Here is a 57,671-nt window from a genome sequence, read left to right as displayed (position 1 = left end):
GGGTACTCTTTCGGAGAACTCACAAAGTATCCAAAAGTGAATAGTATACCTTTTGCAAAAGTGATTTTTACAAAAGGTAGACAAAGGAAAAAGGGAATGTACAAAATCTTTCCCCTTCTCCTTTTCCCGACTTCTGCAAGAAGGAATATAAGGTATATTGTTTTTTTAACTTGTGCAATTTTCGGAGAATTTTCTAGATTACATTCTAGCCTGTGGTTTCTGCGTAATGTTAAGCATTAGATTCTCTACAACAATTTCAATCAAGCTCTTTAACTAGAGATAACATATTGTAGAGCAATCAGCATTCGTAAGAATTGCTTACCTGGTACATTACTAATTGACCAGTTAGTAATGTTTTAAATTACTATTTGGCGATGAAGTTTGTAATAGAAAATAAGTTAAATTCTTATGTGTAAATAATTTGATCATTGCTTTTCAATACATTAATGTTTGAAAGTGACGATTAAAGTTCAGCGTGCTGAAATATTTGATAGTTTACTCAAATTGGCAAGCGATTGATATCTTTGTTGTGACCAATTACTACCATCGCAGAACCGCGCTCTAAACGTTTGGTGGGTTCTGGATTAATGATAAATTTACCATCCTGACTGACTGCAATTAAATTTAAGCCGTAGCGGTTACGTAATTGTAACTCTGTGATGGTTTTGGCATGAAATTCGTCGGGTACAATCAATTCGACAATACTGTTATCTGGATCGAGGTCAAAACGTTCTAGAATTGATGGTTTAGTAAGTGTACGTGCAAGGGCGCAACCTGCTTCGTATTCTGGGAATACTACATGATCTGCTCCCACTCGTTTTAACAGCTTTTGGTGAACTTCGCTAGAGGCTTTGGCTACTACATGAGGTACGCCCCCTTCTTTGACATTTAAGGTAGTGATGATACTTTCTTGAATATAATTACCGATGGCTACGATGACAGTATCAAATTCAAAAATGCCGGCTTCTTTAAGTGCTGCTGGTTCTGTAGAATCTAGCTGTAATGCATGACCAACGATACGTTCTGTGAGTGCTTCAGATACTCGCTTTTCATCAATATCTGTTGCCAATACTTCATAACCTAATCTATGCAATGTAGAGGATACAGAGCGACCAAAGCGACCTAAACCAATGACTGCAAATTGGTGATTGTCTTTACGTAAACTGCGAAAAAAATTTAAGGCTGAAAGATTCACAATTACTATCCTTTATTAGTACACCCTTTGTTAATGGCGAAAAATCTATACGGGCTGAAGTAAGTCAGTATATTTTGAAGTTGTTTTATGAGGAAAAACAAGATGCCTACTTAATAATGTTTTTGTTCCTCAAAGATAAATTTAATTTGTCACAGATTTAAACATTGATTTTTAATTGGTAGTGTAAATTGTAGCAGGTTGTGCAGTAGCAACTGGAGTTGACTTTTTGCCTATCTATTAACTTCAACTATCCCACTAATAGATTTTCTTCAGGGTAGTGAATTCTGGTAGGACGTGGGTCTCCAAGGATAGCAGACATGAGGAGCAATACACCAACTCTTCCAATATACATTGTGGCAATTAAGACTAGTTTGGCGGCGGTGGAAACAGTTGCAGTAATCCCTGTGGAAAGCCCGACTGTTGCAAACGCAGATACTACTTCAAACAAAATTTGAATGAAATCTAACTTGGGATCTGTGAGGGAAATTAAAACGGTCGATAAAATTACAGTAGCTACAGATCCAACTAACACACCAACAGCTTTAAGAATTAAAGATATTGCTACCTTACGTTCATATAATAAAACTTCTTCTTTGCCTTGGAGAATTGATTGCGTGCAACTGGTGAGAACTCTTAAAGTTGTAGTTTTGATACCGCCACCTGTACCACCAGGGCTAGCACCAATAAACATCAGTGCAATTGTGATAAATAAACCAGCAGTGGTCATCTTGCCGATATCGATGGTGTTAAAGCCAGCAGTTCTTGGCGTTACTGATTGAAACCAAGCTGACAACAATTTGTCAGGTAAATTCATACCTCCAAAGGTTTGGGGATTTCTGGCTTCAATAGCTAAAAATGCAATAGTCCCAATAAACAAAAGTATGCAAGTTGTGCTGGTAGCAACTTTAAAATCTAGTGAGAAAATTTGTTTTTGTGTTTTTTGTTGTAGGCGATCGCGTAACCAAAAGTACATTTCCAAAATTACCTGGTAACCAATCCCACCAAAGATAATTAAGCCGGAAACGGTGAATACTACTAGAGCCGATGTCTGATAGCCAATTAAGTTATCTTTAAATAGGCTAAAACCTGCATTATTCCAAGAGTTAATGCTATGAAAAATTGCTAACCATAGCCCTTGATCCAAACCATAAGTGGGGACAAATGCTGGTATTAGTAAGAAGACACCAGTGAGTTCAAAAATTAAGGTAGTGGCAATAATAGAGCGAATGACTTGGTTACTACCACTCATCCCTGGTCGATCTAAAGCTTGTTGAATTGCAATTTTGTCTCTTAAGTCAAACTTGCGCCCAATCAGCAAAATTAGAAAGGTGGTGGTTGTCATGTAGCCCAAACCACCAATCTGAACCAATAGCAAAATAAAGAATTGGCCCCAAAAGGAAAAATAAGTCCCAGGATCAACTACCGATAAACCAGTTACACAAACTGCGGATGTGGAGGTGAACAGCGCCACAATTGGATCGTTCCAATTACCACTAGCAGTGGAAAAAGGCATCATCAGTAGGAGAGTACCTACAGTAATGACCGCCAAAAATCCTAAGCAAATTGTTCGGGCAACAGTCATAAATAATTTAAAATTCCAAATCAAAAAATTCTCAATTACTGAGAATGCTGGGGGCTGACTGTAATCAATTCCAATATTTTACAGCCGTTCACAGTCCAATTAATTATTTATACCCAGAGGTATAAATAGGCTTTTCCCTCTTCGGAACCAAAAATACCCTTCTTTAATTAAAAACACACATGGTAGCCTACGAGTAGGTTTATTTCAGTTCTGCTTTGTCATAACACTGCTTTCTTCATGAGCACAACACTGTACCAACAAATTCAGCAGTTTTACGATGCATCTTCTGGTCTTTGGGAAGAGATTTGGGGCGAACATATGCATCACGGCTATTACGGGCCAGACGGTACTGAGAAAAAAGACCGTCGTCAGGCGCAAATTGATTTAATTGAGGAATTACTCCATTGGGCAGAAGTAGAAACAGCAGAGAATATTTTGGATGTAGGCTGTGGTATTGGTGGGAGTTCGCTATACCTGGCAGAAAAGTTTCATGCTAAGGCGACAGGAATAACTCTCAGTCCAGTACAGGCGAATAGGGCTACAGAACGTGCCCAAAAGTTGAATTTGAGCGATAGAAGTCAATTTTTGGTCGCAGATGCTCAAGAAATGCCTTTTGCTGACAATAGCTTTGACTTGGTTTGGTCTTTGGAAAGTGGCGAACATATGCCCAATAAAATCAAGTTTCTACAAGAGTGCTACCGAGTGCTGAAACCTGGTGGAAAGTTGATTATGGTGACTTGGTGTCATCGCCCAATTGATAATGCACCACTGACCGATGATGAACGCAAGCACTTACATGATATTTACAGAGTGTATTGTTTACCCTACGTAATTTCACTGCCAGAGTATGCTGCGATCGCTAATCAAATTTCCTTAAAAAATGTTCGCACGGCTGATTGGTCAAAAGCTGTAGCCCCGTTTTGGGATTTTGTGATTGATTCAGCATTTACACCTAAAGCAATTTGGGGTTTATTAACTGCGGGTTGGACTACGATTGTCGGGGCGCTATCTCTAGGTTTGATGAGTCGAGGCTATCAGAGTGGTTTGATTCGGTTTGGGTTATTGTGCGGGGATAAGTGAGGGAATGGGGAATGGGGGATTGGGGAACTCGGGGCCCCCTCTGGGGATAAGGGGTAATGGGGACTGGGGATTGGGGAACTCGGGGCCCCCTTTGGGGATAAGGGGTAATGGGGATTGGGAGATGAGGTAGATGAGGGGGATGAGGGGGATTAGGGAGATTAGGGAGATTGATTTCCGCGTTGCGGTACTAGTTCTTTGTTCACCCAAGATTCTATATTGAAGATTTGGCATCGAAAAATTATTTATGAATCAGTATTCTGGGCAAAAGCCTTTTGGTGTTTGGGGTCGTTGGCTTGATGCTTTTTGGCAATTTTCTCGTCCACACACAATTATTGGTACGAGTTTGAGTGTGTTGGCTTTGTATTTAATTGCTGTGGCTGTGGGAAATAGCAATTATGCTTTTTCTGCTGTTTTAGCAACTTGGTTTGCTTGTTTGTGCGGCAATGTTTATATTGTGGGGCTGAATCAACTAGAAGATATTGAGATTGATAAGATTAATAAGCCGCATTTACCACTAGCATCAGGGGATTTTTCTAAAAAACAGGGACAGATAATTGTGGCGATTACTGGTGTTTTGGCGCTAGTCATTGCTGCATTATCTGGGCCATTTCTATTTGGTATGGTGGCTATTAGTTTGGCGATTGGTACTGCTTATTCTTTACCACCAATTCGCTTGAAGCGGTTTCCGTTTTGGGCAGCTTTCTGTATTTTTTCGGTGCGGGGAACGATTGTTAATTTAGGGCTATTTTTGCACTTTAGTTGGTTAGCACAAAAGAATACATCTATTCCCGCTACAGTCTGGGTGCTAACAGTATTTATTTTGGTGTTTACATTTGCGATCGCAATTTTTAAAGATGTGCCCGATATGGAAGGCGATCGCTTGTACAATATCAGAACTTTGACTATTCACTTAGGGCCGCAAGCTGTGTTTAATCTGGCGCTAGGGGTACTCACTATCTGTTATGTGGGGATGATTTTAGTGGGTGTGTTGCGTTTAGCCTCGGTTAACATCCTGTTTTTGGTAATTACCCACCTAGTAGTGCTGTGTGTTCTGTGGGTGCGGAGTTTGGGAGTAGACTTGCAAGAAAAAAGTGCGATCGCTCAATTCTACCAATTTATCTGGAAGCTGTTTTTCATCGAATATTTGATTTTTCCGATCGCCTGTCTTTTGGCTTAAAAAAAATGCTCAATAATTTTCATACCATTGATATTTTTGCCGTTGTTTTAGTAGCTTCTAGCATTGCTCTACTAATTTATTTTGCTGTCAAAACTTTGATTACCTCGAATTTATTTCAAAAAGGTGTCAATCTTTATCAGCAGCAAGACTATCAAGGCGCAGAAGCTGCTTTTCGCCAGGTAATTGCTCGTAATACCACTAATGATATGGTGCGCTTGCTGTTAGGAGATACTTTAAATCAGCAAGGTAAAATTGCAGAATCAAAAGAATGGTTTGAAGACGTGATTCTTCGCAGTCCGAAAAATCCCCAAGCTTACTTGCGTCTAGCAAATGTGTTAATGCAGCAAGAACAGCGAGAAGCAGCTAAGGCTAATTTGCAAATAGCACAAGATTTATTGCGGAAACAACGTCAACCAGAAAAGGCTGAGAAAGTTGCCCAGGTTTTAGAAAAAATGAATGCTAAATCTAAGTAGTAATTACTAATTTGTAATACCCTTCGGGAAGCGCAAAGCGCTACGTAATTCGTAATGCTTGCGTGGCGTGAGAAGTAAGCTAAGTAATTTTTCGGTTTAATTTACAGCGTATTTCAGGTAAATGAAGTACATCGTTAGGGGCACAAAATTTTGTGCCCCTATTATTATCTATTTATAGGGGGTATAACCCATCAGACTAATCTATTTTTCATACATACAATATATATACGTGCAGCAATTTTTCTTAGGGTAGGAAATCGTACCAGTTTAATAATATTTGGTATACATCAATTATCTTTATAGGCGCACATTTGTACGCTGATAATCATGTATTCATCAAATTATTTTTTCAATTGATTAAGATGCTAAAAACATCTAATTAAAAATATAAAAATCAATATTTAGTTAAAAATATACAAAATATACAAAATTAAATTTATATAAAGTTTTTACGGTAAAAATTGTTTGTGAGATACACAGGATAAGCTGAACTAGAATGTAGGTAAAGTAGTAAAAATGTTAAATATCAGAACTCTGCTGCCTGCGGTAATTATAGGCTTATGTTTGACTCAGACGACTGCTGTATTAGCAACGGATTTGGATAGGAGTTTAGCAAAATGGCAGAACTCATATCAAACAAAAGCAATTAAGAATAAAGCCGCGATCGCTAGCTTAGAAAAGGCAATTAGTCTCTATATTCAAGGAGATTTACAAGGCGCAGAAACCGCTTTTCGGAAAGTGATTGAATTAGAACCCAACTATGCTAAAGCTTATATTGGGTTAGGAAATGTTCTCGACGATCGCGGTAAAAGTAAAGAAGCGATCGCTAGTTATAAAACAGCTATTAGTATTGATGCTAACGATGCTGAAGCTTATTTAAATCTGGGTTTGACTTTGACAAAGCTTGAGCGTTTAGATGAAGCGATCGCAGAATATCAACAAGCGATTCGGCTTGCGCCTGATGATGCTGAGGCTCATTATCGGCTAGGCAATGCTCTATATAATCAAGGAAAATTGGCAGCAGCATCAGCCCATTATCAAGAAACTATTCGCTTGGAACCGAAAAACCCAGCAGGTTATGCAGCTTTAGGAAATGCTTTGTACGATCAAGGTAAAACGCAAGAAGCGATCGCCCAATATCAACAAGCGCTTAAAATCGATCCGCAATATGCAGCAGCGCACTATTATTTAGGGAGTGCTTTCCAAGATCAAGGTAAGCTGGAAGAGGCTGTGGTGGAATATACAGCAGCTATAAACCTCAAGCCGCAAAATTCTTTTGGGTATAGCCTTTTGGGAAATGCGCTGTCTGATCAAGGCAAAATTCCAGAAGCGATCGCTCAGTACAAAAAGGCGCTAAGTCTAGATCCGAACTCTGCATTCGCTTATTATAATTTGGGTGTGTCTCTCAGCAGACAAGACCAACGAGATGAAGCGGTTGCCAATCTGCAAAAAGCTAGAGAGTTATTTCAATCTGAGCATAATCAGGAGATGGTTGAGCGTATTGAGCAATTGCTGCAAAAGATTAACTCACAAATTAATTGATTTCAATTTTGCACATCAGATTTTTGGTACTAATTCGTTGATTTAGCTGCAAAATCTGTAAGAGTAATTTAAAGGAAATCATATCAGTAAAAAATCTCAGCCATGATTGATGCAATGGGTAAAGTTTACCTTGTCGGTGCTGGGCCAGGAGATGTGGCATACCTCACGGTAAAAGCTTACAATCTTTTGCAGCAAGCTCAGGTGTTGGTATACGATGCCCTGGTAGATGAGCAATTATTGCAGCTTGTACCGCCTGATTGTTTAAAGGTAGATGTCGGTAAACGTGGCGGTAAACCCAGCACCAACCAAGCTGAGATTAACAAGTTATTAGTTAGCTATTGTCAGCAAGGAAAACGAGTTATTAGACTAAAGTCAGGCGATCCGTTTATTTTTGGGCGCTGTACGGCGGAAATTGAAGCTTTGAAAGCTGCTGGCTGTGCATTTGCAGTAGTACCAGGAATTTCTTCGGCTTTAGCTGCACCTTTACTTACAGCTATTCCTCTGACAGATCCAGTTTTAAGCCGTTGCTTTGCCGTTTTGACAGCCCATGAACCAGAGGCTTTAGATTGGGAAGCACTGTCACGGCTGGAAACCTTAGTGATATTGATGGGTGGACAGCATCTTGCAGAGATTGTACATCGCCTGATTAAGCAAGGGCGATCGCGTCTGACACCAATTGCAATTATTCGTTGGGCTGGTACTCCCAACCAACAAATTTGGGTAGCCCAACTGGGTAATATTCTCGAACAGACGGCTGGCTTATCTCTTTCGCCTGTGGTGATAGTAATTGGTGAGGTGGTGGGGCTACGCAATTACTTACAACCTGAGACAATATCTTCAGAGAATTTAACTTTAGCCCAAACTTTTAGCCCTTCTACTATGTCAGGCAACTCTCAGCTCCCTCTTTGTGGTAAAACAATTTTAGTCACCCGTGCAGTTGGACAGTCAAGCCAATTTTGCGATCGCCTCACAGCTGTAGGTGCTACTGTAATTGAAATGCCTACTTTAGAAATTGGCCCCCCTTCGAGTTGGGAAGCTTTGGATAGTGCGATCGCTAATTTACCTCAATTCGACTGGTTAATTCTCACCTCTACCAATGGAGTAGACTACTTTTTTGATAGATTAACCGCACAGGGCAAAGATGCACGTACTTTAGCCAATACTAAAATTGCTGTCGTTGGCGAAAAGACTGCCCAAAGTCTCAAACAACGAGGTTTACAACCCGATTTTATTCCCCCTAATTTTGTTGCAGATTCTTTAGTAGAAAACTTCCCAGAGAATCTAGCGGGGAAAAAGGTGTTATTTCCTAGAGTGGAAAGCGGCGGTAGAGAAGTTTTAGTGAAGGAATTAACTGCTAAGAATGCAGAAGTCATAGAAGTTGCAGCATATCAGTCTTGCTGTCCTAGTACTATTCCCCAAGCTGCCGAATTAGCTCTGCAAAATCACTCAGTAGATATAATTACTTTTGCCAGTTCTAAAACTGTACAGTTTTTCTGCCAACTAATTAGTAGTAGATTTACCAATCACTTGGATATCTTAGCAGAAGTCTGTATTGCTTCCATTGGCCCCCAAACCTCCAAAACTTGTCATTCTTTAATTGGACGCGTAGATGTAGAAGCCGAAGAATATACTTTAGATGGCTTAACTCAAGCTTTAATTAATTGGGCGAAAAATAGGGATTAGGGATTGGGGACTAGGTAATCGGTAATTGGTAATTGGTAATGGGAAGATATAGAATACCAATCCTAAACACCAAACACCAAACCACACGATAAAGCGACAAGACAACACGAATAAATGACAAATGAACAAACGGATTATTGGACTAACTGGAGGTATTGCTACAGGTAAAAGTACTGTCGCTAATTACTTAGCTAGTGCTTACAATCTACCGATATTAGATGCAGATATTTATGCTAGAGATGCGGTGTCTGTAGGTTCACCGATTCTGAGTGCGATCGCTCAACGTTATGGCTCAGAGATTTTACTACCAGATGGTAACTTAAACCGCCAAAAGTTAGGCGAAATTATTTTTCATCTTTCAGAGGAACGCCATTGGGTAGAGAGTTTGATTCATCCGTATGTAGGCGATCGCTTCCTCCAAGAAATTGCGGAATCCTCGGCACCAACAATAGTATTAGTCATACCTCTGTTGTTTGAAGCGAACATGACTAATTTAGTGACAGAAATTTGGGTAGTGTATTGTTCCGAATCACAGCAGATGCAAAGATTAATACAAAGAAATCACTTAAACAAGGAACAGGCACAAGCTAGAATACTTAGCCAAATGCCCATTAAAGAAAAAATGGCTACAGCAGATTATGTATTAAATAACTCATTTTCCGTAGAATCATTACTTAAGCACGTAGACGAGGCACTGAAAGCAAATAGCTCCAAATAGAAGATTTTTGTTGCTTAAAATACATGCGATCGCTAGTGGCAAAATATTCGATACTGGTAGATTAATTAATAGACCAATATTCCACATAAAAAACTTCAATATCAATCAAATCTACACAATATCTTCGTAATTTTACAGTAGACGGCGAGATTACTCTTAATGTAGACTATTTATTAAGAGCGCATTCTATATTGAGGGTAGATAATTAGCTAGTTACAGATTGGATACTTCTGGTTTCTATGAACTATGGAGCTTTAGTATCACAAATAGTGTAAATTGTAACAAGTTAAAATATATGCCCTAATTTACTTTTGAGAAAAATAATTCTAAATAATAGTATAGAATTATTTTTACCTGGTTAAAAAAATGCTAATTGTTTTTTAGTTTACATTTTTATAGGGTGCAGATAAAACTTGGGTTAGATATTCCTTAGCTGAATTAAAGGTTAAGGTTTATCCAAAAAAATAAGCAAGACTAACTAAACTATATGGGGTAATTGCTGCCCTTATAGGATATTGTTTTGTTTGTAATTCAATAAATTTCAAGGTTATTCCCTAATTAGATTTCATACACAATCTTCTCTCGGCTTAGTGTTCTAAAACCTTGTTACGACCCTCGTTATCAAAGTAACCTTGCGGAGAACTCACTATGTCTCTTATTAAAACAGGTCTTAATTTCAGCTTCAGTTTAGTAAGTGGGTTCTTACCAATGCTTGTTATATTAAATGAATCAAAACAAAAGCATAAAATACATGATTATAGCCAATTAGTCCGTGGTAGAGACTATGTCTTTGATCAATTACACGGAGGCTTAGGTGGTTACATGACTGGTACAGGAAAAGGTATTAAACCCAGCGATTACATTCTGGTACAGTCTGGCTGTCAACCTTATCAATATCAAGTTGAAGAAATTGATTATTACTCAAATCCATCTGATATGTGGATAGCTTTAGTGAAGCAAGTCAAATTGGACTGAAATTTGAGTAAACTCAGAATTTTTTATAAAAGCAGTAGATAGCCGAATTATTTCATAATTCGGCTATCTTATTAGTTATGCATCATTTATTCAAGATTTACGAGAAAGTGTGCAATTAAGGTATTCCTTTCATAGGAAAGTAAATAAAGATGCAATAAATTGGGGTTATCTTTATCCAGATGCATAATTGAACCATCAACCCCTAATTGATGATGATTAATCCATCTATTTTGAGAATCTACCAAAAAGCTAAAGAAGGGACTTTCATCTGGATGATTATTTTGTAAATCTTCGTAGCTTTGGAAAAATGGAGGTAAGCTGATACCCAATGGCATAGATAAGCCTTTGGTATAATCCGATATTGCCAACTTTGGCAAATCTTTGAAGTTCACACCGCCAATCAACAATCTATTTTTTTCACCTGTCTTCGTATCGCTAAATAGTAACTCGATTTCTTGTAAAGTTGATTGGCTATTAATTGGCTTAATATTCCGCAATGTTGCTTTTTCAAATTTACCGATTCTCCAGTACTGGGTATTCCAAGGTTGTTCTGGCTGATAAAATCCTGGGGTACGAAAAGTTGCAAATTGAATTTCTTGCTGATTGCTATAAAAATCTCTCCAAGTGGTGAGGTTTTTTGTCAGCGTGGTGCGTACTTTTCTGCTCTGTTCTCCCGATGATATTATCTTTTCATCCAGAGGGAAATTAGTTAAAGCTAACTTTTCATTAATTACATTTCTGAGTAGATTATTCTTAATAATTGCACCGCTTGGTTCTTGCCAATGTTCTAATCTCCACCAATAATCCCAATAAGAAATTTTATTGGCATTTTCAAATATATTTTTATAATGCCCTATGGGAAAATCAAACCAACCTTGATAGTAAAGAGTTTTATTGCTATCTTCTTTAGTGAAAAGGGCAATTTCCCAAAAACCAGCATTTAAGCAATTGTTAGTTAAGGCAATTTCAGTGAGATTTTGTTGTTCAAAACCATCACCACCGATGATTTCGATATTTTCTGAATTAGCAGGAAAAGTTACCTGTTGTCGGTTCCATTCACGCTCAATCAAAGTAATTAATGCTAAATCTTTATCTTTTTTGAGCCATTCTGGGGTCTTGGGTACTAAGAGTTTTAGGTCAATATTTTTAATGACTATTTTTGCTGTGGTTTTGTTGTTTGGTTCTAGTACAAAATCGAAGTGAGTATCATCTCTCTTGATAATAGTTAACTTGCGGTTAGAATATCTTTGATAGTTTTTGCTCAATAATGCTGGATTTCCTGGATACTCAGCGTTAGATAATTCTTGGAGTTTGGCTACCATTTTATTGGCAACTTTATATCTGTTGTAAAACCAGAAACTACCCAAACTGATGCCAGCCAACAATAAAATTAAGCTAGTAAATACTCTTTTTTTTGTAACTCTTAAACTTAATCTGCTCAGTAGGGGAATACTGGCATTGCTTTGCGTCTTGGAAGCGTTATCCACAATTAAATACCTCTCACGCTAAATGCTGTTTAACAACAGAACAAAAGCGTTTTGATTGTAGAATTCCCCTCTGTTAGTTGATGCCAATCAAAACTCAACAGGATTTACGCAAAGCATGACCAATGTCAAAAAATTTCCATGAATACTATGTCATGAAAATTATGCAAACCGTTCTGAATAGTGAGAACAGCTAAAAATAAAATGTGTTTACCCTATGCTTAAAAGCATAGCTTAGAGCTTGCTAATTGGTGCAGGTAAATATGCCTTTAATTCGTAATTTTTAATTCGTAATTCGTAATTAAAATTCTATGTTTCAAACTGAATTATTAATTACAAATTATGAATTTTTTAAGCTTCGCCTCCAACTACTACATCTCGAATTCGTAGACTTGGGCCACCACAACCTACAGGTAAACCATTTTGTCCACCTTTACCACAACCTCCAGATTCATCCCAGTAAAAGTCATCACCAATGGCTTCAATATCAGCTAAAGTTTGGAAAACATTTCCTGAAAGTGTGACATCACGCACAGGTTCAGCAATTTTGCCATTTCTAATCATCCATGCTTCACCAGCACTAAAGGTAAACATTTCACCATTTGTCATGCCACCTAGCCAATTACGGGCATATACTCCTTCTTTAATATGGCTAAATAAGTCTACAACTGGTGTTGTACCCCGTTCAATCCATGTGTTTGTCATCCGCACAATGGGCATAAAATGATAGTTGAGACAACGTGCATTGCCTGTAGGTGGTTCCTCTAATTTGCCTGCGGTTTCACGAGAATGTAATCTTCCTACCAAAAATCCATCTTTAATGAGTTGGGTGGTGGTGGCTGGTGTACCTTCATCATCGTAAAAATAACTACCACGATGTCCTGGAGGCGCAGCACCATCAAAAATTTGTAGTTCTTCTGGGCCAAATCGCCGTCCGATTGTCATGACTTCCAATAAATCGGGGTTTTCGTAAGCCATGTCTGCTTCCGAAAGATGCCCGAAAGCTTCATGAACAAACAAACCAGTTAATATGGGGTCAATAACCACAGTATAAGTATTGCCCTTAACTGACTGTAGAGATAAAGCTGCGATCGCTCTTTCGGCTGCATTTTTAACTTGTGCGTCTAAATGAGTTAAGTCTTCATAGCCTTTGCGAGAACCAGTAGTTTCTCTTCCTGTTTGTACAGTTTCGCCGTTTCTTGCAGTGGCGGCGAAGCGCATTTCCATATCCACCCAAGATTGCTCAATAAATGTTCCCTCTGAGGTAGCCAGGATGATTTTTTGGGAACTATCACCGTAGCGTACCGAAGTAGTACTAATCCGGGGATCAACGCTTTTGAGTAACTCAGAATAGCGATCGCACAATTCTTTTTTCTGAATCAGAGAAATTTTGCGCGGGTCTGTCCCGGTTAAGGGTAGACTGCATATTGCTTGTATCGGTTCAATGGGGGCTAGTATGGTTTCTTCATCTCCCACCATGCGTGCAGCTGCGATCGCTTCTTCAATCCGTGCTGTAATTGTCGAAAGCTGATTAAAGCAGCTTAGACCCCACCCACCTTTATAACAAGCGCGAATATGTCCACCAATGGAGATACCCTCGCTTAGTGTTTCTACTTTATCACCACGCAATAAGATGTCTGTACCTTCTGCTTCTTCCAGGCGGATCATCAAATAATCTACTTGAGATGAGTAGCGGGCGATTAGGTCAGAAAGCAAATTTTGTGCATCAGCAAGTTTAGTCGGCATTTCCAGGTAGTAAGCATGACGAACTGCATTTATTTTCTAATTATTCGCGCAATTTCTGCTAGTGAGTTCCAAAATTAGTAGTGGTACAAAATTACAGTCTTGGATGCACAAGATAAGTACTAACGCAGGAGTAAATGACACACTCATCTATGAAGCTACCTCTATCAACTCTTGGCGATGACTGGTTAATTCAAAGGTGATAGAACCTACATAGTTTTGATGAACAATTTTGTTGAGAATGATCAGTTCTGGAATTATCTCTCGTAACTTTTGCGTCAGAACTTCAATCGTAGAAGCTTCTGTCACTAATCCAGGCACATCATCACTAGTTGCAACCCAGACTTGTGCATCTGAGTCCCAAAATGCTTCTACCTTAAATGTGACTTGAGTCATCATTGAGTGTTTACAACTTAGTTTCAGTTTAGAACACATGTAGCTTAAAAGATAAAGTGACCGTTTTTAAAGCAATAAGTGGCCGCAGAACAGAACCTATGACAGAAGCGTATTTGAGAGAATTGAGTGTGATCGCTTGTAAAGTATGGCGAAATTAGGGTGACGCAAAAATAAGCATTGCAGGTTTTTAAGGCGGCCACTTTATCCTTTAATTTCGGCCACTTTATCCCTTAAGTGACAACACAGCTAGCTGTCTGAGCTAACTAGTCTCAAACATATTTCTGGGCGACTTTCCAGTAGCGTGAGAAGCGCTTCAGGTCAATATAGCCGTCGTAATCAAAAAATGGTTCTACCTCTAGCACTTCTATCGCTAAAGACGATTTCACCAACTTGCAGATATCAGTAAAGCGGGGACTGGGACTGGTGACTGTCACAACTAAATTGGCATTATGCTCTTGGGCGAAGGTTAAAATTTCTTGAGCAACATTGCCACGGCGAATTTCTACAGGTAACTCTAGCAAGCATTCGTAGATAAAGGTGAGGCGTTTTAGGCTGAGTTGCCATTCTTCTATTAAATCGTCGTCCCAAACCCAAATAGCTGGCACATCAGGGTATTTTTGCAATGCAGGATTGTAGGGACTCAGACAGTCTCCATGCACCCAAACAATTGGTTTGTTTTGATTATTTGGCATTTGGTATTTGTCAAGATATCAAACGTTGACTGTTGACTGTTGACTGTTGACTGTTGACTGTTGACTGTTGACTGTTGACTGTTGACTGTTGACTGTTGACTGTTGACTGTTGACTGTTGACTGTTGACTGTTGACTGTTGACTGTTGACTGTTGACTGTTGACTGTTGACCACTAACCGCCGCTAACTGGGGGAATTAATACCACTTCATCACCATTTTGAAGAGGGGTATCTGGTTCCACAAATATAAGATTAATCCCATACCGGGTGATGTCTCGAAATTGTTTTAGTTCTGGACGATCGCTAATCAAGCGATCGCATACTGCTTTCACTGGTGTACCGTTGGGAAATTCTAATACTAGTTCTGATGTCCCATACGCTTCTTGATAAGCAGCAAATAACTTGACGGTTATACTGATTGAAGAATTTGACATAAATAAAACTTATTATTCCCTGACTATCATATTCAGGGATTATTTACCCAAAGTAACTTTTACCTATTAGGGTGATTGTGTTGGAGTTTACTGTAATTTAAAAACAAAAAATTTGCCTAAAAATATAATACTACAGACTTATGTAAAAATTTCAAATAATGAATGAATAACTGCCAATAAAAGCTGATAAACGCCGATAGTATGCAGATAATCCAGATGAGTATCTAAATAAAACTACCTTAATATAGAGAATTATAGATTGACTCAGATAAGTGTGTTAATACAATTTATATAAAATCTGAAAAAATCAGATTTTATAGTTATAAATATCACTCTAATAATTGCAAAAAGTATGATGCGTTAAGCATTTTGCCTAACGCATCACTAATAATATAGGACTCATATTTGATTTTTGAAAAAACCTAAGTACACTTTTATTTCTTCTTCCCTGTTCCCTGTTCCCTCCCTACGCAAATAATTTCAGGAATCAAAGCGGATTCCTATATAAAGATAGTAGATAATTGATTTTTTTTGCTATTGCCTACCCTAATATCTTAAAAAATCTGATCTAAGCGCTGGAAATCGCGTTGCACCTCATTCCACAAAGCTTTATTGTTGGGGTCAGTTTTTAAAGCTTTTTTCAGATAAATTCTGGCCTTTAACACTTGGTGTTGATCAATTAGCACTCTTCCCCAAAGTTGATAAGCTATCGCTTGCCACTGGCGAACTTCTGCATCATCTGGTAAACGATCTGCTAAAGCCTCTGCGAGTGCGATCGCTTGAGGAAATCTTTTTTCTTTTAAAAAGCGCTGCAACTGCTCATAAGTCTTCCATTTTAGCCGTTGTTCTATGGCAGTCACGCTGGGCGGCTTTGGTGTAGTCGGTGGCTTTGGCGTTTTTACCGAAGTAGCAGTGGCTTTCTCTTGCGGCTGAGAAGCTGTCTTTGTTGCCTCAGCCTTAGATACTGGCTGTTGACTCGACTTTTCGCCAAAAGTGTCTTCTGGTATTACTACCGTCAACAGGAATTTGTAAGCCTCGGTTAAGGCAATAAACTTTTCTTTAGCTTGGTTGTCATCTGGGTTGATATCAGGATGATATTGCTGCGCCAATCGTCTATAAGACGTTTTGATGTCGGCAAAAGAGGCTCCTGTTCTTAAACCCAATAAACGGTAGCAATCTCCAAGATCCATCTTGAGCTATGAGCTAGCGAATATTCAGCTTAAAGCAAAAAGCTTTAAGTTGAGTTTTTAATAATAAAAAGTAATTTTCTAAGTGTAAGTTCAGTTTTAACAATTTGTCTTGGGTATGGGGCATGGGGCATGGGGCATGGGGCATGGGGCATAGGGGATTGGGGATTGGGTAATTAGTAATAGTAATTTCTCCTTATCCCCCTCATCTCCCTCATCCCCCTGCCCCCTGCCCCTACCTCTTACGGACGTTCTTCAATCACGCGGTCAATTAAACCGTATTCTTTCGCTTCGGCGGCAGACATAAAAAAGTCACGATCCATGTCTTTTTCAATTTTGGCTAGAGTCTGACCTGTGTTGTTGGCATAAATCTGATTGAGCTGGTTACGAATCCGCAGAATCTCTCTAGCTTCAATTTCGATATCAGTTGCTTGTCCACGGGTACCACCAGAAGGTTGGTGAATCATAATCCGTGAATGAGGCAATGCCATGCGTTTGCCCTTGGTTCCCGCTGCCAATAGGAAAGAACCCATAGAAGCGGCTAAACCGACGCAAATTGTTACCACATCAGATTTGATGTGTTGCATGGTATCATATATCGCCAAGCCTGAGGTGACCATACCACCAGGGGAATTGATGTACAAATAAATATCTTTACCTGGATCTTCGGAATCCAGGTATAGCATAACGGCAATAATTTGGTTGGCTATTTCGTCATCAATGTCACGCCCCAAGAAAATAATTCTTTCCCGGTACAGGCGATCGTAGATACTAATCCAATCAGTAAACTGACCGCCGGGCATCCGGTAAGGAACTTTAGGAACACCTATAGGCATTTTCGCTACTCCGTTTGTAATTTAAGTATTTAGTCATTAGTCATTCGTCATTCGTCATGAGTTTTTAGACAAAGGACAAAGGACAAATAACAAATGACAAATTAAAGAATGCTTGCAGGTAGAGGTGGATTTGCCAGTTCTTCTTTTTCAAAGACTCGGTCAATCAAACCATATTCCTTGGCTTGATAAGGAGTCATGTAGAAGAGGCGATCCATATCTTTGGTAATTTTTTCTGGGGGTTGTCCGGTGGTGCGATGTATGATGTCAACCATCGAAGCCTTGTTTGCCAAAACTTCCTTCGCCCGAATTTGAATATCCGTTGCTTGTCCTTGGGCGTAGCTCTTGGGCTGATGCAGGATAATGGTGGCGTTGGGTAAACTAGCGCGGCAACCTTTTGTACCAGCACCAAGTAACATCGCTGCCATACCCATTGCGGAACCGATGCAAATAGTATGGATGGGTGGCTTGATGTATTTCATGGTGTCATAAATGGCAAAGGCTTCGGTTTCAAAGCCAATGGGATCGCCACTATAACCGGATGTACCGGTGGAGTTGATATAAATTTTAATCGGCTTGTCTGGGTCGTCAGACTGTAAATAAAGGAGTTGAGCGACGATCAATTCCGTGACAGCTGGCACCAGTGGCATCCCCAGATAGACAATTCGCTCCTTTAATAAGAGTGAGGGTAAATCTGGCGGCGGTGTCCGGTAAGAGTTATCGCCGTAATAGGGGGCTTGAACAGCCTTGATGGGGGAAATGTCCATAGCAACTGAGCGCCTGAAATTATGCCGTTAACTGTAATACATACTAGCGTGATGCTAGTTATCTTCAAGGTGTGGATTTCTGGCTAATGGCTCATGGGGGTGAGCATCTGCCAATCCTTAGCTTCTAAGATATTCTGAATATAAGCTACTGCGATTTTAAGTTGCATATTTTTTCGTTAAGGTTGTCAAAAATCAAAGCTCAAAAAATTTGAGACCTGTCTCTGTGACTTTTGACATTTCAAAACGTTACAGCTTATAAATCTATTTATTTTCCGTAGCGCTAATGTTACGCTTTGAAGTTATTTATAAATATCTGTATCCTAACTAGGAACTTTGAGTTATGAAAGTTAACTTACAACCGACCCTAAATGATAGTAATTTAGATGCCAATCAAACGAATAGTCAGCGTCAGTTAGCAATTTCCATTTCCGCGATCGCAGAAGTTGTAGATCGCAATGTGCCGCTAAATTTATGCTTAATTCTCGACCATAGTGGTTCGATGAATGGGCGACCTTTAGAAACTGTCAAGCAAGCAGCAACTCGTTTGGTTGATAGACTTAAACCAGGCGATCGCTTGACGGTTGTAGTTTTTGATCACCGGGCTAAAGTCCTAATCCCTAATCAAGTTATTGAAGATCCAGAATATATTAAAAGACAAATTAACCGCCTAACTGCTGATGGTGGCACAGCAATTGATGAAGGTTTGCGTTTGGGCATTGAGGAGTTGGCAAAGGGCAAAAAAGATACCGTTTCCCAAGTCTTTTTGTTAACTGATGGTGAGAATGAACATGGCAATAACGATCGCTGTTTGAAATTTGCCCAATTAGCTGCTAATTATAGTTTGACTTTAAACACCTTGGGTTTTGGTGACAACTGGAATCAGGATGTTTTAGAAAAAATTGCCGATGCTGGTTTAGGTACACTTTCTTATATTCAAAAACCCGATCAGGTAGTAGATGAATTTAGCCGTCTGTTCAGCCGTATTCAAACAATTGGCTTGACAAATGCTTATTTACTATTCTCCCTGATGCCAAATGTGCGGCTAGCGGAACTCAAACCCATTGCCCAAGTTTCCCCCGATACAATTGAGTTACCCTTTCAACAAGAAGCCGATGGCAGATTTGCTGTGCGCCTGGGAGACTTGATGAAAGATGCAGAGCGAGTAATTTTAGCTAATATTTATCTGGGACAATTACCCGAAGGGAAACAAGCGATCGCCAATTTGCAAGTCCGCTATGACGATCCAGCTAGTAACCAAATGGGTTTGTTGACACCCAACATCCCAGTTTATGCCAATGTCACCAGAGTTTACCAACCAGCGGCTAATCCTGAAGTGCAACAGTCTATCTTGGCATTAGCGAAGTATCGCCAAACTCAGTTAGCAGAAGCCAAATTACAACAAGGCGATCGCGCTGGTGCAGCCACTATGCTGCAAACTGCTGCGAAAACTGCCTTACAAATGGGAGATACAGGAGCAGCCACAGTGTTGCAAACTTCCGCCACCAGATTGCAAGCTGGCCAAGAGTTATCTGAAAGCGATCGCAAGAAAACCAGAATTGTCTCCAAAACCGTGTTGCAAGATACACCCCGCCCATGAAAGTAAAATTACTGTCGGCGCTAAGTGATACTAATATCGATCTGGCTCAATCGAGTAGCCAGCGTCAACTAGGAATTGCGATTTCTGCGATTGCGGGGGAATATGATCGCTATCTTCCCCTGAATTTATGCTTGATTCTCGATAAAAGTGGTTCCATGCATGGAAAACCCATCAACACAGTGATTCAAGCAGTCGAGGGATTAGTCGATCAACTTAAAGTTGGCGATCGCATTTCGGTAGTCGCCTTTGCTGGTGCGGCTGAAGTGATTGTACCTAACCAAGAAGTCCAAGACCTAGACAGCATCAAAAAACAGATTAAAAGCAAACTTAACGCTAGCGGTGGGACGGTAATTGCTGAGGGTTTAGGCTTGGGAATTACAGAACTGATGAAAGGAACCAAAGGAACTGTTTCCCAGGCTTTTTTACTCACAGATGGACAGGGTGAAAGCAGCTTGAAAATTTGGAAGTGGGAGTTAGGCCCCGATGACAACAAACGCTGTCTGGAACTCGCGCACAAGGCGGCTAAGTTGAACCTGACTCTGAATACTTTGGGATTTGGGACTAACTGGAACCAGGATTTACTAGAAAAAATTGCCGATGCTGGTGGTGGGACTTTAGCTTATATTGAGCATCCAGAACAAGCAGTTGATGAATTTAGTCGTTTATTTAGACGTATTCAATCTGTAGGGTTAACTAACGCCTATTTGCTACTGTCCTTAATGCCAAATGTGCGGCTAGCAGAACTCAAACCCATCGCCCAAGTTTCCCCAGATACAATTGAGTTACCAGTGCAACAAGAAGCTGATGGCCGCTTTGCGGTGCGCTTGGGAGACTTAATGCAAGATGTAGAACGGTTAGTTTTAGCCAATATTTATCTTGGTCAGTTACCAGAAGGTAGACAAGAGATCGGGCAAATTCAAATCCGCTACGACGATCCAGCCTTAGATAAACAAGGCTTACTATCTGCGATCGCACCTGTGTATGCAGATGTGGTGCGAGTTTACCAACCAACAGTTAATCCCCAGGTACAGCAATCAATTTTGGCATTAGCCAAATATCGCCAAACTCAATTAGCCGAAGCAAAATTACAACAAGGCGATCGCGTTGGTGCAGCCACAATGTTGCAAACAGCTGCCAAAACCGCCCTGCAAATAGGAGATACAGGCGCAGCCACAGTATTACAAACTTCCGCTACTCGCCTACAAGCTGGGGAAGAACTTTCGGAAGCAGACCGGAAGAAAACTAGAATTGTCTCAAAGACAGTTTTACAAGAATAATTGCTTGGGTGAGTAGAATTTGTAATTCGTAATTTGTAATTCGTAATTCGTAATTCGTAATTCGTAATTTATGAAAATCAATGGCATTCATCACATCGCCATCATTTGTTCTGACTACGAACGCTCAAAAAAGTTTTATGTAGAGGTTTTAGGATTTACGATTATTGAAGAAACTTTTCGCGCACACCGCAATTCTTATAAGCTAGATTTACGAGTCGGCGAGAATAGCCAAATTGAATTATTTTCTTTTCCTAATCCTCCGCAAAGACCTAGCACGCCTGAAGCTTGTGGGTTAAGACATTTAGCATTTGCAGTTGATGATATTGAGCAAACTGTGATTGATTTACAATCGCAAGGTATAGAAGTTGAGAATATGAGAATTGATGAAATTACAGGCAAAAAATTTACTTTCTTTAAAGACCCGGATAACTTGCCATTAGAAATTTATGAGAGCTAATGTTTAATTCTTAAATTAAATAAAAGCTACACTACTTGGTAAAATTGCAATTTCTTGCCTGCATCAAAACCCACATCTTGATTCACCATCGCGGCAATTTTTACACTTTGGCTATCGATGCTTTTAAAGTCTGTTGAGTACATTTCCACCGTGGGAAGTTAGACTAAATCTCTGCTGCATATCTGGGAATACTAAATCTAGAAAGTATCAATAATTGGGTAGTAGGATATGACTCTAGTAAGTATTCCTGAAGATGAAATGAGTGCAGAGCTATATCAGTTATCAGGAGAAATAGAATTAGAGAAAATATTGACAACTTTTTTGCAGATAGCGATCGCATCAATGGGAGCGCAAATTGGTTGTTTAATTCTTTACCAAGATACACAATGGTTAGTAGTGGCACAAGGAGATACCAAACAGATCCAAAGTTTAGAAATACCCCTTGAGCGATACCAAGAAATACCTCAGATTTTAATTGATGCGGTAGTGCAGACACAACAGATGGCTGTGTTAGACAACTTCAGTCAAACAGTGGAATTTGCCGGCGATTGCTACTTTACCACCCACCAACCCCAATCGGTATTATGTACTCCCCTGACGCAGCAAGAAAAATTAATTGGCGTTCTGTACTTAGAAAATAAGTCCCTCCAAAACGCATTTACAAGCGATCGCTTACAATTAATTCCACTCCTGAATGCCCAAATAGCAATTTCCCTGAAAAATGCTCAGTTGTATTGCCAATTAACAGCATATTCACGCAATTTAGCACAGAAAGTTGCAGCCCGGACTGAGGAATCGGAAGAAAAAAGCGAGCAACTATTAGCATTATTCAATGCCATTGAAGATGTGATTATTGTCACAGATGTAGATGGCAGATACCTGCAAGTTGCTCCTAGTAGCGCACCATTACTATACAAACCTCCTACCGCAATTATCGGCAAAACTGCCCATGAAGTTTTTCCGCCTGATATGGCTGATTATTTCGTGAGGAACATTCAACAAGCGATCGCCACTAAAAAAGCGCAGAAAATTGAATATAGTTTACTAATCGGCGAGCGTGAGATTTGGTTTGATGGCAATATCGCTTGCATGGGTGAAGACAAAGTAGTGATCGTAGCTAGAGATATTAGCGATCGCAAACAGATGGAAAACCAACTGCGTGAACAGAAGGGAAATCTGGAAACAACTTTGCAAAAGCTACAACGCACTCAAACGCAATTAGTTCAATCCGAAAAAATGTCAGCGTTGGGACAATTGGTAGCAGGAGTTGCCCATGAAATTAATAACCCGATTAATTTTATTCATGGCAACTTAGATTATATTCATCAACATACACAAGATTTACTGCACATATTAAGTGCCTATCAATCCCACTACCCTCATCCACCCGCATCGCTACAATTAGAACTAGAAGAATTAGAATTTAGCTTCTTAAGTGAAGATTTACATAGCATTTTGAAATCAATGAAAATTGGTTCGGAACGGATTCGCCAAATCGTCCTATCATTACGTAACTTTTCGCGGTTGGATGAATCAGAATACAAAGCTGTGAATCTCCACGAAGGCATTGATAATACCTTAATGCTGTTGCAAGTTCGACTGAAAGCACAGGCTGAACGTCCAGAAATTGCAGTGATTAAGGAGTATGGTGAGCTACCATTGGTAGAATGCTACGCTAAAGAAATTAACCAAGTGTTTATCAATATGATTGTGAATGCGATCGATGCTGTGGAAGAGAGCAATCGGGGTCGCAGTTTCGCGGAGATCACTAGTAACCCTAATCGAATTTGGATTCGCACAGCCAAGACAGAAGAAAACCAGGTGCAGATTATTATCGGGGATAACGGCATTGGCATTCCAGAACAATTGCGATCGCGTTTATTTGACCCTTTCTTTACTACCAAACCTGTGGGTAAAGGAACAGGTTTAGGGCTATCAATTAGCTATCAAGTAATCAAGGAAAAACATGGAGGTTCAATTCACGTCCACTCGACTCCCGATCAATCTACAGAATTTATTATTACCTTACCCGTCTCAAGGACTTCCAAATAAAAAAATAATCAATCGCTTTGCCTGACTTTCTTGAGTAAGTGAGAAGAAGCATAGGGTTGCCAATGGTCGTGAACAACTTTGCCCTTAAAGTCAGACAATACTTTTATGCAAACTACCATAATTATTCTTGCAATAAAATAATTCTTACACCCCTACCTAGACAGTTACCAATAATCAATAAATTTTAAACTTTGCTGATTACATTATCCTCATGAATCCAATAAATAATCGGTGCAGTTAACCTGCACCGATCGCCAATTCAGATGGATTAAACATTCTATTGTCTTATGCCAATGCTGAAGCCTGTGGTTTAGCAAATATCATGCGTCCTGCTGTAGTTTGCAAAGCACTAGTGACTACTACTCGCAGTTCACCACCTACATAACCACTACCTTCCTCAACGACAACCATTGTGCCATCGTCTAGGTAGCCGATTCCTTGGCTGGGTTCTTTACCTTCTTTGAGAATTTTCAAATCAAGGTTATCGCCAGGTAAATAGGTGGGACGGACAGCGTTAACTAAGTCATTGACATTTAAAACTGGCACTTTCTGAACGCTAGCAACTTTTGATAAGTTGTAGTCGTTAGTTAGCAATGTGCCGTTGATATCTTGAGCGAATCTGACTAACTTCGCATCAACAGTGGGAATATCTTCGTAATCAGAGGGATTAATCAGGATGCGTTCTGGATAAGCTTCTTTAATGCGGTTGAGAATTTCTAATCCTCTTCTTCCCCGTACCCGTTTTTGGTCTTTACTCGCATCAGCTACTTGTTGCAATTCTTGCAAGACAAATTGCGGTACGATAATTTGCCCTTCTAGAAACCCAGTTTCTAACAGTGCTTCAATCCGACCATCAATAATACAGCTTGTATCTAAAACTTTAGTATTAGCAGGTTTAAGAGTACCTTCTGCTACCATCGTTTCTACGGTGTTGGGATTAATAAACCGCAATAAGCCGCGTCCGTGGGTATCTGCCAAATTCATACCAGTGACCGACAATATAATACTGCCAACCACTGCTACTAAAGGCTTGATAAAACTAAAATCTGGGGGAATGGGTAATAAAAATAACGGTGCAAGCATTAAGTTGGCTAACAATAACCCAATCACCAAACCAATAGCACGCGTTAAAATTACTTCTAGAGGCATTTCTCGGACTTGTGCTTCTAGGCGGCGATATGTAGTTTGGAAACTTAGCCCAATTGCACCACCAATGATTGCAGCAAAGACGGCAACCACTAAGCGCAAGGCTTCTAAATTTGTTACCCGGTCTAGCGAGCCATTGGGTAGTAGTTCAATGCTGTAGAACCCAATTCCCGATGCTGCTAGGATGAATGAGAGAATAATAATGGCATCAAGCATGATCTTGTGGTTTTCCTGCAACTGTATTAACCGAAAAAGTGTAAGTATTTTTTATTTCATAGGCAAATAGCTTTAGAAATGTTTACTTAACTCTAGGGGTTTAAGCAGGTAATATCTGCAAATATTATAACCAAATAGTTTTAGCTTCATATTTTTAATTGTTTTGTTGTAAAACGATAATACTTGTAAATAAACTACTAATTTTTATCGTTTGTCATTCTCAGTATGATGAATTTTATTGTTTCTTACAATGCCTCAAAAAGTTAATTTTTATAGCACTCCCACTTCTGCTTATGTGCATATTCCGTTTTGCAGACGGCGGTGCTTTTATTGTGATTTTCCCATATCTGTTGTGGGCGATCGCTTGCGCGGGGAAACATCTAATGCAATTTCTCAATATGTAGAAGTGCTAACTCAGGAAATTCCTACCGCACCAAGATTTGGTGAACCTTTAAAGACAATTTTTTTCGGTGGTGGAACACCCTCGCTGCTATCAATAGAGCAGTTACAGCAGATATTAACAGCTTTAGAGCAGCATTTTGGCATTTTACCTGGGTCAGAGATTTCTATGGAAATAGACCCAGGGACATTTGATTTAGCACATATAGCAGGGTACCGCAGTTTAGGGGTGAATCGTGTCAGTTTAGGTATACAAGCATTTCAAGAAGAGTTGTTAAAACTCGCTGGGCGATCGCACTCAATTGCAGATATTTTTGCAGCTGTGGAATTAGTCCGCAAAGTCGAGATTCCCGAATTGAGTTTAGACTTAATTTCTGGTTTACCGCATCAGTCTTTAGAGCAATGGCAAGATTCCCTAGCTAAAGCAGTGGCGATCGCACCAACTCACATCTCGATTTATGACCTTACCATAGAGCCAGGTACAGCCTTTGGCCGATACTATGAACCTGGCGCGAATCCTTTACCCACAGATGAAACCACAGTCAAAATGTACCAAATGGCACAGCAAACTTTGACTGATGCAGGTTATGAACATTATGAAATTTCCAATTATGCCCAGCCTGGACATCAATGTCAGCATAATCGGGTTTATTGGGAAAATCGTCCTTATTATGGTTTTGGTATGGGTGCAGCCAGCTATATTGAAGGTAAGCGTTTCACACGTCCACGTAAAACCAAAGAGTATTACGCATGGGTAAAAGCTGGTTGTGTCGTTGATTGTGAAATCACACCACCAAATGAAGTGTTATTAGAAACCTTAATGTTAGGCTTACGCTTGGCTAAAGGCGTGAGTTTAGCAGCTTTAGCGGCGGATTTTGGCGAAGATAAACTAGAAGAACTTCAGAAATTCCTACAGCCATATTTAATAAAAGGCTGGGTAGAGGTAATAAATGAAAGATTACGTCTAACCGATCCCCAAGGATTTTTATTTTCTAATGTAGTTTTAGCAGATTTATTTTCTAAATTTGGTGAATAAGCATTCAGACTAAATGTACTAACAACATATTAAATTATCCGTTAAAATCCAGTGATGGAATTAAGTTGGATAGAACAATCTAAAATAATCTTATTATCTTTAAGTAGAGGTATTTAACCTATGACTATTAATCTTAAACCAGAGCATGAGCAATTGATAAAAGCACAAATTGCTAGTGGTAGATTTACAAATGCAGATGAAGTAATTGGTACAGCATTGAAATTACTAGAAAAGTTGAATGCTGAGTACAGCCAATGGGTAGAAGAAACTCGCCAAAAAGTTGAAGTCGCTATTGCTGAAATGGAAAGAGGAGAAGGATTAGACGGTGAGACATTTACTATGCAAATACTTGAAAGATTCCAAAAAGCGCGAGAGGCGGCAGAATGAGCCGTTACATCATCTCTCCTTCTGCAAGCAGAGATTTAAATGAGATTGCAGATTATTTTTTAACAATCAATCTGGAAGCAGGAGAAAAGCTTTTTCAAGAATTCAATAGAAAATGTCAAAACTTAGCTAAATTTCCCAATATAGGGCGTAGTTATTCTCACATTAAGCCGGAGTTGCGTGGTCTTCCGCTTGATGGTTACGTCATTTTGTATAGAGTGGTGGATGATGGTGTGGAAATTTTACGTGTAGTGAATGCGCGTAGAGATTTAGAAACATTATTTTCAGATATAGACGATTCTTGAAAAATGATTAAAATTGAGAAATTGAAATATTAGAGTACTCCAAGTAAAAAAATGCTCAATTGTCATTGCGAATGGAGCGAAGCGGAATGAAGCAATCGCAAGGGCTGAGATTGCTTCGCTACACTCCGTTTCGCTCGCAATGACAGGTTTTGGATCGTTTATTTTTTGGAACACTCTTAATTTATTGAGTAATAAAGCCTAATCAAATTATTCCAAATCTTAAGTATAAATTATGTCTAATCAATTAGAACAGTTTGCGAGTGATAATAACTCTGGAATTTGCCCTGAAGCTTTAGAATATATGCTAAAAGCTAATGAGGGTAGCGCTCCGGCGTATGGAAATGATAAATGGACGCAAAAAGCAACAGATTATTTTCGTGAGTTATTTGAAATTGATTGCGAAGTATTTTTTGCTTTTAATGGGACAGCAGCCAATTCTTTATCTTTAGCTGCACTTTGTCAGTCATATCACAGCGTTATTTGTCATGAAACATCCCACATTGAAACAGATGAATGTGGCGCACCAGAGTTTGCTTCTAATGGTTCCAAATTACTATTAGCTAAAGGCGAAAATGGTAAGTTAACAGCACAGGCTATAGAATCACTAGTAACTAAGCGCACTGACATTCATTATCCTAAGCCAAAAGTTATTAGTATTACCCAAGCTACAGAAGTAGGAACTTTATATTCCTTGGATGAACTAGCAGCAATTAAAGAAACTGCGCGCAAGTATAACTTAAAAATTCACATGGATGGCGCTCGTTTTGCTAATGCAGTTGCTGCTATGAATAAAACCCCGGCGGAAATTTCTTGGAAAAGTGGTGTAGATGTATTATGTTTTTGTGGCACAAAAAATGGCATGGCTTTAGGAGAAGCAATTATTTTCTTCAATAAAGCTTTAGCAGAAGATTTTGACTATCGCTGTAAACAAGCAGGTCAACTAGCTTCAAAAATGCGATTTATTTCGGCTCCTTGGTTAGGTTTACTCGAAACTGGCGCATGGTTGAAGAATGCGCGACACGCCAATCAATGTGCTGAATATTTAGAAAATAAATTAATCAATATTGATGGCGTTGAGATGATGTTTCCCCGAGAAGCAAATGCTGTGTTTGCCAAACTACCAGAACATACTATTCAAATTTTAAAAGAAAAACGCTGGCAATTTTATACATTTATTGGTGTGGGTGGAGTCCGTTTTGTGTGTTCTTGGAATACTACACAATCTAGAATTGATGAACTGGTAAATGATATTAAGAATTCAATTTGAGGAAAATAAATTGCATACATTAGTATATGTGATTTTTTAAGAGTCAAGGGTCAAGGGTCAAAAGTCAAATTTGAATCCCTTATTGATTTTTACTTACTCTTCCCCTTTTAGTTGGTAGATGCTTAAAAAGATTTTTCATTGTCACATAAGATGCTTATAGTGAGTATCGAAAAATTTTATGGTAAAAATTTGCTATCTGAATAAAATCACAGACTCTTACAAAAGAACTGCTGAGATTTATTTTTGCTAGCTATAGCTATACGCTCCTATGCCAAAATGAAAATAACTAATACCATAAGGTGAGCGATCGCTCTGAAAGCTAGATAAAGGATTGACCTGAGCAATGGCAGACGAAACCAATCAAAATCAAGCGGGAGAGGTAGCTCCCACCACTGACCAACCAGTAGCGACAGACCTCCCTACTGCCAATAAGCCAGATTCCAAAGCAACTGCTGTACCTCCCAAGCGCGAAAAACCTCCAGCTAAAGCCGCCGCAGGAGAAAAACCCGCCGCTACAGCAGATGGAGAAGAAAAACCCGCTGCTAAAGCCGCCGCAGCCAAAAAAGAAAAGGCTCCTGCTGTTGAAGATAAGCCATTTGTAGAGTTTATCCAGCAACACTACTTACCTGCTGTACAAACGGCAATTACTCAGCAAGGTGTTGCTGATTTACAGTTGTCTTTTGCTAAACAGAAAGTTCCTATCTCTGGCTTTGAATCAGCCGAGGACTGCTACCAACTTGTGGGAAGTTGGCAAAACGGTTTGCGCCAGTTTAATCTTTATTTCCCCGATGAAGATATTCAAGGGAAAAAAGGATTCTCTTGTAATGAAGGTAAAAAACCTAGCACACTAGAATCCTTCTTAATAGATGAACGTAAAATCACTCTGGACTTACTAGTATTTGGTTTAGTGCAGCGCTTAAACGGGCAAAAGTGGCTAGGTAGAAATTAGTCATTTGTCATTTGTCATTTGTCATTTGTCATTAGTTATGAGACAAATGACAAAAATGCTAGTAAGTAAGTCGGTGGAAATAAAGCAAACTATGTTAAAAAACGTAAATAGGCTTGAAATCCTTACCAATGTCGCCACTTGCTTTAAGCCGGGGAACCCGTCCAACGCAGTGGCTCACCAATGACCTAGACGCTTTAGCGGCTTCCCGCAGGGTAGGATAAATGACAGCCTCAGCCAGTTATCTTTAATTTCGCCGACCTACTTAGTACCTTTAGAGTTCATGGAAATGGTAGGTAACGGCTCCAGTTCTGGGGTCGTTATCTATTTTGGCGTATCCTGATTTATACATTTCCTTGAGGGCGGCTTCTACTTCTGCAAAGTTAGCTCCTGTACCTTTCACACCTTGAGTCACAGTGAGATAGCCACCATTTTTTTCTGCCACTTCAATCAGTTTAACTATCAGTTGGTTACCAGTAGGGCGGTAAACTTGAGAAGCGATCGCAGGTTGATTCAGTGGTACACCCAAGGGAGATAAACCCGCTTTTGACCTCAGTTTGAGGCTATATTCGTCAACCATATTAGGGATGAGGAATAAATCGACGAACTGCCCACAGTAGAATAGCCCAAACGTACACAGCCACAACACACCCGTCCCGATTTTGCCGTTGTATATCCGGTGCAGTCCCCCCAAGCCGAAAAACCCCATAGCACACAAGATGTAGGAAACAAGAAGACGGTCTTGATTGGTGTTATTATCAACCTTCATGTTGTTTTGATTCCCTTGGATTCGCGCTTACAATCTGAGACGCTTTTGTGGCGCTGTTTTGTTTCATACTCAGTCTGTTGTTAGCTTTTCGCCCACAAGCTGGATGCAAAAAAGAGTACAAAGACCTTAGCTGACTCCCAATACCAAATTGCTGATTCCGCAGAATATATAACTATTGTTGCAACTCTTAACGTTTTATCTACAAATTTTGAGCCTGTACCTTGATAGACTGAACTTTATCAGCCTTAGTGATAAGTACTGTATCCCTTGCTCAAAAGCTAGAGGATTTAGCAATAATATAATTTGTAATTGATAATTCGTAATTCGTAATGAAAAGCTCATTTAAGAATTACGAATTATAGAGTGTACTGTAGGGCATACAGGAAATAGGGTTAGAGAGCAATCTCACCAGATCAACCCTAAATGCTTGGAGAGCTACCCATAAACAGGACTCTAGGTAAACACGTAATATCCTAGTTGGTTCGGGTAGGACAAGATATGTAAGACCTAGCCAATTTTAGTAGCATAACTACTAAATGTAACTAGGCAATGTCTGCTCAAGAATCTCCCAAATTTTTGCAGATGGGAGAGCGTCAATGTCGTCTAGTTACGCCTTGAGAGCGTCTGACGTTGGCTTTCTGGTGTACTGAAGATAATAAAGACAGAAGAGAAATCAAAACATGGTAGATTCCCTCAAAAAACCAGGCTTTGAAGAATTGCGTCCAGGGATTAAAGTCCCGGCAAAAGAAACACTATTAACACCCCGGTTTTACACCACCGACTTTGATGAAATGGCGCGGATGGATATCTCCGTCAATGAAGACGAGTTACAAGCCATTCTCGAAGAGTTTCGTGCTGATTACAACCGCCATCATTTTGTTCGGGATGCCGAGTTTGAACAATCCTGGGATCATATTGATGGGGAAACTCGCCGTTTATTCGTTGAATTTTTAGAGCGTTCCTGTACAGCCGAGTTTTCCGGGTTTTTGCTGTACAAAGAACTTGGCCGCCGCTTAAAAGATAAAAGCCCAGTTTTAGCCGAGTGCTTTAACTTGATGTCACGGGATGAAGCCCGTCATGCTGGCTTTTTGAATAAAGCGATGTCAGACTTTAATCTTTCTCTAGATTTAGGGTTTTTGACAAAGAGCCGCGATTATACCTTCTTTAAACCGAAATTTATCTTCTACGCCACATATCTTTCTGAAAAAATCGGTTATTGGCGTTATATCACCATTTATCGTCATTTAGAAGCACATCCCGAAGACCGGATTTATCCCATTTTCCGGTTCTTTGAAAACTGGTGTCAGGATGAAAACCGTCATGGTGATTTCTTTGATGCCGTGATGCAATCTCAACCGCAAATGTTGAATGACTGGAAGGCGAAGCTATGGAGTCGCTTCTTCCTGTTGTCAGTGTTTGTGACGATGTATCTCAATGACCTGCAACGCAAAGACTTTTACGCTTCTCTAGGATTGGATGCACGGGAATACGACATCCATGTGATCAAAAAGACCAATGAAACCGCAGGAAGAGTTTTCCCGTTGATGCTGGATGTTGATAATCCAGAGTTTTATCAACGCTTGGATATATGTGTTGAGAAGATGGCAAAATTAAATGCGATGTCTTCGACAACCCCTTCGGGGAACGCCAACTCCAACACTCCTAAATTCCTGCAATTCTTCCAGAAGTTGCCAATTCTCACCTCAATTGGTTGGCATATGGTTAAGCTGTACCTCATGAAGCCCATTGATGCGGTTTCTGCTCAAGGTATGGCCCGCTAGTTAATCAGGATTTGACAAAATTGAGAGTGGTTCTATTTCATATAGAACCACTTTTTTTATGTCACTTTTTGCTCATATTAATCTTGTAATTTAAATAGATAACCGCAAGATTATGCTCTTTAGCACCAGGAGAAGTAAATGAGTCAGTCAATTGGACGTAATTGCTGGGCGATCGCAGAAGGTTATATTCCTGCTTATAGTAATGGCCCTGAACCTCAGTTTATTAGTCATGAAACAGTCTGTATTTTAAATGCTGGGGATCAAGATGCTCATGTAGAAATCACAATTTACTATAGCGATAGAGAACCTGTAGGTGGTTACAAAATCACTGTTCCCGCACGACGGACAAAACATATTCGCTTTAATGATCTCAAAGATCCAGAACCAATTCCTCACGATACTGATTTTGCAAGCGTGATTCAGTCAGATGCACCGATTGTCGTACAGCATACCCGGTTAGATTCACGACAAGCAGAAAACGCTCTTCTCAGCACCATCGCTTACGCTCATAATTAAATTTATTATTCTTTGGCGACACTGCTTGATAGCAATAGCTAGTTTTCAATAATGTATTTATACCAGCGTAAATATATGAATAAGAGCGCACATCTGTACGCTCTTATTCATCATTGATGTGTTGCAAGGTCTTTAAAGTTGGGATTACAAGTATTTTTAAATAAATCTCCTGTATAGCGTAGCAATAGTCATAAATATTTCGCTACAAAAGATGCAAACAGATAAATACTGCAGTCAGAACAGTCTCAACAATCAATTATTCAATTCCTACAACCCAAGCTAAAGTAAGGGTACAAAAATTTCATACCCTGATCATAATCAGTAGCTTAACGCGCAATTTTACGTTCTTGCATAGAAAATAACTATTTTGCAGCTTTTTATTCCCTTTTCAAAGCAGATGTGACATTAAGCAAATTTTTTCAAAGTTTCAGCCTAATTACAAATTAAACCTGAGATAATGTGCCTTTAAGTTCTATAGCAATATTTAGTGAGCCTTGAGCATTTCTAAAAAGTAAGATTTTGGACTACTTGCATAAGTTCAGAATCTTGATTTTGCCTGTTTAAGTAATATCTAACAAAAGTATATGGGCAGTAATCCAATTGTCTTAATCCACGGCTACTCTGCTTCTGGTGAATCTTTCAAAGTGTGGGAAAAAAAGCTAGAAGCGCGTGGGTATGATGTCTCAACTATCCATGTTTGTAGCTATGTAACCTTGACTAACGAAGTCACAATTAAAGATATTGCCGAAGGTTTTGATCGGGCATTATCTATAGAGGGAGGGTTAGCCCCAGATCAGGAATTTGATGCGATTGTGCACTCAACTGGAATGCTGGTGATTCGCGCTTGGTTAACTGCATACTCGCAAAAGCGACGAAATCGACTTAAACACGTGATTGGATTAGCACCAGCCACCTTCGGTTCTCCCTTAGCCCATAAGGGACGGAGTTGGTTAGGTGCAATGTTTAAAGGAAACAAAGAGTTTGGCCCCGACTTTCTAGAAGCTGGGGATTTAGTCCTGGATGGCTTAGAACTGGGAAGCAAATTCACTTGGGATTTGGCACATAAAGATTTATTTGGTAGTGAAATATTCTATGGGAACAAAAATGATACCCCTTATGTATTTACCTTCTGTGGTACCAGTCCCTATAGCGGTTTAGCCAAATTAGTCAGCGATCCCGGAACTGATGGTACTGTGCGCTGGGCGGGTTGTGGTTTAAATAGCCGCAAGATTGCACTTGACTTAACCAAGCAGCAGGAGGAGGAACAGCGCATCGATTTTGATGGTTCTAAAAATGATGGTATTGCACCCACAGTATTAGTTGAGGGGTTGAATCACCAGACAATTATGAGCAATCCCCGTGATGAACTAGTGGATGCAGTTTGTGAAGCACTGCAATTCACCCCCGAACAAAAAATTCAGGATTGGCATCTAAAAACTACGGAGAAACTCTCACCAAAGACTATTGATTTGTGGCAGCAGTTTGTCGTTCGTGCCGTAGATGAACGTGACGATCCCATTCCTGACTACCACATTCAAGTATTCACCCAAGGTAATGATAACTTCCAAGCCATAGATAATTTTGCTGCCAACGTACATACATATAGTGGGGATAAAAGTCTTCGCTGTTTTTATGTCAACTTAAATCGGATTCTCAATCCCCAAAATTTGCAGCAACCAACGAATTTACCAAATTTGATGATGCGCGTTATTGCATCATCAGGTTCACAGCTAATTGACTATCTGGGAGTGAATAATAAAGGAGAGTGGGATGCACAGATGGATATCTCATACCTATTACGGGAATCCAAAGTGAGACTTTTCTGGCCGTTTACAACCACTCTGATTGAATTAAAGCTAAATCGCGAACCGCGTAAGGATGTTGCCAAGTTTTTACAGCGGCTACAACAACTAAATTCAAATTAGCGATCGCATAGTTTTTTCACTATACAGTCAAATTGTTATCAGCAGAGTCATACTGGTGATAACTCCAGAATAAAATCCAATACAGTTCAGTTAAGAAAATAAATTGACAACAAAACAAATAATTTTGGAGGGGGTTTGGGGGACGCAACCGTCACCCAATCGGGGGTTTGGGGGAGAATCCCCCAATTTTGCTAGCTGTTTCCACAACTGACAAATCAATCACTAATGATCTGAACTGTATTGGAATAAAATCAGTAATTTAACTTGATTTGGTATCATCTAACCTGCGTTGCCATTCCGCATCAATTTGTGCAGAACGCTCAAATTCCTGTTCCAGTAAATCAGTTTCGCTAGAGTACACCAAATCTTCTTTGCCAATCACCTTCTCTGCTGCAAACTGACGAGCATAGTCAATTTTTTGCTGTAAACTGGCATCCACATCTGTTAATAGTCTCGCACGGGAAAGGCGATCACGGTTACGTGCGCTAATTTGGCGATTGCGCCACTGAATCCAGAAATAACGCAGTAAAGGTAGAGCTAAAAAACCTGTTCCATAAGCTAACAGTAGCCAGTAAATGCTTTGTACAAAAGCTACTAACCCACCTAATTGCGCTGCAACTGTACCATCTCTTAACAAACTTCCCAGTACTAAGGCTCCCACAAAATTGAGTATGCCTAACCCAGCACTAAGCATAATTTGTCCAGAACTTGCGGCACTAAAACGCCACAATGATTCCTCTAAATACACAGGTATTGATTGACGATAATTTTTGCTAGCCCTAACTTGTAACTCTGGGAAGTAATAAACAATTTGCCCTTCTGAACTTACCTCTGGTTGCCCATTAAATCTTGTGAGTACAGGTAACATATAGTCTTCGTACTCTTGTTGATATTTCTCACCCAGATTATCCAAATAAGGAGCAATTTGTTCTGCTACTACTGCGCCACGATGATTGCGAATCACAGCCGCAATTTCTTGCCAACGGCGTTCTTCTAAGTTGGCGTTAGGATTACCATCACCAAACAAAAAGGAAAACACCGCCTCCAAAAAATTTAGATTACTACTCTGGTTTCTTTCCCGTCGTCGTTGCTGATATTCAGTATGATAATTGGGGCTTAAATACCAAAATAAATCAGGAAAAAAGAAGAAGCCTCCACCGCCGGAATAACTACTTCTATTGTTGCTATCACGATCTGAGTTAAGAGAACTTTGAATTAAGAAGATGCTAATAATAATTAGGACGATAGAAACAATTAAGAAAATCCCAAAAGAAATCCTCACTAAGTAAAATAGAGCGCCCCAAATCTTTTGCCACCATTCTTGAAGGCGTAACTGCAAATATTTGTTGCGTAAAACTGCGCGAAAATTTTTGGGAAATAGATAAACAATGTCACCTGATTCTGCTACTTGCAAATGTCCGCCAGCATCAGATGCTAAAGCTAATAACCCTTGTCCAGCCTGTGCAATATTTAATCCTGCCTGGGTAGCGACATCACCAACTGTGACGCGATAACCCAGTTGTTCCACAGCCTGCATAATGGTGGGATTGGGAGTCATTGCTCTCCCCTCCTGTTAAATATCTTTACTATCTTTCTTCAAGTATAAAGTTTTATTTGGGGTGTCTGGGGAGTGCGATCGCCAATTCAAGATTCACCTGCAAACCAATTCCCGATTTTTGCAAATTTGCGGTTTTAGTGGCCATTCTATTCATGTTAGAATTATCTTCCTCGGCTTGGTTAAACAGCAAATTTTCTGCTCGTCATATGGTTCAGTATACTCTCGCTCAAAGTCCAGAAATTATCCTCACTGTTTCTGGCAAAGACTCAGCCAAAGCCCGTGAGAAAGCAATGGATCAACTGATAGAACTGATGGATGCAGGTAAGCTACCCACAGAACTAGAAGAAGGATTTGGCCCGCAACAATTAATTGAAGTTAAAGAGACAGCATCTGATACCGCTAGTGGTGAAGATGCTATTACTCAAGCTGTCCAGATTCTCAGCAACTTAGCCACACTTAAGCTAAAAGTTCAAGAATCACGCAATGAAGCCATAGAAATCCGCAAGGCGGTTGATGTTCTGTTCTCAGATGACTCAGTTACTGAAGAAGAAATTACCCGCCTGAAAGAAGGATTCAAAGTTCTCAAGAATTTTGCCCAAGTTAATCTCCGGTTCCACGAAGCTAGAACTAAAGCCGAACAAGCAAGAGAAGTTCTAGATCAGGCTTTAAAATCACCCGACCAATAGTAGATAGTACTTAACAGTATTGTGGTAATTGTTAATCAGTAGCTAAGTTAATTAACCATGAATAACAATTACCCACATTTCTCTTTTAACTGCGGTTAGCTTTATTGATGTTAGAAGAGACATTGGCAGAGTTAGCACTGGTTGAGACTTTCTCCACACTAACTTTCTCACCACTCATGCTTTGTCTGTAATATTGTTGATAGTACTGATAAGAAACAGGCGCAGCATCTTTAGACTTATTAGCGATCATCCCTAATAGCGGAGTGCCAGAAATTTGAATCTGTTCTAATGCTTGCTGTAGTGCAGTACGTTTGAGCTTACCTAAACCTGCAACTAGTACAAGCCCATCAGTATTGGCTGCTAATAAGTAAGCATCTCCAAATCCTAAAAGTGGAGGTGTGTCATAAATTACTAAGTCAAAACTAACTTGCAATTCCTCCATCAAATTCTGCATTTTTTGAGACGCAAGCAACCTCATCGAGTCTGGCGGAATCGGCCCTGCTGGCATCACAAACATATTATCTTCTTGAGGAGATGGCTCAATCACATTGTGCCAGTCTAAATCTTGGGATATGACATCAGTCAAACCCTGAATATTCATGAGTCCAACTCGATTGTGTAGACTAGGCGCACGCAAATTAGCATCCACAAGTAATACTCGTTGTCCCATTGCTGCTGCTGCTTGTGCTAGCTGCGTCGCAATTGTAGACTTACCATCTCCTTGTCCAGCTGAACTAATGACGAGTGAGCGAATTGGTGTATCCGAACCCAACAGCAAAATATTCGTGTAAAGCGAGCGGAAAACTTCAAAGAAAGAAGATCCTTCTGTATTTTGCCCACCTCTGGAGAGACCGTCTTTCGTCCCTGCTTCTAGTTCTTTTCTTAAAGGAACTATTCCTAGTAATGGCAACCTGGTAGCATCTTTGAGTTCTTGAGAAGAGTAGAAAATATTACTGAGTTTATCTACAACTAAAGCTGTTCCTACACCCAAGATTAAACCCAACAAACCACCCAAAGCTAAATTTTTCTTTGCGCTGTCTGAGATTGCCAAAGGTTCATTGACTTTAGAGAGTTGCGGATCTAGCAGTACCCAAGGTTGTTGCTTTTGCGCTTTTTCAATTTGCAAAGCTTGTTGCTTACTTGTAAATTGAGTCAGAGCTTCGTTGGCAATTTGTAATTCTCTTTGGATATTGTCATAATTACGGCTGATAGTTGCCAACTTTCTAATTTCACTGTAAATATTATTGATTTTTTCATCAAGGGAGCGATCGCGCGCTGAAAGTTCCTGAATGCGGCTTTGAAAGTCCTTTTGTACCCGCGCCTCTTCTTGCGCTAGCAATGGCAGTAATGATTCTTTCTTTTGTTTTAAAGTAATCATTGCCGGGTTTTCATCTGTAAACACGGCTGACTGTTGTTTAATCGCAATATCTGCTGCTTGGATCTGATCGAGAATCTTTTGGTAACGAGCATTATCACTTAACAACGAATTACCAGCCCTTTCGCCAGGTTCTTGGGCTAATTCTCGTTGTAAGTCTTCATACTTAGCTATCATTTGTTCTAGCTGGACTCGATTCTCTATTCGCTGTTGTCGGAAAACTGTCAATTGCCCAGACAATTCTTGAGCTTTCTGGGCAGGTTCAATCAAATTATTGTCCAACCGCAAATTTCGCAATTGCTCTTGCCAGTATTTTAAACTCTTCTCTAATGGCTGTTTTTGTCTATCCACAAACTGAATAGCCACTTCCACATCTGATTGCCGTTCCTGCAAACTATATTGCAGATAAGCATCAGCAAGTAGCTTTAACACATCAGTCACTAGTTGTTGATCTGAGTTCTGATATTCGATGCTGATGATATTTGGCTTTTTAGATGAGATAGTCAAGTAATAGACCAGCAAGTCATATGTGATTCCTGGGTATTGCTCCTGCAGCTTTTCCACAATCGGATTCAACACCTTAGGACTCTGTAAAACTGCGATCGTTGTCTGAACTTCCTTTGTTGACTCAGGAGGTGCTACTTTGTCTTGACTACTTATAGATTGAGGAACATTAGCCGTTACCTTATCCTCACCAGTCACTGGTTTGGTAAGAATATCAAAAGTGCCTTGATAAATTGGGGGATCGGTTTCCGCCTTAAGTACTGCTGCTGTTGCTACTAAGGCTGTTGTACCACCGATTAACAATAGTCTACGACGCAAAACTGCGCCAACTTGACCCAGGTTTAATCCACCTTCTTCATCGTTTAACTGGGTAAAGTTTGATTGTGACAAGGGGTGAGAATATTTTTCCGACTTCAGCATAGCATTTGTCAACTAAACTACTTATATTCCTTTAACAGGTGAATTCTTCGATTCAATCTTGGATAGGTAGTTAGATTGCTCCGAAGTAAGCTTTTTTGTTTCTGCACCCACGTAAATCAATTGAATTGATTGACTACTTAGATAATACCATTAATAAATGTAGTAATATTTAATACGCAAGAACTACGTATGAGGAAAGATTTAGCTTTGACGACTTGATATAAAGCTCAAATAAACTTGAATACATATACTTTAACTACAGTAGCATTACGCAAGAAGAATTGGTGAAATTATTTAAAAGATTAAGTAGAATTTTCTTAACATAGGTCGGTTTTTCTAGTATAAATACGGTAAAATCACTCTTGAAATATACCTTATTACTTAGATTTTGCAAGTATATTTACTCGCAAAATCTTCCTTTTTCTACTTGAAATATATTAAAGTTATTTTCAATACTGTTTTCAAAGTCTCCTAAAAAGACTGTGGAGCAGGTAAGTTCAGTTCCAATCAAGAGGTAGAAGTACAAGTATCTAACAGGATTTACTGTTGACTTAGTTCTGCTCAGGCTCAATATGAAGGTTGCTTGCAAAGCAGCGATCGCTTGCCTTGCTTCATAAAAATAAATAAAAAAATTCAGTGTACAGTGGTATTTTGAGTACACTGTGGAAGCCCTACAAAACTTTTGGTTCTTATTTTTAGAATAACTGTTTAACTGGGGCGCTAGGATTCGAACCTAGGGATGGCGGGACCAAAACCCGCTGCCTTACCACTTGGCTACGCCCCAATGCAAGATTGCACTTTAGATAATATAGCAGCTACTGCTGGGTTAGTGTCAAGTACTTTGAGCAAAAAAATTTAAGATTATTTGCTTTGCTTTATGGAAACATAGTGAATATACTGCCAATATTCATGAAATTAGTATAAAATTAGCTACTGGTTTCATTAGCTTCTAGTTGTGCTAGAGGATCAAGCGATTGCCTGCTCATTTGTCGCTGATGCCATTGCAAACCAATCAAAATAGCTACAATCATTGTTTGGCCTGGTTCCTCCATCTGAGTAATGATCAGTCCGTAAATGAACAAAGTCAGCATTAGCAGTTTGCTTAAATCGTCACGACACATACGACTCCAAACGATATATCCCAAATACAGATAGGTAAGTAAACCCACAAAGCCTAAATCGCCCCAAATACCAGCCCAGCTGAAAAGAGGGATAAACAGAGAAGATTCCAGAATCAACCAGTTAGAGTTGACATAAGCCCAAATTTCTTCGGTTACAGGATGAGTGGTAACACCTAACGGAGCAAGCATCGTTGCATAATCCCGGAATACCCATCCTCCTAGTCTGCTCACAGTATGACCAGGGCCTAAACCGATCAACCAATTCAAAGGAGAGCGAAAATAACCAGATATCATGCGAATACCTGCAATCTTAGCCTGATAACCTTCTCCATCGGGAGGAATGTAAAGTGATGTTCTATTTGCCCAATGTTTAAATGCTCCTAAAGCTTCTATATCTAGATTTTCTATTGCCCAAAAGAAACCTCCAATAACAATAACTACTCCTACAAAATATAAGAGCAGTTTGCGAAAATCATTAAATTTAGTTAGCACCAATATTATCCAAGCCAGAAAAAATACTACTAATATTTGTTTAGAGTCAGAAGCTACTAAGTGATAAAATGAGGCAAATATACAAAAAACTCGCCACCACAAAGGGGCGCTTTTAGCATTTATAAGATAGTATAAAGCAACGCTTACTGAAACTGAAACAGATACATAATTCCCGGCTCCCGATAAGTAGAATACACCCTGTACGTTATCTAATAATGAATATCTAGAATATTTCATGATCCCTGTAATCAGCAGGAAATATTGCGCGATCGCTAAAACTATATTAATAACTGCAGAAACTAAAGTAAAAGACCTTAATTTTTTCCAACTGGCTATTGATAGAGGCAGACATGATATCGCTAGCAATAGCATAAAAGGCTCAGTCAGTAATATAAAATCTAATATTACATTAATAAAACCTGCACGATTTAATAGTGCACTGGCTACCATTACGCCTAATAATACCAATAATCCAGCAAGAATTTCCCTAGAAAACTTTATCTGTACCCGATTTCTTGTAGAAGTACTGGTTATGACAATTAGAAAAACAACAGGAACAATTAGAAAATGAACAAAATTTATAATTGATGGGGCACCAGCTGCATTAATAATCCGAGGATAAAAAGCGCTGGCGAAGGCAAATAATATTAAAAATATGTTTTTAACATACCCAGGTTTCTTTTTTTGATAAATTAGTGATTCATGAATCAAACTATCCATAGATTTTCCAGAAAATTCAGTTGATTAATTGATAATCTATCAATTAATTTTTCCACAACATGGCTTAATCAGCCTCGGTTATTAAAAATATTTAAAAAAATTATTTCAAATCATATCATAAAATTTGAGATATTGATTTGCAGTGTTTAGTTTGCTAAAACGCTGATCGGGAACAATTTCCTTATAATCCTGATTATATAAGGATTCAGTAATCGCATTAGCAAGATTTTGGGCTATATCTCCCTCTAGTTCAAAATAATTGCAATTCTCATTCCCAATTTCTCTAAATATAGGAATATTAGAGCAGACTACTTTACAAGCAAGAGATAATGCTTCAGCTAAAGGCAAACAAAAGCCTTCTGTTGAAGACGGTACAACCAAAAGCTGACAATTCTCATACAACCAACGTAGTTCCTCGTCTTTTATTGATGTCATCATTAGAATACGGTCTTGTAGAGAAAGTGCTTGGATTTGGTGATGTATATTTTCTGTTTCTGGCCCAGTACTACCTACAATAATTAACTGAGTTGCATCGTTTATCTGTTTATTATTTAATAATATATGATAAGATTTGATGAGAATATCTAAATTCTTATTTTTGCGATGCTGGGCAACAGCTAATAAAAAATGTGATTTAATATTAGTAGATTTGATAGCTTGAGGAGTAACATGACTAAAATCTACATAATTATAAATGACAGCAGTTTGTTTGCGCTTTTCTATTTTGGAAAAATATTCTTGTAATTTATCTAAAGTATATTGAGAAACACAAGATAATCCATCACTATTACTAATACATTGCTTTAGAAACAGTTGGTTAAATATTACATTAGGGTAACCGAAATTTTCAGGATACTCATAAGGATATAAATCATGAATAGTAGCTACCACAGGACATGGGAACAGTTGACGAATAAACGGTAGCGGAAATGAAAGATGAATTAAATCTGCATGATGTTGTTTGGCAAGTTGTGGTAAACTCCATAAATACCAAATATTTCTTTGAATGGCGGTATTTTTAATATCTACAATTACCAATTTAATTTTTTCTGATTCTAGAGAAAAAGACTTTTCAAAATATGCTTTTTGCCATGAACCGATAATCAAACTAACTTTGCTAACTTTGTCTGTGTCAGCCAAGCATTTTGCAAGATTTGCAGCATGTCTACAAACTCCAGTAGGTTTTGTTGGTCTGTGTAAAGCAGCAATTAAAAGATGCATGATTTGATTAAATAATTGACTAGTGATTTAGATAAAATGTTGTACTTGTTTTAATTACTGAAATAAATTTTTAGCAATTGTTCTATTTTTTATCAGCAAATGCACAGCTAGCCAACTAATAAAAAACTATGTAAAGAACATATAATTTGAGAGAGAACACAATACTACGGCATAAATCGATTCCTGCAAATCTTGCTTTCTTATCCATCTTACTGTCCTCGAATATTTTCTAGTTAAATACTATGTCATTTATTAGCTATCAATACTTGAACAGTCTTTTTATTTGGTTTTAAGCAAAAATTAGTTTTGCAAGGCGCACTAGTGTAATTATTTTTTATTTAACAATCTGCTAATTTAATTAAGTACTTTTGGTTTTTGAAAAGATATGACTTCTTCATAGACTTGAGCCAGGCGTTGACCCATAACCTGCCAACTATAAGTATCTCGAACTAACTGCCTTCCCGCTTGTCCCATACGGACGCGCAGTTCTGGATCTTTAGCTAAAGTAATCAAGGCTTTTGACATATCATCAACTGCTTGCTCTGGGTTAATTGCAGCAATTTTGAAGCCAGTCTCTGCTGTTACCTGCTGCGCTGGGCCTCCCAAATCTAAACAGACAACTGGGCGGCCTGTTGCCATAGCTTCAATACATACCCATCCACCAGAATCATGTAAACTAGGGTGAACTAATACATGACAATTTCCTAAATTTTCTAGAGTCTTCTCGCGAGGTAATCTACCCCAAAATTTCACTTTATGTGCAATACCTAACTGGGTTGCCATGCTTTGCAATCGTTCCCATTCTGGGCCATCCCCAACAATCCAATATTCTGCTTCAGTTAGGTTGGCTTTTGCAAAAGCTTGTAACCCTAAGTGAAAACCTTTCCAATGCAAAAGTCTGCCCATACTAATAAATCTGACAGGTTGCTGCGTAGGGATAGGGTATTGGTTAAGTACAGAGATTTCTTCTGTAAGTAAACCTGATTCCGAAATAAGATCTACAGATTTCACGCCCATTTTATACAACTTTTTAGCTGTATCTTCAGTTGTGGCTCTAACTACAGCACTCTTTCTTGCAGTTATATGTACAAATGGATCGAGTTCCCCTAAAGAACGAGAGATAATACGTGCTGCTTCGTAAGCTTTAGCGCGAAAGTCAAAATCCCGCCAAAATGCCTTGGGAGCAGTTTCCCCACCTCCAACAGGGCCCCAGATAAAGGGAATGGGCAATAATGACAAAAAGCTGGGATTGGAATATTTAACAAACGTTACATGATGTGCAACATCAAAACCAATTTGACGATGCAATCTCCGAGCTACAAAGTATGCTTGTATCTGCCAGAGATAATAATGGATTTGCATTGCCCCATTCGACCCTAAGCGCCACAGTCCACCCAATATAGGTAAGGTAAAATAGACGAAGTGCAAGTTAGGATTTGGATTAGAGGCCAGCTCTGCTTCAATAGCTTCTTTACTTTCATCAGGTCGCGTTAATACCCAAACTTCATTGTATTTGGCAGCTTCCCAAACCACATTCCAGCCGACACCACGCTCAGAGCCTTTTCCAGGTTCACACGAATAAGCAGAAATTAATATTTTCATAAGCAGATAAAGATACAGTCTGGTAAACAATGTTATTTAGATATTTGCATCAAACAGATGCTAAATGGAAAAATTTTGATGCATTAATTTTTATTAGCTAATAATTTTTCATAAACTTCAGCTAGTTTTTCTGCTGTTTTTTCCCACGTAAATAATTGAGCTCTTGACAGTCCTTTATCGACTAATTCTTGATAATATATTGTGTCATTATGCAATCGCACTACTGCTTCTGAGATTGCTTGTGGTTCTTGGGGATTAACTAGAATAGCTGCATCTCCTGCTACTTCCGGCATAGCTGAAGTGTTGGAAGTAATAACTGGAGTGCCACAAGCCATAGCTTCTAAAATTGTGATGCCGAATCCTTCATGCAGCGAAGGCGCTATCAGAATATCAGCAGCATTATATATTTCGATTAGCGTTTTCTTATCTGGTTTACCAAAGTAAGTAATATAATTTTCTAACTGATGTTCTTGAATATATTCTTTTTGCTCATCTGTAAAGTCAGCCCCCACTTTCCAAAATTTAAAAGATATTTCTTTTTGTTTTAAAATATTTAAAGATTCAAGTATAGTAAAAATATTTTTACGAGGGTGATTGGCTCCTACATTTAGGAGATAAGTTGTTTGATCATTACAACTATGATTTTGGTAAAAAGCATCAATCTCAGATGGAGATAACTGCCGAAATATAGGATCTACAGCATTGGGAGTTACAGTAATTTTGGCAGGTTCTATATTTAATAATTTAGTAGTATCTTTAGCAGTTACACAAGAAACAGAAAAGATGTGATCGGCATATTTCATGCCTTTGACAGCAAATAACCAGACATTTTTACTCACAAATGGCAATTGCACCGAACCTTGAAGATTGCCTGAGTAATAAAAGTTGATTAAATCATGGCAAGTAACAACAACAGTTTTAGTAGTTTTTTGTAACCAATAAACAATATGAGCTTCTGCAGGTTCAATAATATGGAAAACATCTGCTGATTGTTGTCTTACCAAGCTGGGAAAGCGCCAAAAGCGCTCATAGTATTTGATAACTCTTAGTAAAAGAGAAGAACTTGTTCTATCATAATTACGCGGTGCTAAATCCACAATTTCCCAGTCAGGTCTGACAGTTTTTAAACCTGAAATAATCCCATTGGCATAGATATCCATGCTGAACTCTTGCATAGTACGCACAATAATTACACGCATGATTAATTCCCCTTAGCATCACACTCCAACTTTCAACTAACCTCAACTTTTGTTCATAGCATAGGCATGAATGCTAGTTTGTCGGATGAGAGGTTGCCAAAGGTTGATTAAACGTTCAGCGATTCTTTCATGGCTATAATGCTGATTAACTCTAGCCATACCATGTTGCTTTAACTCTTGCCGCCAATTCGGATTGCAAATCATTCGCTCTAAAATTGCTGCTAATCCTGCTGATTCACCCTCTGGAAATATCAGATCAGAACGACCAATAACATTGGCGATTTCACCACTACTAGAGCCTACTACAGGAACACCCATTGCCATTGCTTCAATTAAAACGTGACCAAATTGCTCTTTCCATGTAGTAGCAGTTAAGGAAGGCAGGACTAAAACATCAAATTTACTAATTTCTTCGGGTGCTTGCTCATGACGGACTGAACCGCGCCAAACTACTAAATCAGCTATTTGCTGTTTTTGAGCTTCTTGTTTGAGCGCTTGTTCATGGGAACCGGAACCACAAATAATAATCCGGGTATTGAGTCCTTTTTCTTTCAGTAGTCGTGCAGCACCAAATATAGTATCAACACCCTTCTCAGGAACCAATCTGCCCAGAAATCCTATGTGGAATTCTTCATTTTTCTTTTCAGGCGATCGCGGACTAGATAATTGAGTATCCACTCCCATCTGTGGCATCACTTCCATCAGTCCGGTATAACCCCATTGCCGTAATAAATTAGCTCCATCTTGATTACCTGGAAGCATCAACTTGGCTGTATTCATGACAAATTGACGTACCCAGCGACGCGCAACAGGCAGTTTGCGATCCATATTTTCCCAGCCAAATACAACCATTGGCTTGCCTGTGATTCTGCTCCAAATTGCTAACTCAAAAGTACAAAGTGAGAATACTTCTTCTTCCACTTGCACTATGTCAGGTTGAAAATTCTGCAGAACTTGCCACAGATGCCAAGGTGTATAGACATGAGCACCTCCACGACCAGAAAACAGTACAGGTGCTGTATAAACTTTAATGTTGGGATAAGGCTTTTCAACTTCAAACTGGCGATTCCACTCCAGCGCTTTCCAGTTGCTAGGAGCTAGTAAGCCAACTTCAAATTTACCGGTTTCTGCGATCGCATTCAGCTTACCTTGGTTTATACCAACTACATAAGCGTGACTAACAAAAAGTACACGCAGCTTAGAGTTCGTCATTGTGGGCAATTATCACTATAATTTGAACATAATTTTGCAAGGCTGCTAGGAGCGATATGCTCGAGCCAAGAGGTTTTTTGTTGGTATTCTAGGACGACCTGCTCCTTCAGCAATAAAAATGAGTTGATGTAGTAAACACAAGTAAGTTTCTTTGAACCGTCCCAAGATTGTAGATGCAGACCACTGTGGTTTGATCTCAACTTTATTAGCATCAAATCCACCTAGTAATAAAAGATGCAGAAGAGAGTGTTCTGTCACTCCGAATTCGTGAGTCAGGTCATTATATCTGCACAGACAACTAAATATACTGCCCATATTAGGTGTTTGAATCACAAGGCAGCCATTAGGTTTCAATTTTTCTCTAATTTGCTTGATAAATTTACTTGCTGATTGCTTTGGTAAATGTTCCAAAATATCTAAAGCAAAAATGAGATCATACTTTTCTGCATCTCTGAATTGGTTGAGTTGTTCTGCATTAAATTTCTGCACAAATGTTAATCCTAATTCATGGCAAATAGCTACATTTTGCTCGGAAATATCGAACCCCGAAAGATTCTTATATCCTTTTTCTTTTAAGAAAGTTAATAAAGCTCCTTCGCCACAAGCCACGTCTAATATTTTGAGCGATCTATCTATTGGTAACCAATGCTTTAAAGAACGTTGGAAGGATTTACAAATTTTCTCTTTGGCTTTATGATCTTTAACTGTTGGTCTACAAGAGATTTCATTATACCGCTCATAAATCTCTCCTGTGGTATTACGTGTAGACGTTATTTTTAAAGACATAAAATTTGGACTCCAAACCATAAATTCTGTTGAGAATTGGCAAGTTATTAGGAAATTCTAATAGCGATCCCATTCAGCAAGCTGGACTAGCAATAGTCAAGTTAGGGATGAAATTAACATCAATTTCTGTTTGTTAATTGCTTGTGCAAATAAACCTATTAATAGCTCCTTCCCTACTCTCACAACCCCATCATTATTGCTGAAATGAGTACCTTGAACCACGCCTCTTTTTAACTTTTTAAGGTAATGGCAAATGAAGCTATGCACTTGGTTAAGTTAGAGCAAATTTTCTGTCAATTAGCTCTTTGACTAAGCGCTTCAGACGGCTCTGTCCATAGATCAGATCAAACCATTTTTGAAAAATATTATCTGGTAAATACTCACCCCAGCGAAATAGCCACTGTTGAGCTACAGACCAATTATTAAAATTGGGATGAGTCACAAGCTGCTGGTGTATTGTCCTGCGCTCTAACTTAGATAAATGCTTAAAACGAGCTAGTAAATAAAGATCATGACAGACTGCAACACTAAAATGCAAATCTGTTAGGCTATCTGCAATGGCTGTACCATAAATTTTTTGGAGAAACTGTTTTTGTTCTTGATGTACACGTGCTAAAGTCACTTGCTCTTTCTCTAGAAAATCTGCTGTCACAGTTGTTTGGCTAGTAGTATTTGAGCCATGTAAGCGAAATTTACTTAGTACATCTGGTGCTGAACCAATTACTGTGATAAATGGAGCAAAACGGAATATTAAACTATCTGCATTACGTACAAATGCTTCGTTCAGGGGAAAGATATAGTTGGCTACTTCGCGTCTGATACTTAAAGCAGATGCTGGAGGAATATTGTCAACGAATCCACCATTTTGTAAAGCAGAATGGCCCATCCAACCTGAAGCTAAACGCCTAAACATAGGAGTTGATTTTAATAAATTACCTTGGCCATCAATTTGAATTACATTATGAATGGCAAAGCCACATTTAGGGTTAAGTCTGAATACCTCTAAAATTTTCTGTAACTTATTATTCATCCAAATGTCATCGGCATCTAAAATGCAAATAATTTCACCCTTAGTGTGGCTATAAGCTGTATTTAATGCTGTGGCAACACCTCCATTTAGTTTGCGGATCAACTTGATTCGGGAATCTTTTTGAAGATAACTTTCGATAACTTCACAAGAGTTATCTTTGGAGCCATCATCACAAACTATGATTTCAAAATTGGTGTAAGTTTGTTGAAGAGCGCTGTCTAGAGTCTCGCCAATATATTTTGCATAGTTGTAGTTGGGAACTAAAACTGATATTAAAGGTCTATCTGGCAGTTGAGGTAGTTCTATTGGTTGTAAATTTTGAGTTTGCAATTGTTGCATTTGCTGAATCCTAAGATTTGAATTAACGCAATCTGTGTTTTAATTCCTAAATCGAATTTGCTATTTCTTTCTCAAATACACCCAGAGCCCGCACTACTGCTTGATCCATATCATAGTACTTATAGTCTCCCAGCCTACCTGCAAATATTACTGTACCGTTGAGTTTTTCTACCTCTTTCAAATACAAATTCAAGCGATCGCGGTTTTCTTCATTGAGAATAGGATAATAAGGATCGTTTTTGCCAGGTACATAAGCTTGAGGATATTCCATTACCAAGGTAGTTTTAGGAGATGTTTGTCCCGACAAATATTTTTGCTCGGTGATGCGTGTAATATCGTAGTCATTGGGGTAGTTGACTGTACCAACTTCTTGATACCATTCTTGATCTAGAGTCTCAAATTGAAAGCGCAAACTACGATAGGGCAGTTCGCCATACATATAATCGAAAAAGGTATCTATTGGCCCTGTACAAAGTATTCGGTTAAACTTTACATCATTGATAATCTCGCGGTAATCTGTATTTAGGAGTACCTTAATGTTAGGATGAGCTAGAATTTTACGGAACATTTCGGTATAACCCAGCTTAGGCATAGCTTGGTAAGGGTCTTGAAAATAACGGTTATCCCGACTTATGTAAACTGGAACACGTCCTGTTACTCCCCTATCTAGTTCTTCTGGTTTTACACCCCACTGCTTCATGGTGTAATGGAGAAAGATATTTTGATAAATGTAATCAGCTAAAAAGCTTAAATCTCCACTAGCGCTTTCACGCAGTTTTAGGATAGGTATTTTTACTCCAAAACCAAAGTGCTCTAGCAACAAATTTTCTAGCTTTTCTGCATATTTTGGAGGAAACAGGGCATAAAGAGAGTTCAAATTAAAGGGGATAGGAACCTTTTTACCCTCTACTACTCCCAGAACATGATGATAGTAATGTCTCCATTCTGTAAATTGTGAAAGATAATCCCAAACTTTTTTAGATTTGGTGTGAAAAATATGAGGGCCGTACTTATGAACTAAAATGCCATGCTCGTTGTAGTAATCGTAAGCATTACCGCCGATATGGTCTCTCTGTTCCACTATAAGTACCCTTTGTGCAAGTTGAGTAGCAATTCGTTCAGCTAGCACGCAGGCTGAGTACCCAGCACCTATAATCAGCCAATCAGTTTTCATAATAGAGTCTCCTTTATTAATAGCATGGCTGAGTTATGTTTTGGTCTATTCAATTTTTTGCGTATATTTAATTGATTCATAGTTTTAATGCTGAGTCTTTTGATTTGTAAAAATTTGAGTTAAAAGCGATAGGCGACGAGAAAGATGGTAATTTAAAATTATTGGTATCCTGACGCATAATGCCCAAAAGAAAATTGGATTTTGCATGGCTACAATCCATGCATTTAAAAAATCCTTTTTTTTGATGTATGGTTTTACTTTATAAAATGCTCTAAGTAGCTTCATTTCTGATAAACGCCGATATAAAGAAGCTGCTATTTTTGGATCTTTTTTTGTAAATTCTTGCTGTAAAAGATATAAATTTGTATTGTAAGCTTGCTCATAAAATTGTGTCTGTTCAGTCATAAGTGAGCCAGTACGACTACGGTAAAAATAATAAGGTTCCGGCACAATTGTGAAGCAGGCTCCATTAACTAAGCATAATAAGAAGAGAAAAAGGTCTTCTCCATACTTCAATTCTTCATTAAATTCAAGAGCATGACAAATCAAAAATTCACGTTTTATTAAAGGCTTTGTGATGCCGAGGCTGAAATCAATAAAATATGTAGTATCTATGTTTATCGGAGTTTTAAAGTTTATTTTTTTTCCAGAAAAATATGTATTATGAGAGGAATCTGTATCATCTGCGATTAAATGCATATCATCTGCAATCAAGTCTGCATTTTTTTGATAAGCTACTTGCAACAGCTTTTCTAATCTATTTGGTGCATACCAGTCATCTGAATCTAGTAGAGCAACCCATTCGCCTTTTGCCTCTTTTAGAGCACGGTTACGTGAGTAACTTGGCCCTTTATTACTTTCATTAACTAAGAGCTTAAGGCGCTGATCTGTAAAAGTTCTCACTACTTCTACTGTTTTGTCTGTGGAAGCATCATCAACTACGATGACTTCAATCCTTGACTCAGTCTGCCCTAATGCAGATTCTATCGCTTGTTTGATATAGTTATCGGTATTATAAGCAGGAATAATAATAGATACTCTAGGATTCACAAGCTTTCTCTCTTGACTTCTAAAATTGATTTAGCTATACAAAGAAGATGGGTTTCTAATTAATATTTGTAATAAGTGAGGAAATACCATCAAGAGATTGCTCCAAACTTAATACAAATAGTTATGTTTTTAAATAGCTTTTTATTCTACGTTCAATGCCTTTTTTCTTGGTCAAAAAATTACCTTTGAACGCTAATTTTAATTGCTGAGATAAAGGAAGCCTTTGGCGATAAGTATTTAGAATTCGCTCTATACGCTCTAGCGTCTGACCACTTTGATTACTATTGTAAGTTTTTGTGCCTTTGATTACTTGGAAATTTCCCCAAGTTTCATCTACATATTTAACTGTAGCAATTTGCACTACTTGTAAGAGGAAATGTAAATCCATAGCATCATGATCATCAACATCATATAAACCAATTATTTGATGTATTGAACTATGATAAAAATATGCAGATGGGTTTGCAGGAAAAGGGTTTATATGCCATCCCAACAATAAATCATTAAACTGCATTTTCCGGGGTTTGTTAATTTGAAAAAGCTCACCCCTATCGTTCCATAAGTTACAGTTGCCGACGAGGAAGCTAGGATCGGGTAAGGTCTTAAAAATTTCTATGACTCTATTGAAAACATCCGATTCATAATAGTCATCTACATTCAGAAATCCGATAATCTCTCCCTCCGCTAGGGTAATACCTTTATTCATGGCATCCGACTGTCCCTTATCTTTTTCAGATATCCATCTAATATGTGGATATTGTTCTGCATAATTTTTAATAATTTCTACAGTTCTATCTGTGGAGCCTCCATCGACAATAATATGTTCAACATCAGTACAGTTTTGATCAATAACATTTTTGATGCAGTCTTCAATGAAGCGATCGCCGTTATAAACTGGGGTGATAATACTAATCATGCTTTACCTCTAAGGATTAAAAACAATATTTGCCAAGAGCGAGATACTAAATATGTATTAATTGTTTTGAAATATTATGCTGTGTAACCACTGATAGTAAAATTTCATAAATTTTCTGAGAATAAGTTTCTATACTGTACTCTTCAACAACTCTCTTCCATGCGTTCATTCCTAGCTGCTTTGCCCAGTCAGGATTTTCAATAAGTTGCTTCATACATGCTGCAAGCGCCTCATGATCACCTCGATATAGCAGACCAGTATATTCATGTTGAATAATCTCTGATGTTCCGGCATTATCATAACCAATCACAGGACGACATACAGACATCGCTTCTACGGTAACTCGGCCCATTCCTTCATTTTTAGAACACATCAAAATAACATCTGAATCTAAATATGCTTTATAAGGATCTTCTAAATAACCCCAAAATTCGACTAGATTTAGAACTCCCAAATCTTCAGTTAATTTCTTGAGTTGATCAAGATAATCATTATCACCATCTCCAACTATTAATAAGCGTACCTGAGGATATTTTTTGGCTATTTTTGCAAAAGCTTTAATAGCCACATCTTGCCCTTTATTTGGATGAATTAAACCGACTAATGTAAATGTAAATGGCCTATTAACCTTTAATGAGGAAATTCCTATTTGATATAGAAGTTGTAATTCTTCGGTTGAAGCAATACCGTTATATACAATATGCAAATTTTCTGTTGAGCAATCCGGAAAAAAATGCGATGCAATTGCTTTAGAAATAGCAATTTTTGCAGATGATTTTTGAATAAAATAACTGCAGAATGATTTACCCCAATCTAAATATAGATTATAGTCTTTATCTAGAAATTCTCTAAGATGCCAAATATGTGGAACTTGTAGTTTCTCTGCTACTAGACTACCTGCTGGAGTTGCAGAAGAATTTGTATACACTACATCAATATTCCATAATTTTAATATTTCTTCTAAAGTAGGGATTAACTTAAAATTCAAATACAAACGTTTAAAAGCTTTCGGATAAAATGAAGCAATTTGGTAAGCCTTGTCTATAAAGCTACCTTTAAATTCATCTGCCCACCATTGAATAGGAACTACCGCATATTCTATATTGAGAATCTTTAATTGGGCTGTCAATTGTCCCTCAAAGGGAGCAATAATATGAGGTACTACACCATAAGGCTTTAAGCCATCTATTAAATTCAGAAGGGAGCGATTTGCCCCATATAAATTCGGAAAATGAGTGATGAAAGCTACTTTCATAAATGTGCCTTGTAATTATTTTTTATATGATTAAAATGTATGTATTTTAAATATTTTTTGCATAATTAACCTCAGGTAAAATTACATAATTTTGGCACCAACACATCCTTAGTATTGAGAATTTTTTATTGCTAGTCGCATCAATAATCGACTAATAGTCGAGTAATTTATATACGCTTGTACAAAATTTTTTATTTTCTATCCAAGCTATATATTTACTCAATTTTTAGTTAGCCCCATAACTTGGAGAAGACTATCTCTTTCTCTTTCCCATGTAAATAATTCTTGAGCTCTTTGCCAACCCGCAAAACCCATTTTTGAGCGTAAATCAGCATCTTGTGCCAAGATCATAATTTTCTGTGCCATACTCAAGCAATCTCCCTCGCTAACTAGAAAACCTGTCTTCTCATCTAATACAGCTTCAGGAATCCCCGCATGTATAGTGGAAACTACAGGAAGGGCACAAGCCATTGCTTCTAAAATTGATACAGGTAGACCCTCTTCATCTCCGCTGTCTGGGTCAACTATACTGTGCTGTAAAAAAATATCAGCTTTTTTCATATACTCCTGAACAAACTCATGGGGTTGACCGCCATGTAGGGTCACTTTGTTAGTAAGATCCAGTCCTTGAATAAATTGCCGGACTGCTGGTAACATCTCTCCTGTACCAATGTAATCTAGTCGCAAATTGGGGTATACTTTTACCGCTTTGCGAAAAGCTTCTAGTAGTAAAATTGGCCCTTTCTTCGGTACCATACGACCTACGGCAAGACAACGAATTATTTCTTTTTCTGACCTTTTTAAAGGTTCATCTGGTACGTCTACACCAGAGGGAATAATATGTATCTTCTGGGGATCTAAACCTAAATCTATGAGTCTGGTTCGACTGACCTGATTAATAGTAATTATGCCTGCTGCTTTCTTGTAGCGTAAGTATTCTTTTTGCCAATAAGGATCTCGTAATAGTTCCGAAACATCTTTACCATGAGCATGGGCAAAAAAAGGGATACCTAGCTCTTGGGCGATTTGGAAGAAATTGCACGAATAATGCAAAAATTCACCTAATATAACATCAACTTTATGTATTTTTAAAAAATTTTGAACAGCAAACTTTGCTGTAGATGCACGTACTACTCTCTTAATCCCTCCACTACGTTCAGATAGGTCATAAACTTTTAAGACAGGACAATTTACATTCCAATAACCAGCATCAAAACCAGAAACATAACTTGTAATTACTACCGTTTTACCTGGTAGTATATCTTCCATATGTCGTTTAATGAAAGTTTCAGAACGAGCACCAATTTGACGGGCTATAACAGCAATAGTTTTATTCATAAAGCTCAAATTAATCTGTGATAGAGTGTTTTTCAATGGTACTTATTATCAGATTCATTAGTATTATATGAGATATTATAGTAATAATTATAATTTTCCTTTTTGCGCTATCAAGGAATAACCTAATGGAAAGCTTTTAGAAGTTTTGGTAGAGATTTTTTTACCAATATAACTGTTGATAAACAATGTACTAACATTACAATGAATTTTGCATAACATAGGTGATACATCCATCAAATTTTTTGCAACTATATCTAAAATTATTTCTGGCGCACCTCCATAAGGTTCTAATAAAATCACATTGAGCTTATTGTTCTCACAAAATCTTTTAATACAAAATTCTGTATATCTAAAATAATCATGAGGTTGCTCATGAATCCAATAAAAAAAAGGTACAGTCAAAATAAGATGACCACCTGGCTTTAGAAGCCTTGTTATTTCATTTATTAAGAATTCGGGATTAGCGATATGTTCAAGTACGTCAGTTAGGAGAATAGTATCAAATTGTTCACTTTCAAGAAGCAATCTATCATTTAAATCAAATACATAGTCAAGATATTTATTTTTGTGTATACTATTAGACCAATCAACACAAACGTTATCGACAATCTTATCTCTATACATAGCATACAAAGGTACATTGCCACATCCTAAGTCTAGCAATAAACCTTTTGCATACTTGTTAATTAATGGTTCATAAGTTCGTCCTAGAATATTCACAATAAAGCGAGAGCCAACGCCAACATGAATAGGATTATTTGAGGCTCTATATCCCTTGGTTGTCTGTACAAATTTTGTTTCTTCCCAAAAATCTTTATTTTGCATACGATTATTTAAAGTGTATAGAATTATTTCTGTAATTACTCTAATCAAAAGATAAATTCATTTATTTTGTTTTTTTAAATTCTCTTAAGAAGCTCAAGTAAAAATCCTTTTGCCCAAAGATATAAAACATTAATAAAACATATACTGCAATCATTACAAGAGAATAAATAATTAAGCAGATCCACATGGGTATGCTTGAGCTTATAACAATTTTGATTGCACATGCTATAGAACTAGATATTATAGAAGAAATAAATACTTGCTTTACAGCTTTTAGCACATCAAAGATAGTAATAGATGTACCACTTGTTGCATAATAAATGCATGGAGCAGCTTGTAAAAGCATTGCAACAGTATAAGATAAAGCAACTCCATAAGCCTGATAAGGCAAGCCGATAAAGAATGATGCCACAACTAGGGATGAGGAGAATAAACCCCACTTAAACATCCTCTGAGTATTACCCGTGGAAATATAAAGCCAACCAGTAGTATTGCAAATAGGTTGAACTATTGCAGAGATACTTAACAATCTAAAAATAGCAACAGCATCTTGCCATTGAGAGCCAAGTAAGGTGCCAATAATTTCTTCTGCTGCCACAATCATAAAAGTAATTGTAGGCATGGTTAGAAAAGCAACTATTGATAGAGCCTTAAGATAGTAATGGCGAAATTTTTCTGGTTCCTGTTGCAATCTACTCAGACTAGGAATAGCAACACCAGTAATAGGTGCATTAATTTGATTAAGGGGCAGAAGTAATAATTGATAAGCTTTAGCGTATAAACCTAACTGTTGAGCGCCCCAAGAACGTCCGATTAGCACGTTGTCTAAGTTGCGGGCAAAATAGTTGATTGTACTGAAGGCTGTTAAGTGTCCACCAAAAGCCAACATTGAGCGCACACCCATGAGCCTTGCAGGGAAACCAGGACGCCAACTACAGGTAATCCAAAGACCTACAGTACCAATCACTCCACCTACTAGTGGCATAATAACCAATGCCCAATAACCCAATCCATAAAAAGCTGCAACAATTGCAGCTACTATGCTGAGAACTGTAGCAAACACATCGTTGAACATGAGTACTTTGTACTGCATTTGGCGATTCAGCAAAGCTGAGTGTTGCACACTTAATCCACTAATAATGAATCCACTTGTCAAAGCTAAGGTAATCCATATTAAACGAGGTTCATTATAGAACTCAGCAATTGCAGGTGCGATCGCAGCTGTTATTAAAGCTGTGACAACACTCAGACCTACATTCACCCAAAATAAAGTACTAACCTGCTCATGATTAATCTCTTCCTTTTGGACAGTCGCCATTGACAATCCCAAATCTTTAAACAAGGTAACGAACCCTGTAACAGCAGTCACCATTCCGACCAAACCATAATCTTGAGGTGTCAGCAATCTAGCTAAAACTACGTTAGATACCAAAGTCAAGCCAAACTTGGCAATTTGGGCAACCATTGTGATTGCACCACCACGCACAGAGCGACCTTTTAAATCTGCTTTGAGATGATCGGTATTAAAATACTTTTGTTGTTTTTCACTAGAAGAAAGATTTTTCATGAATCTCGGTTAGGTTGAAGATGATGGTCACTTCCCTGTGTCCAAAATTGATCTTTGTCTCTCAATATTCATACCCATTCAACATAGCTATTATTGGTGTTTACCAATTGTGGAATACACCCATAGCTAAATTTTCTAATTTAATTACATCTGAAATTTCTCAAATTTGAGGTTGCTCAATCCCCGCTTCCTTGAAGGAAGACTTCTGCCAAACGACTGGATGAGAGTAACTGTTTTGTAGCCAGCCAAATAAAAGGTGGAATTGTTGTCATATAACGGCTCCAGAGACGGCGCGGTTCTTGAATCCAGCGATAAAGCCACTCAAAGCCTAATTCTCTAATTATGCGTGGTGCGCGCTTATGGATTCCTGCGTAAACTGGGAAAACTCCACCGACTCCAATCATGACAGCTTGGATTTTACCTTTGTGTTGAGCCATCCAATTTTCTTGTTTTGGACATCCTAATGATACAAATACTAAACCAGCACCACTTTTATTGATTTTTTTGACCAAATCTGCGTCTTCAGTTTCTGTCAGAGGACGGAAGGGTAAAGGTTCCATCGCTGCTATTTTCAGGTTGGGAAATTCTTGATCCAGCCTTTTTCGCATTTTGGCAAGGATTTCGGTTTGGGAACCTAGAAAGAAAACACTAACATTTTGTATTTGAGCTAGCTTACATAATCCTTGTAGAATATCCATCCCTGCTACACGGTCTTGGGAACGCGCACCCATCCGCCGCATCATCCAAACTAAAGGCATTCCATCAGGAGTGACGACATCTGCAGTTTTTAGTACTCTAGCAAACTCGGGATTCCAATGAGCTTCCATGAGCATATGTACATTGGCAACGCAGACTGTTTTACTCTCCCGAGCGATCGCCCACTTCAGTATTGTTTGTATTTGGTTTTCAAAAGTTAATGCAGTAATGGGAAAATCCAGAACTTTTTGAGTAGGTACTAATTTTACCTCTCCCATAAATTCCTCCTGTGTCAAAAATCCTAAACATCAATTAGTTCATTGCCAACTGTGGAACAATCAGGTGATCCTATTGCTGACTTTCTTCTCAGTTTTTGGCATGGTCTGACTCATACACATGGAGATGCAATAGCTTTATCAGTAAGATTCTGGTTACCCTGGTATTTTTAAAACATGCGTTCCTCGTATCTTAGTTTACAAGCTTATCTGAAGCTTTTCCCAAAATCTACTATAAACTTTATGGTTACTTTATATTTGCTTTGCAATTCCTTTA

50 protein-coding genes and 1 tRNA gene are annotated in these 57,671 nt (G+C 38.5%); 20 read left to right on the top strand and 31 right to left on the bottom strand.

Annotation, left to right across the window (positions count from 1 at the left end):
* Positions 1 to 499: 499 nt before the first annotated feature.
* The gene (locus tag HG267_RS22545) at positions 500 to 1,195 is read right to left on the bottom strand and encodes a potassium channel family protein (protein WP_045868075.1); all 696 of its coding nucleotides are present in this window, start codon (positions 1,193 to 1,195) and stop codon (positions 500 to 502) included.
* Positions 1,196 to 1,442: 247 nt separating this feature from the next.
* A complete protein-coding gene (locus tag HG267_RS22540) occupies positions 1,443 to 2,777 on the bottom strand; it encodes a TrkH family potassium uptake protein (RefSeq protein WP_045868074.1) in 1,335 nt (444 codons plus the stop codon).
* 237 nt (positions 2,778 to 3,014) lie between these two features.
* On the opposite strand from HG267_RS22540, the gene HG267_RS22535 reads away from it, so the two are divergent.
* From HG267_RS22535 to HG267_RS22505, 7 genes are all read left to right on the top strand, one after another.
* Positions 3,015 to 3,857 carry a methyltransferase domain-containing protein gene (locus HG267_RS22535; protein WP_045868073.1) on the top strand — a complete coding sequence of 281 codons (843 nt, stop codon included), beginning with the start codon at positions 3,015 to 3,017 and terminating at the stop codon, positions 3,855 to 3,857.
* Positions 3,858 to 4,101: 244 nt separating this feature from the next.
* Positions 4,102 to 5,034: a homogentisate phytyltransferase gene (locus HG267_RS22530; RefSeq protein WP_045868072.1), complete on the top strand. Its 933-nt coding sequence runs from the start codon at positions 4,102 to 4,104 to the stop codon at positions 5,032 to 5,034.
* A gap of 5 nt (positions 5,035 to 5,039) precedes the next feature.
* Positions 5,040 to 5,507, top strand: coding sequence for a tetratricopeptide repeat protein (locus HG267_RS22525; protein ID WP_045868071.1), 468 nt, complete (start codon positions 5,040 to 5,042; stop codon positions 5,505 to 5,507).
* Positions 5,508 to 6,023: 516 nt separating this feature from the next.
* Positions 6,024 to 7,049, top strand: coding sequence for a tetratricopeptide repeat protein (locus HG267_RS22520; RefSeq protein ID WP_052335060.1), 1,026 nt, complete (start codon positions 6,024 to 6,026; stop codon positions 7,047 to 7,049).
* A gap of 102 nt (positions 7,050 to 7,151) precedes the next feature.
* Positions 7,152 to 8,732, top strand: a complete 1,581-nt coding sequence (gene cobA / locus HG267_RS22515) for a uroporphyrinogen-III C-methyltransferase (RefSeq protein WP_045868070.1) — start codon at positions 7,152 to 7,154, stop codon at positions 8,730 to 8,732.
* 121 nt (positions 8,733 to 8,853) lie between these two features.
* The gene (gene coaE / locus HG267_RS22510) at positions 8,854 to 9,450 is read left to right on the top strand and encodes a dephospho-CoA kinase (protein WP_045868069.1); all 597 of its coding nucleotides are present in this window, start codon (positions 8,854 to 8,856) and stop codon (positions 9,448 to 9,450) included.
* 708 nt (positions 9,451 to 10,158) lie between these two features.
* Complete coding sequence (locus HG267_RS22505) at positions 10,159 to 10,425, top strand: hypothetical protein (RefSeq protein WP_228045725.1); 267 nt, start codon at positions 10,159 to 10,161, stop codon at positions 10,423 to 10,425.
* Between the two features lie 86 nt (positions 10,426 to 10,511).
* On the opposite strand, the gene HG267_RS22500 is transcribed toward HG267_RS22505, so the two are convergent.
* The 9 genes from HG267_RS22500 to HG267_RS22460 form a co-directional block, all read right to left on the bottom strand.
* Complete coding sequence (locus HG267_RS22500) at positions 10,512 to 11,912, bottom strand: hypothetical protein (protein ID WP_235623004.1); 1,401 nt, start codon at positions 11,910 to 11,912, stop codon at positions 10,512 to 10,514.
* A gap of 348 nt (positions 11,913 to 12,260) precedes the next feature.
* Positions 12,261 to 13,655, bottom strand: coding sequence for a TldD/PmbA family protein (locus HG267_RS22495; protein ID WP_045868066.1), 1,395 nt, complete (start codon positions 13,653 to 13,655; stop codon positions 12,261 to 12,263).
* Between the two features lie 147 nt (positions 13,656 to 13,802).
* On the bottom strand, positions 13,803 to 14,048 hold the full coding sequence (locus HG267_RS22490) for a DUF1902 domain-containing protein (RefSeq protein ID WP_045868065.1): 246 nt from the start codon (positions 14,046 to 14,048) through the stop codon (positions 13,803 to 13,805).
* Between the two features lie 269 nt (positions 14,049 to 14,317).
* Complete coding sequence (locus HG267_RS22485) at positions 14,318 to 14,740, bottom strand: DNA polymerase (RefSeq protein ID WP_045868064.1); 423 nt, start codon at positions 14,738 to 14,740, stop codon at positions 14,318 to 14,320.
* The gene (locus HG267_RS22480; protein WP_081583887.1) at positions 14,689 to 14,913 is read right to left on the bottom strand and encodes a hypothetical protein; all 225 of its coding nucleotides are present in this window, start codon (positions 14,911 to 14,913) and stop codon (positions 14,689 to 14,691) included. The genes HG267_RS22485 and HG267_RS22480 overlap by 52 nt, the downstream gene beginning before the upstream one ends.
* The gene (locus HG267_RS22475; RefSeq protein WP_045868063.1) at positions 14,913 to 15,173 is read right to left on the bottom strand and encodes a MoaD/ThiS family protein; all 261 of its coding nucleotides are present in this window, start codon (positions 15,171 to 15,173) and stop codon (positions 14,913 to 14,915) included. Before HG267_RS22475 ends, HG267_RS22480 begins: the two co-directional genes overlap by 1 nt.
* Positions 15,174 to 15,727: 554 nt before the next feature.
* Positions 15,728 to 16,363, bottom strand: a complete 636-nt coding sequence (locus HG267_RS22470; protein WP_045868062.1) for a J domain-containing protein — start codon at positions 16,361 to 16,363, stop codon at positions 15,728 to 15,730.
* 239 nt (positions 16,364 to 16,602) lie between these two features.
* Positions 16,603 to 17,196 (bottom strand): ATP-dependent Clp protease proteolytic subunit, encoded by a 594-nt coding sequence (locus HG267_RS22465; RefSeq protein WP_045868061.1) that lies wholly within the window; start codon positions 17,194 to 17,196, stop codon positions 16,603 to 16,605.
* Between the two features lie 101 nt (positions 17,197 to 17,297).
* Positions 17,298 to 17,960, bottom strand: a complete 663-nt coding sequence (locus HG267_RS22460; RefSeq protein WP_045868060.1) for an ATP-dependent Clp protease proteolytic subunit — start codon at positions 17,958 to 17,960, stop codon at positions 17,298 to 17,300.
* Positions 17,961 to 18,300: 340 nt separating this feature from the next.
* On the opposite strand from HG267_RS22460, the gene HG267_RS22455 reads away from it, so the two are divergent.
* The 4 genes from HG267_RS22455 (at position 18,301) to HG267_RS22440 (ending at position 23,343) form a co-directional block, all read left to right on the top strand.
* Positions 18,301 to 19,557, top strand: a complete 1,257-nt coding sequence (locus tag HG267_RS22455; protein ID WP_045868059.1) for a vWA domain-containing protein — start codon at positions 18,301 to 18,303, stop codon at positions 19,555 to 19,557.
* Positions 19,554 to 20,834 (top strand): vWA domain-containing protein, encoded by a 1,281-nt coding sequence (locus HG267_RS22450; protein ID WP_045868058.1) that lies wholly within the window; start codon positions 19,554 to 19,556, stop codon positions 20,832 to 20,834. Before HG267_RS22455 ends, HG267_RS22450 begins: the two co-directional genes overlap by 4 nt.
* Before the next feature lie 70 nt (positions 20,835 to 20,904).
* Entirely contained in the window at positions 20,905 to 21,291 is a 387-nt protein-coding gene (locus HG267_RS22445; protein WP_045868057.1) for a VOC family protein, read from the top strand.
* A 228-nt stretch (positions 21,292 to 21,519) separates the two neighbouring features.
* A complete protein-coding gene (locus HG267_RS22440; RefSeq protein ID WP_063749808.1) occupies positions 21,520 to 23,343 on the top strand; it encodes an ATP-binding protein in 1,824 nt (607 codons plus the stop codon).
* A 285-nt stretch (positions 23,344 to 23,628) separates the two neighbouring features.
* On the opposite strand, the gene HG267_RS22435 is transcribed toward HG267_RS22440, so the two are convergent.
* Positions 23,629 to 24,705, bottom strand: coding sequence for a PIN/TRAM domain-containing protein (locus HG267_RS22435; RefSeq protein ID WP_045868056.1), 1,077 nt, complete (start codon positions 24,703 to 24,705; stop codon positions 23,629 to 23,631).
* A 250-nt stretch (positions 24,706 to 24,955) separates the two neighbouring features.
* Here HG267_RS22435 and hemW point away from each other — a divergent pair, with 250 nt between their 5' ends.
* From hemW to HG267_RS22410, 5 genes are all read left to right on the top strand, one after another.
* Positions 24,956 to 26,140: a radical SAM family heme chaperone HemW gene (gene hemW / locus HG267_RS22430; protein ID WP_045868055.1), complete on the top strand. Its 1,185-nt coding sequence runs from the start codon at positions 24,956 to 24,958 to the stop codon at positions 26,138 to 26,140.
* Positions 26,141 to 26,260: 120 nt separating this feature from the next.
* Positions 26,261 to 26,527 (top strand): type II toxin-antitoxin system ParD family antitoxin, encoded by a 267-nt coding sequence (locus HG267_RS22425; RefSeq protein WP_045868054.1) that lies wholly within the window; start codon positions 26,261 to 26,263, stop codon positions 26,525 to 26,527.
* Positions 26,524 to 26,829 (top strand): type II toxin-antitoxin system RelE/ParE family toxin, encoded by a 306-nt coding sequence (locus HG267_RS22420; RefSeq protein ID WP_045868053.1) that lies wholly within the window; start codon positions 26,524 to 26,526, stop codon positions 26,827 to 26,829. Before HG267_RS22425 ends, HG267_RS22420 begins: the two co-directional genes overlap by 4 nt.
* 232 nt (positions 26,830 to 27,061) lie before the next feature.
* On the top strand, positions 27,062 to 28,096 hold the full coding sequence (locus HG267_RS22415; protein ID WP_045868052.1) for a low specificity L-threonine aldolase: 1,035 nt from the start codon (positions 27,062 to 27,064) through the stop codon (positions 28,094 to 28,096).
* Between the two features lie 343 nt (positions 28,097 to 28,439).
* Complete coding sequence (locus HG267_RS22410; protein WP_045868051.1) at positions 28,440 to 29,045, top strand: DUF2996 domain-containing protein; 606 nt, start codon at positions 28,440 to 28,442, stop codon at positions 29,043 to 29,045.
* Positions 29,046 to 29,316: 271 nt separating this feature from the next.
* Here the strand turns inward: HG267_RS22410 and HG267_RS22405 are convergent, their stop codons facing one another.
* Positions 29,317 to 29,811, bottom strand: a complete 495-nt coding sequence (locus HG267_RS22405) for a TM2 domain-containing protein (RefSeq protein ID WP_045868050.1) — start codon at positions 29,809 to 29,811, stop codon at positions 29,317 to 29,319.
* Between the two features lie 680 nt (positions 29,812 to 30,491).
* Here HG267_RS22405 and acsF point away from each other — a divergent pair.
* The 3 genes from acsF to HG267_RS22390 all read left to right on the top strand — a co-directional run bounded on the left by acsF (position 30,492) and on the right by HG267_RS22390 (position 34,033).
* Complete coding sequence (acsF, locus tag HG267_RS22400; protein WP_045868049.1) at positions 30,492 to 31,592, top strand: magnesium-protoporphyrin IX monomethyl ester (oxidative) cyclase; 1,101 nt, start codon at positions 30,492 to 30,494, stop codon at positions 31,590 to 31,592.
* 138 nt (positions 31,593 to 31,730) lie between these two features.
* Positions 31,731 to 32,108 carry a sensory rhodopsin transducer gene (locus tag HG267_RS22395; protein ID WP_045868048.1) on the top strand — a complete coding sequence of 126 codons (378 nt, stop codon included), beginning with the start codon at positions 31,731 to 31,733 and terminating at the stop codon, positions 32,106 to 32,108.
* Between the two features lie 584 nt (positions 32,109 to 32,692).
* Positions 32,693 to 34,033 (top strand): esterase/lipase family protein, encoded by a 1,341-nt coding sequence (locus tag HG267_RS22390; protein ID WP_045868047.1) that lies wholly within the window; start codon positions 32,693 to 32,695, stop codon positions 34,031 to 34,033.
* Positions 34,034 to 34,292: 259 nt separating this feature from the next.
* Here the strand turns inward: HG267_RS22390 and HG267_RS22385 are convergent, their stop codons facing one another.
* Positions 34,293 to 35,591, bottom strand: a complete 1,299-nt coding sequence (locus HG267_RS22385) for a hypothetical protein (protein ID WP_045868046.1) — start codon at positions 35,589 to 35,591, stop codon at positions 34,293 to 34,295.
* 206 nt (positions 35,592 to 35,797) lie between these two features.
* Here HG267_RS22385 and HG267_RS22380 point away from each other — a divergent pair, with 206 nt between their 5' ends.
* Complete coding sequence (locus HG267_RS22380; protein WP_045868867.1) at positions 35,798 to 36,277, top strand: hypothetical protein; 480 nt, start codon at positions 35,798 to 35,800, stop codon at positions 36,275 to 36,277.
* 85 nt (positions 36,278 to 36,362) lie between these two features.
* On the opposite strand, the gene HG267_RS22375 is transcribed toward HG267_RS22380, so the two are convergent.
* The 17 genes from HG267_RS22375 to HG267_RS22295 all read right to left on the bottom strand — a co-directional run bounded on the left by HG267_RS22375 (position 36,363) and on the right by HG267_RS22295 (position 57,397).
* On the bottom strand, positions 36,363 to 38,576 hold the full coding sequence (locus HG267_RS22375) for a GumC family protein (RefSeq protein WP_096621913.1): 2,214 nt from the start codon (positions 38,574 to 38,576) through the stop codon (positions 36,363 to 36,365).
* Positions 38,577 to 39,288: 712 nt separating this feature from the next.
* Positions 39,289 to 39,360: transfer RNA gene (locus HG267_RS22370), tRNA-Gln, on the bottom strand.
* A gap of 142 nt (positions 39,361 to 39,502) precedes the next feature.
* Complete coding sequence (locus tag HG267_RS22365; protein WP_045868044.1) at positions 39,503 to 40,909, bottom strand: hypothetical protein; 1,407 nt, start codon at positions 40,907 to 40,909, stop codon at positions 39,503 to 39,505.
* A gap of 105 nt (positions 40,910 to 41,014) precedes the next feature.
* Positions 41,015 to 42,130 carry a glycosyltransferase family 4 protein gene (locus tag HG267_RS22360; protein WP_045868043.1) on the bottom strand — a complete coding sequence of 372 codons (1,116 nt, stop codon included), beginning with the start codon at positions 42,128 to 42,130 and terminating at the stop codon, positions 41,015 to 41,017.
* 354 nt (positions 42,131 to 42,484) lie between these two features.
* A complete protein-coding gene (locus HG267_RS22355) occupies positions 42,485 to 43,732 on the bottom strand; it encodes a glycosyltransferase family 4 protein (protein WP_045868042.1) in 1,248 nt (415 codons plus the stop codon).
* 83 nt (positions 43,733 to 43,815) lie between these two features.
* A complete protein-coding gene (locus tag HG267_RS22350) occupies positions 43,816 to 44,931 on the bottom strand; it encodes a glycosyltransferase family 4 protein (protein WP_045868041.1) in 1,116 nt (371 codons plus the stop codon).
* Positions 44,932 to 44,973: 42 nt separating this feature from the next.
* Positions 44,974 to 46,143, bottom strand: coding sequence for a glycosyltransferase (locus HG267_RS22345; protein ID WP_045868040.1), 1,170 nt, complete (start codon positions 46,141 to 46,143; stop codon positions 44,974 to 44,976).
* Positions 46,144 to 46,188: 45 nt separating this feature from the next.
* A complete protein-coding gene (locus tag HG267_RS22340; RefSeq protein ID WP_052335059.1) occupies positions 46,189 to 46,929 on the bottom strand; it encodes a class I SAM-dependent methyltransferase in 741 nt (246 codons plus the stop codon).
* Between the two features lie 271 nt (positions 46,930 to 47,200).
* A complete protein-coding gene (locus tag HG267_RS22335; RefSeq protein ID WP_045868039.1) occupies positions 47,201 to 48,298 on the bottom strand; it encodes a glycosyltransferase family 2 protein in 1,098 nt (365 codons plus the stop codon).
* A 46-nt stretch (positions 48,299 to 48,344) separates the two neighbouring features.
* Complete coding sequence (gene glf / locus HG267_RS22330) at positions 48,345 to 49,472, bottom strand: UDP-galactopyranose mutase (protein WP_045868038.1); 1,128 nt, start codon at positions 49,470 to 49,472, stop codon at positions 48,345 to 48,347.
* Positions 49,473 to 49,556: 84 nt separating this feature from the next.
* Positions 49,557 to 50,522, bottom strand: coding sequence for a glycosyltransferase family 2 protein (locus HG267_RS22325; RefSeq protein WP_045868037.1), 966 nt, complete (start codon positions 50,520 to 50,522; stop codon positions 49,557 to 49,559).
* Between the two features lie 121 nt (positions 50,523 to 50,643).
* Positions 50,644 to 51,438, bottom strand: a complete 795-nt coding sequence (locus HG267_RS22320) for a glycosyltransferase family 2 protein (protein ID WP_045868036.1) — start codon at positions 51,436 to 51,438, stop codon at positions 50,644 to 50,646.
* Between the two features lie 46 nt (positions 51,439 to 51,484).
* Positions 51,485 to 52,693 (bottom strand): glycosyltransferase family 4 protein, encoded by a 1,209-nt coding sequence (locus tag HG267_RS22315; protein WP_045868035.1) that lies wholly within the window; start codon positions 52,691 to 52,693, stop codon positions 51,485 to 51,487.
* 219 nt (positions 52,694 to 52,912) lie between these two features.
* On the bottom strand, positions 52,913 to 54,067 hold the full coding sequence (locus tag HG267_RS22310) for a glycosyltransferase family 4 protein (protein WP_155538964.1): 1,155 nt from the start codon (positions 54,065 to 54,067) through the stop codon (positions 52,913 to 52,915).
* A 51-nt stretch (positions 54,068 to 54,118) separates the two neighbouring features.
* Positions 54,119 to 54,856 carry a class I SAM-dependent methyltransferase gene (locus HG267_RS22305; RefSeq protein WP_052335057.1) on the bottom strand — a complete coding sequence of 246 codons (738 nt, stop codon included), beginning with the start codon at positions 54,854 to 54,856 and terminating at the stop codon, positions 54,119 to 54,121.
* A gap of 61 nt (positions 54,857 to 54,917) precedes the next feature.
* Entirely contained in the window at positions 54,918 to 56,423 is a 1,506-nt protein-coding gene (locus HG267_RS22300; protein WP_045868034.1) for a lipopolysaccharide biosynthesis protein, read from the bottom strand.
* Between the two features lie 176 nt (positions 56,424 to 56,599).
* On the bottom strand, positions 56,600 to 57,397 hold the full coding sequence (locus HG267_RS22295; RefSeq protein ID WP_045868033.1) for a WecB/TagA/CpsF family glycosyltransferase: 798 nt from the start codon (positions 57,395 to 57,397) through the stop codon (positions 56,600 to 56,602).
* Between the last annotated feature and the right edge of the window lie 274 nt (positions 57,398 to 57,671).

Source organism: Tolypothrix sp. PCC 7601 (assembly GCF_025677855.1).
GTDB classification, from domain to species: domain Bacteria; phylum Cyanobacteriota; class Cyanobacteriia; order Cyanobacteriales; family Nostocaceae; genus Aulosira; species Aulosira diplosiphon.
Note: the sequence above shows the minus strand (reverse complement) of the source record. Positions and strands in the feature narration are given on the sequence as shown.

What these genes read in the sequence shown, in the direction of transcription:
- HG267_RS22380 (WP_045868867.1), top strand. Translation starts at nt 35,798, where the DNA reads ATGGTTCAGTATACTCTCGCTCAAAGTCCAGAAATTATCCTCACTGTT.
- HG267_RS22450 (WP_045868058.1), top strand. Translation starts at nt 19,554, where the DNA reads ATGAAAGTAAAATTACTGTCGGCGCTAAGTGATACTAATATCGATCTG.
- HG267_RS22305 (WP_052335057.1), bottom strand. Translation starts at nt 54,856, where the DNA reads ATGCAAAATAAAGATTTTTGGGAAGAAACAAAATTTGTACAGACAACC.
- HG267_RS22495 (WP_045868066.1), bottom strand. Translation starts at nt 13,655, where the DNA reads ATGCCGACTAAACTTGCTGATGCACAAAATTTGCTTTCTGACCTAATC.
- HG267_RS22415 (WP_045868052.1), top strand. Translation starts at nt 27,062, where the DNA reads ATGTCTAATCAATTAGAACAGTTTGCGAGTGATAATAACTCTGGAATT.
- HG267_RS22320 (WP_045868036.1), bottom strand. Translation starts at nt 51,438, where the DNA reads ATGATTAGTATTATCACCCCAGTTTATAACGGCGATCGCTTCATTGAA.
- HG267_RS22445 (WP_045868057.1), top strand. Translation starts at nt 20,905, where the DNA reads ATGAAAATCAATGGCATTCATCACATCGCCATCATTTGTTCTGACTAC.
- HG267_RS22425 (WP_045868054.1), top strand. Translation starts at nt 26,261, where the DNA reads ATGACTATTAATCTTAAACCAGAGCATGAGCAATTGATAAAAGCACAA.
- HG267_RS22315 (WP_045868035.1), bottom strand. Translation starts at nt 52,693, where the DNA reads ATGAAAGTAGCTTTCATCACTCATTTTCCGAATTTATATGGGGCAAAT.
- HG267_RS22350 (WP_045868041.1), bottom strand. Translation starts at nt 44,931, where the DNA reads ATGCGTGTAATTATTGTGCGTACTATGCAAGAGTTCAGCATGGATATC.
- HG267_RS22340 (WP_052335059.1), bottom strand. Translation starts at nt 46,929, where the DNA reads ATGTCTTTAAAAATAACGTCTACACGTAATACCACAGGAGAGATTTAT.
- acsF (WP_045868049.1), top strand. Translation starts at nt 30,492, where the DNA reads ATGGTAGATTCCCTCAAAAAACCAGGCTTTGAAGAATTGCGTCCAGGG.
- hemW (WP_045868055.1), top strand. Translation starts at nt 24,956, where the DNA reads ATGCCTCAAAAAGTTAATTTTTATAGCACTCCCACTTCTGCTTATGTG.
- HG267_RS22300 (WP_045868034.1), bottom strand. Translation starts at nt 56,423, where the DNA reads ATGAAAAATCTTTCTTCTAGTGAAAAACAACAAAAGTATTTTAATACC.
- HG267_RS22385 (WP_045868046.1), bottom strand. Translation starts at nt 35,591, where the DNA reads ATGACTCCCAATCCCACCATTATGCAGGCTGTGGAACAACTGGGTTAT.
- HG267_RS22365 (WP_045868044.1), bottom strand. Translation starts at nt 40,909, where the DNA reads ATGGATAGTTTGATTCATGAATCACTAATTTATCAAAAAAAGAAACCT.
- HG267_RS22505 (WP_228045725.1), top strand. Translation starts at nt 10,159, where the DNA reads ATGCTTGTTATATTAAATGAATCAAAACAAAAGCATAAAATACATGAT.
- HG267_RS22335 (WP_045868039.1), bottom strand. Translation starts at nt 48,298, where the DNA reads ATGCAACAATTGCAAACTCAAAATTTACAACCAATAGAACTACCTCAA.
- cobA (WP_045868070.1), top strand. Translation starts at nt 7,152, where the DNA reads ATGATTGATGCAATGGGTAAAGTTTACCTTGTCGGTGCTGGGCCAGGA.
- HG267_RS22525 (WP_045868071.1), top strand. Translation starts at nt 5,040, where the DNA reads ATGCTCAATAATTTTCATACCATTGATATTTTTGCCGTTGTTTTAGTA.
- HG267_RS22475 (WP_045868063.1), bottom strand. Translation starts at nt 15,173, where the DNA reads ATGTCAAATTCTTCAATCAGTATAACCGTCAAGTTATTTGCTGCTTAT.
- HG267_RS22395 (WP_045868048.1), top strand. Translation starts at nt 31,731, where the DNA reads ATGAGTCAGTCAATTGGACGTAATTGCTGGGCGATCGCAGAAGGTTAT.
- HG267_RS22440 (WP_063749808.1), top strand. Translation starts at nt 21,520, where the DNA reads ATGACTCTAGTAAGTATTCCTGAAGATGAAATGAGTGCAGAGCTATAT.
- HG267_RS22360 (WP_045868043.1), bottom strand. Translation starts at nt 42,130, where the DNA reads ATGCATCTTTTAATTGCTGCTTTACACAGACCAACAAAACCTACTGGA.
- HG267_RS22490 (WP_045868065.1), bottom strand. Translation starts at nt 14,048, where the DNA reads ATGACTCAAGTCACATTTAAGGTAGAAGCATTTTGGGACTCAGATGCA.
- HG267_RS22530 (WP_045868072.1), top strand. Translation starts at nt 4,102, where the DNA reads ATGAATCAGTATTCTGGGCAAAAGCCTTTTGGTGTTTGGGGTCGTTGG.
- coaE (WP_045868069.1), top strand. Translation starts at nt 8,854, where the DNA reads ATGAACAAACGGATTATTGGACTAACTGGAGGTATTGCTACAGGTAAA.
- HG267_RS22435 (WP_045868056.1), bottom strand. Translation starts at nt 24,705, where the DNA reads ATGCTTGATGCCATTATTATTCTCTCATTCATCCTAGCAGCATCGGGA.
- HG267_RS22405 (WP_045868050.1), bottom strand. Translation starts at nt 29,811, where the DNA reads ATGAAGGTTGATAATAACACCAATCAAGACCGTCTTCTTGTTTCCTAC.
- HG267_RS22535 (WP_045868073.1), top strand. Translation starts at nt 3,015, where the DNA reads ATGAGCACAACACTGTACCAACAAATTCAGCAGTTTTACGATGCATCT.
- HG267_RS22410 (WP_045868051.1), top strand. Translation starts at nt 28,440, where the DNA reads ATGGCAGACGAAACCAATCAAAATCAAGCGGGAGAGGTAGCTCCCACC.
- HG267_RS22465 (WP_045868061.1), bottom strand. Translation starts at nt 17,196, where the DNA reads ATGCCTATAGGTGTTCCTAAAGTTCCTTACCGGATGCCCGGCGGTCAG.
- HG267_RS22520 (WP_052335060.1), top strand. Translation starts at nt 6,024, where the DNA reads ATGTTAAATATCAGAACTCTGCTGCCTGCGGTAATTATAGGCTTATGT.
- HG267_RS22540 (WP_045868074.1), bottom strand. Translation starts at nt 2,777, where the DNA reads ATGACTGTTGCCCGAACAATTTGCTTAGGATTTTTGGCGGTCATTACT.
- HG267_RS22455 (WP_045868059.1), top strand. Translation starts at nt 18,301, where the DNA reads ATGAAAGTTAACTTACAACCGACCCTAAATGATAGTAATTTAGATGCC.
- HG267_RS22460 (WP_045868060.1), bottom strand. Translation starts at nt 17,960, where the DNA reads ATGGACATTTCCCCCATCAAGGCTGTTCAAGCCCCCTATTACGGCGAT.
- HG267_RS22355 (WP_045868042.1), bottom strand. Translation starts at nt 43,732, where the DNA reads ATGAAAATATTAATTTCTGCTTATTCGTGTGAACCTGGAAAAGGCTCT.
- HG267_RS22485 (WP_045868064.1), bottom strand. Translation starts at nt 14,740, where the DNA reads ATGCCAAATAATCAAAACAAACCAATTGTTTGGGTGCATGGAGACTGT.
- HG267_RS22345 (WP_045868040.1), bottom strand. Translation starts at nt 46,143, where the DNA reads ATGACGAACTCTAAGCTGCGTGTACTTTTTGTTAGTCACGCTTATGTA.
- HG267_RS22375 (WP_096621913.1), bottom strand. Translation starts at nt 38,576, where the DNA reads ATGCTGAAGTCGGAAAAATATTCTCACCCCTTGTCACAATCAAACTTT.
- HG267_RS22295 (WP_045868033.1), bottom strand. Translation starts at nt 57,397, where the DNA reads ATGGGAGAGGTAAAATTAGTACCTACTCAAAAAGTTCTGGATTTTCCC.
- glf (WP_045868038.1), bottom strand. Translation starts at nt 49,472, where the DNA reads ATGAAAACTGATTGGCTGATTATAGGTGCTGGGTACTCAGCCTGCGTG.
- HG267_RS22420 (WP_045868053.1), top strand. Translation starts at nt 26,524, where the DNA reads ATGAGCCGTTACATCATCTCTCCTTCTGCAAGCAGAGATTTAAATGAG.
- HG267_RS22470 (WP_045868062.1), bottom strand. Translation starts at nt 16,363, where the DNA reads ATGGATCTTGGAGATTGCTACCGTTTATTGGGTTTAAGAACAGGAGCC.
- HG267_RS22390 (WP_045868047.1), top strand. Translation starts at nt 32,693, where the DNA reads ATGGGCAGTAATCCAATTGTCTTAATCCACGGCTACTCTGCTTCTGGT.